Origin of the sequence: Paenarthrobacter sp. TYUT067 (genome assembly GCF_023656375.1) — a bacterium.
Classification (GTDB): Bacteria; Actinomycetota; Actinomycetes; order Actinomycetales; family Micrococcaceae; genus Arthrobacter.
In genome coordinates, this window is sequence record NZ_JAMOIT010000004.1 from 1 (window position 1) to 57,671 (window position 57,671).

Here is a 57,671-nt window from a genome sequence, read left to right on the forward strand (position 1 = left end):
AAACGACTACAAAGCCTCCGCATCCCTGACCGCACGAGCGTCCCTGGACTTCGACGCCACCATCAAGCTTTACGGCATCGCCGGGATCACCTTCGGCATCGGCCCCTACGCGACCACCACCATCACCGTCACCACCGCCAGCGGACAAGACCTCACCTGGACCTGCCCCCTGGAACTCGGCGTCGAAGGCCGACTCGGCGTCCTGGCAGGCATCAAAATACTCGGCTTCGACCTCGGCGAATGGAAAGCCACCGCAACCAACACCTGGCCCCTCTTCACCGCAAACCCCTGCCAAAACACCCCCGTCATCAAACCGTCCGACCCGGTACCAACCGGGGTCATAGGGATGGCCGCTGGGATTGAGAGCGCCTTCGCTCTGAAAGCCGACGGGACACTGTGGGCATGGGGTTTCAATGCATCCGGAAATTTGGGGACAGGCTCCGATGCGTATGCCACCTACGTGCCCGCTCAGGTTGTGGGACTTCGGAAGGTCACAGGTGTCGCAGCATACGGATACAACGCCTACGCCCTCAAGAGCGACGGATCTGTGTGGGCCTGGGGGAGCAACTACTACGGCCAACTTGGCAACTCAAATGGTGGGCAATATTCATCGGTTCCACTCGAGGTCCAGGGGTTGAACAGCGTCAGGAGTATCGCCACTAACGGTGAGTATGACAGTCTGATCGGAGCCCACTAGGACGGCCCGAACGGTACCCACCAGCCGGACATGCCGAACCTAATGACGGCTTGAATGGTACCCACCTGTGAACGTTGATCCATCCAGTGTTGGATCGACGACGGGAGGGCCGGGATGGGGTCAAGAGTGGAGTTGTTCGCGCAGATTCGGAGGGATGCCCGGGTGGAGGGCGCGTCAATCCGGGAGCTTGCCCGCAGGCACCAGGTGGCGCGGAAAACCGTGCGTAAGGCGTTAAGTTCCCCGGTCCCGCCAGAGCGTAAAACTCCTGTACGGTCCTCGCCGCGGCTTGATCCTTATAAACCGACGATCGACGCCATGCTCGTCGAGGACACGACGGCGCCGAGGAAGCAGCGTCACACTGCCCGGAGGATTCTTGCCCGGCTCATCGAGGAGCATGGAGCGGACGAGTTGTCGTATTCGACGGTGCGTGACTACGTTCGGGTCCGCCGGGCGCAGATCGATGTGGAGGCCGGCCGCCGGGTTGAGGTATTTGTTCCTCAGGAGCACGCCCCGGGCGCGGAAGCGGAAGTGGACTTTGGTGAAGTCTGGATCGTGCTGGACGGGGTAAAGACGAAATGCCACATGTTCATCTTCCGGCTTTCTCACTCCGGCAAAGCCATCCACCGGATTTACCCCACCCAGGCCCAGGAAGCGTTTCTGGAAGGCCACGTCGAGGCGTTCAACGAGATCGGCGGCGTGCCGGTCAAACATATCCGCTATGACAACCTCACCAGTGCCGTCAGGGCCGTGGTGTTCGGTCAGGGGCGGAACCGCCTGGAGAATGACCGGTGGGTGTTGTTTCGCTCGTTCTATGGATTTGATGCCTTTTATTGCCAGCCAGGTCTTGCCGGCGCTCACGAGAAAGGCGGGGTCGAGGGCGAGGTGGGCTGGTTCCGCCGCAACCGGCTGACCCCGATGCCCGTGGCGAGGTCCCTTGATGAGCTCAACGACTGGATCCGGAGCCGGGAGGTTCAAGACGATCAGCGGCGGATTGATGGCAGGATCCGCACTATCGGCCAGGACTTCGCCGCCGAGCGCCCGTTCCTGGCACCGTTGCCGGCCGACGAGTTCGATCCCGGTCTGGTGTTGAACCCGAGAGTGGACCGGTCCTCAATGATTACCGTGCGGATGGTGAAGTACTCGGTGCCAGCACGGTTCATCGGTCGGCGGGTCCGGGTTTCATTGCGGGCATCCGAAGTTGTGGTGTTCGACGGCCGCGCGGTGGCGGCCCGGCACCAGCGGATTATTGCCAAGGGCGGGCAGTCGGTCCAGTTGGACCATTATCTGGAGGTCCTCAAGACCAAGCCCGGCGCTTTGCCTGGTTCCACTGCTTTGGCCAGGGCGCGGGAGTCGGGTGCTTTCACCAGCGCCCATGACGCCTTCTGGTCTGCCTCGCGCAGGGTCAACGGTGATGCCGCGGGGACCCGTGAACTGATTGACGTCCTGCTGCTGCACCGATCGATGGAAGCCGAAGACATCGAGGCAGGGATCACCGCAGCCCTTGGAGTAGGTGCCGTCAGTGCCGACGTCGTGGCGGTTGAAGGCCGCCGACATGCCTCCAGCATCCCTGCTGGTGGGTCCCGTCCTGACCGTCATCGCGGTGCTCATGCTGAAGCGAAAGTGCAACGAGTTGTCAGCCTGACCCAGCGCCGGCTGATGGACCCGGCGGCGGTCATCGCCGGGCTCCCTCCAGACAAGCGGCCGCTCCCGGCGATCAGCGCCTATGACGAGCTGCTGGCCAAACGCACCGAACACTCCGCAGGAACCGCGTCGAAGGAAAACATCTCATGAGCCCCACCGCACCGGCCACCACCATCACCCCAACCCTGCGACGGCGCCGCGGTCTGACTGAGCAGGCCGCGGTCGCGGCCGTGGACCAAGCATGCCGCCGATTGCGCCTGCCCACCATCCGGGCGGTTCTGGACGAAGCTCTGACCGTCGCGGGGAAGGAACAACTCTCTTACCAAGGCTTCCTGGCCGAGCTGCTGCTGGCCGAATGCGATGACCGGGACCGTCGCTCCTCAATCCGACGCGTCAAAGCCGCGAACTTTCCCCGGGATAAATGGCTCGGTGATTTCGATTTCGACGCGAACACGAACATCAACCCCGCTACCATCCATACCCTCGCTACCGGCGAATGGATTCGAAAAGGTGCACCGCTATGCCTGATCGGGGACTCCGGAACCGGCAAATCCCACCTGCTTATCGGGCTGGGCACCGCCGCGGCGGAGAAGGGATACCGGGTCAAATACACTTTGGCCACCCGGCTCGTGAACGAACTCGTCGAAGCCGCCGACGACAAAGTCCTCGCCAAGACCATCGCCAGATACGGCCGAGTGGACCTGCTCTGCATTGACGAGCTCGGCTATATGGAACTGGACCGGCGCGGCGCCGAACTCCTCTTCCAGGTCCTCACCGAACGCGAAGAGAAGAACTCCATCGCCATCGCTTCCAACGAGTCGTTCTCCGGCTGGACCAAGACATTCACCGACCCGCGCCTCTGCGCCGCGATCGTTGACCGGCTGACGTTCAACGGCACCATCATCGAAACCGGCACCGATTCCTACCGCCTCGCCCACAGCCTGACAAGGAACGCGCACTAAAAGGTAGCCGCGGCCGCCCGCCCCACGAACACATAGGTTGTCGTTGACCACTTCATGCCGCGCAACAGGACAGTTTGGAGACGTCAGTAGTGAAGGACTGGGCTGCTATCTTGATGCCTTCGGCCATGGTCAGATAGGGGCTCCAGAGATTCGCGACCTGATCAACGGTCATCCCGGCCTCCAGAATGTAAATCCCTGCGGCGGCGATGTCCCCGGCGTCCTTACCCACGACAGTGATCCCTACAATCCGACCCGTGTCCGCGTCGGCAACGATCTTGATGAAGCCGCGGGTATCACGGTTCACCAGCGCGCGAGGGATAAATTTGAGCGGCAGAACCCGGCACATGCACCGGATCCCTGCCTGGTTCGCTTCCTTGTCCGTCATCCCGACAGCGGCCAGGGCAGGGCTGGTAAACGTGACCCGGGGCAGGTGCCGGTAATCGACCTCACGCCCGGCACCCTCAAAGGCGTTCTCCACCATCAGGGCCCCGTGCGCGGCGGCGACATAAACGAACTCCGGGTGACCCGTCACATCACCCGCGGCCCAGATCCTCGGATTAGTACTGCGAAGGCTCCCGTCGACCAGGACTTCCCCGCGGTCCCCGGTTTCAACGCCGACCATGCAAAGGTTCAAATCCTCCGTGACCGGGCGCCGGCCTGTTGCCATGAGCAGGCGCGCGGCCCTGAATTCCTCGTTTCCTCCTGAGACGGAAGCATCCACGACCACGTCCCCCGACACCTCATCGGTCCGGACCGAGGACGCTGTCGCTCGACGGACGACCCGGATACCCTCATCGGCGAAGACACCGGCGAGGGCATGCCCGGCTTCAGGCTCTTCGGCCGAGGCGAGCTTGGACCGGACCAGGATGGTCACCTCCGTGCCGAGCCGGGCGAAAAGCTGCGCCTGCTCCAGCGCCACATACCCGCCGCCCACCACCAGCATCGAAGCGGGAACGTCCTGCAGCTCCATCGCACTCGTGGACGTCAGATAATCCACCTCGTCCATTCCCGGCACTTCAGGGATCCAGGGGGTGGAGCCGGTCGCGACCAGGTAGTGTTCCGCGCTGACTGTCTCGGTGGTTCCGCCCGGGGCGGTGATGTTCAAAACCGGTGCGGCTGCGGTTCCGGCGAACACCGCCGTCCCCCGCTGCAGGTTCCATCCATAGCCCGCGGCGAGATCCACATACTTCTCTGACCGCATGGATTCGACCAGTGAGCGCTTCCCGGCGACCAGTTCGGGTATATCCACCGGCTCTGCGGAGGTGCTGATACCGGGGAACCGTCCGGAAGCATCGAGGGCGACATGGCGGGCTTCCGCGGCGGCCAGCAGGGCCTTGGACGGGATGCAGCCCGTGTTCACGCACGTGCCTCCCACAGTGCTGCGCTCCACCATCAACACCCGCTTGCCACGGCTGGTTGCCCGGATGGCCGCAGCGAAAGCAGCCCCGCCGGAACCGATAATGGCCAGGTCATAATCGAAAGATGCTGCCGACACGAGGGACTCCTGAAGATGGAAGGGAAGCAGCCGCCAGCACACCTGTTGCTCAACCGACCGCCATGTGCAGCCTTCAACCGAAGACCAGCTCTGCATCCCATTCTCAACCTTCCCCTACACTGGAATGTCAAGGAATCGCCGTCCTGGCCGCCTGCTAAGAAATGAGTTCATGATGCGTATCGGTGAGGCCGCGGCAGCGGCAGGGATGACAACCAAGACGCTGCGTTTCTACGAGGACAGCGGGCTTCTCCCGGCAGCGAAAAGATCCTCTAACGGCTACCGGGACTACCATGACGACTCCGTGGCCAGGCTCGAATTCATCCGCCGCGGACGGGCCGCAGGCCTCGCCCTGACCCAAATACGCGAAATTCTTAGCCTCCGTGACGCCGGAGAAGCCCCCTGCGCCCACGTCCAAGACCTTCTCTCCAACCAGCTGGCCGAACTGGACCACCAGATTTCTGAACTAATGGCGCTGCGATCCATCGTCGCCGGCCTTCACGCCACTGCCGCGTCCGGGACCGACGCAAGCTGCGATCCCGAACAAATCTGCAGCTACCTCTGACGCACTACTCCGCCAGACGCCAGCTTCCAACAACCGGGACCCCGGGTATCGTCCCAACCCGCGGCAGTGTTTTCACAGACCCAGAAACCACGCCAAGAACCCCTAGACACCCTCACAACATCATCCCCGGACGTCCGACGGGTGGGTACCGTTCGGGCCGTCCTAGTGGGCTCCGATCACGTTGACACAATCAAACGGGAACACAGCCTACGCATTGCGCTCGGACGGCACTGTTTGGGCATGGGGAAACAACACCAAAGGCCAGCAAGGGCAAGGCCACACTCTGGGGACAGGCCTCACTCCCCTTCAGGTGCAGGGTCTTACGGATGTCACCAAGATCTCGGGCGGCGGAAATTCAGGCTACGCGCTCAAGAGCGACGGGTCAGTGTGGGCTTGGGGTTACAACGGGGAGGGCCAGCTAGGCAACGGAACAACCGCCAACTCCTTGGTACCGGTCAGGGTTTCGGGCTTGGACGGAGTGCGGGACATTGTGGGCACCAGCTATGGCGCCCTTGCCCTTCGCAACGATGGAACCGTCTGGGCTTGGGGTCACAACGGGCTTGGCCTGTTGGCAAACGGAACATACCAGGGATATAGCGATGTCCCCGTTCAGATCCCCGGGCTAAGTGGCATGGAAAGCATAGGGGCTAACACTAATAGCGCCTTCGCTTCCAACGGCGCAGATGAGTTTTGGGCCTGGGGGTACAACTATTCAGGGGAGCTGGGAGATGGCACCCGAAACAACGCAACCGCACCGGTTCGCGTGCAGCAGCTAAACGGTGTCCAGTTCGTCACTGGAGGCCTCTACACGTCCTATGCCCTAACCGGCGACGGAAGACTCTGGTCTTGGGGAGAGAACGGTCTGGGACAACTAGGAAACGGCACAACTGCAGACTCTTACGTTCCGCAGGAAGTTCCGGCCTTCTGATCCGGCGTGCGTGGAGCCCTAGCCGACGCGCTCAAACACCATGGTCGCCTGTATGCGATCGCCGCCGCCGATCACGCCCTTGCTTCCGCTGCTGGCGGTGGTGATGGTGTGGAGCCTGTAACCCTTAGCGGCTTGATCGTTGATGGCCCTTTCCAGGGAAGGCAGGTTACCCGAACCGGCGCCCCACATTTTTTCTTTCAGGATCACCTGGAGAACCACGTATTGCTGCATTTGCGCCACTTCCTTCTGTTGCTGGACGGTTGCGTGCAAGGCTACTCGACGCCGGTGGGGAACCTATGGGTTTCAGGCGCGGTCGTGAAGCGTCACGTGGTAGCCGTCGGGATCGGCGAACGTGAACGTGCGTCCGAAGGGACCGTCCATGGGTGCGGCGACGATGGTGTGGCCGTCGGCCAGGAGCGAGTCATGGATAGCCTGCACATCCGTGGCGTGCAGCCAGATTGCGGCGCCGACGCCCGGCTGATCAACGGACGTCAGGTCCGTCCCCGGAGCGATGGTGCGGAGTGCGAAGGTGACCGGCTTCGTGTCGAACACGACGGCGTGGGGCGGCCCTGCTTGCGAGCGGACAAGGCCGAGGTACTGCTCGTAGAACGCTTGAGACGCGTCGAGGTCGCGCGCTTGGAGTGAGATGAAGTCGGGGCCGGTGACGGGCATGTGATGCTCCTATGATTCTTTGTCAGTTATCTGACACGACGAATCTATGTCAGAATACTGACATGAGTCAACCCGGGATCGACCTCACCACGTCACTGGGATATCTGCTGAAGGAAGCGTCGAGTGCCCTTCGCGCCTCCATGGAAGCAGCGCTGCGGCCACTTGGCATGACCATTACCCATTACTCTTGCCTGGAACTCCTGGCGCAGCGCCCGGGCTTATCTAACTCCGAGCTGGCCCGCGGCGCGTTCGTCACCCGACAATCCATGAACGTACTGCTCCAAGCCTTGGAACGCGACGGCTATGTGACCCGCCCTGCGGAGGCCCGAGTAGGGAAAGTCCTTCCTGCGCAGCTGACTCCGCTGGGTCGGAGCAGCCTTTCGACGGCGAGCGCTGCGGTCCGCGAGGTGGAAAACAGGATGCTAGCTGGCATGACGCACGACGAACAAAAGGCCGCATTCAAGGCGTTGCGAAGCATGATCCATTCATTGGGCGACGACGCACTGGATGGCACCCATGAGAATCAGTAGGACCATCCAGCCGGGGCCGGTGCCTGCGGTTGGTAGTAGCCTCACCACTGATTTCAGTGGGCTCCTGTCATTTTTATGGGGTTGCATTCGTCGTAACCGATCCACTAACACCCCTTATTGTCTTGGGTTGTGTGCCGGAGGAGACTTGAGGCGACGGCATCCCACCTGGTACCGCCCGCGAGGCCACTGAGCTGCGGGGCCTCGCAGTACCCCAAAGCGGCTTGGTGGATCGGTGAGCCCCATGACACCCCTGGATCTGGCTACTCAAAGACGGCGCTATCTCTTACCTTTGCTGGTTGTCGCACTCATTGGATGTCTCGGTGGGTGTGACTCCAAGCCCGACGACGCCTCCCTCCCGTCCCCAAGTTCTTCGACGACGGAGGCTCGCACGGCCCCGGCACAGACTGAAGGTGGCGCCCCCCAAACAGTCCCACTGCTGCCGGAGAGTGGCAACCTCGACGCCGGCACCTACCGGGTCCTCGTCAAGGGCTACTCGGCGCCTTTCGAGATCACAGTCCCAGCCGGTTGGTCGACTTACGACGGCGATGGTGTGGCCAAAGATGACCCGAATCACCCGGATGAATGGGGCGTCTTCGTGGGTTGGTGGCCCGCCGACTATGTGCCGACGGACGCATGCGCTTGGGAGGGGGCGCTCGTCAAGGTCGATCCGTCGGTTAAGAGCTTCGTCGACGCATTGACGGCGCAGACGTCCACGGCGAGCACCCCTCCCGTCAAGGTCAAGGTGGGTGATTACTCCGGCTTGGAGTTCGACCACTTCGTCAAGGGCGGCGTGGACATCACAGGCTGCGACCGCGATAAGTTCTGCATCCACTCTGAATTTTCAAACGAATGCTCACGCTGGTACTCGAGCGCCGCTGAGCGCGAAACTTACCGGGTTGTGGATTTGAACGGCAAGCGCGCTGTGAGCTGGGTGGTGCAATTCCACGAATCGATCAATCCGGAGCTGACGAGGGAGGCACGCGCCGTTTTCGACTCGATCGTGTTCGGTCCCGGTAATTGAACGGGCGGCTGGGGAATTAGGCGGATCTCGCGGCCGAGATGTCCAGGCGTGAGCGAAGAGTAGGAAGACCGGGACCCCTGAGGTCCTCAAGGTAGGGATGACGTCCGGCCATCGCCATCACCAGGGCGAGGGTCGTACCAGTAACCAGTGGTCCTGTTCCTGCGGAGAAGGGACCGTCATTCGCCTCCAGCCGCAGGTCGGCGGCGTGCGTGCGGCTGGCGACCGCAAAGTCCCGGCGGGCGTAGAACTCCGCGACGGGCGTCAAAGCGTCAATGCTCGGAGTGCGTGGAAGTCCCAGGGGCCGGCGGATGTCCTGGGCATGCACCACTACCTCCCCCAGATACGCTGGTATATCGGAGGACGGTGCGATGCTGCTGTGAATGACGGCTCGAAACCGGTCCAAGGTCTTGGCCGGGGTGCTACCACGGTGCTCCTCGAGCCTGCGCTGGTTGTGCACGTCGGGGCGGAAACGCGCACCGAGCATGCTGCGCAGCCACTGCCACTGGTTAAGGCTCGCCGCTGCCGTGAGATGTGCGACTACTTGCTCCACATCCCACTGCCCGCACAGGGTCTTGTGACGCCACTGTTCCGCGCTAAGGCCCATCAAGTCCTCCATCAGCGCTGCGCGCTCAGCGTGAACCAGGGTCCAAAGATGGCCGTCCGAAAGTTTCCCCATAACTTCCTGCTTCCTCCATATGAGTGTCGTGGGTTCAATCCCACGCTCGCTTCTTATAGACGCATTCAAGCACAGCGTCCGCCCCAGCGTTCCAGCGCGACGATCGCCTCGCGCAAGGCGAGCCCTTTATCGGTCAGCGCGTAGGCCCGGGTGTTATGCCGGAGCGGCAGGCGGGACAGTACACCGGCGGCTTCGAGCTCGCGCAGTCGGGTCGCGAGGATGTTGGTCGGTACCCCGAGGTCGCGCTGCAGATCGCCGTAACGCTGTGGCCCGTCGAGCAGCCGCTCCACGATAAGCAATGCCCACCGTGGTCCGACGATGTCGAGGGCCGCGGCAAGGTTGCTCACGCGGTCGGCTGGGCGTCCGGCTTCATCCAAAACGGTGAGTAGTGGTAGCCGTCAGGGTCATCGAATTGGCGTTGGTACATGAAGGGGTAGTCATCGGTGTCACCGATCCGCCCACCGGCGGCGCTGGCGCGTTCGATAAGCTCGTCCACCGCCTCTCGGCTGTCGAGATCGAATGAAACTGTGACCTTCGAGGGGGTTTCGGGTCCGCCCACCAACTCCTCGGCGCCACCGACGCTCGCGTACATCTCGCGGCTACCGAGCATGACGTACTGCTCGGGGGCGATCGCGAAGCATGACACGTTGTGATCGGACATCTCAGTGTTGAGGGTCCAGCCGAGGGCGTTATAGAAAGCTGTCGCGCGCTCGACGTCTTCAACCGGGCATGTGATAAAGAGGCTCATGCGGCCCATACTTGCAAAATGCAAGTATGGCGTCAAGGCCTTAACGCTTTACATTGCCACTCCCGTATTCCCGGGCGGCTATCCGAAGAGTAAGGTGGGCCACCCCACCATCAGACGTTCGCGTGCAAGGTCCGTTTGTAGCCGGTGGAGCTCGAGCGAGGTGGCATCATGGCATCATTCAGCTCTCCAGTGCCGGCGCATCTGGGCATTTTCGTCACAGATCCGGACACGGGACGTCCCGTCCAGCGGCTGCCGCTCTATGCAGAAGTTGCGGTTCCGCGGATAATTCCGCCACCGCCTATCAACGAACGGTTCAGGGAGCCCCTGCGCGCAGCAATTATAAGCGTGGACCCCTCAGCTACCGGCGCCAGTCGGGACAGGGTGGAGAATGCGGCCCTACGTGCTCTAGCTTCCACCGTGAGCAAGGAAAGCCGCGAGCGACTGATAACTCAAGGTCAGATGGTGAACGACCTATTCCAGGAAGCACTCAAGAGTGTGTTGGAGGCGGCGGGCCGTGAGCGCCTTTCAGAGATTCCCGTGGCGGACCTGGAACGCCTCATGGCGGACGCGGTACGGGCAGCGGCTTCTCGACTTGGCCTTGAAACTGAGCCCGAGGTTCCGGACCAAAGCGCTTTATGGGCGGAGCCGCTAGGTATACTGACCACCGACCATATGGGGTACGTCTCGTTCGATCTTCGAAGACTGGGAGCGGACGTCCAGTTGATGCTCTCGGAGGCCATCCAAGCCCGCCAGCTGGGCACTGGACCATCATCCAGCTTGGCCGTGTGGATCTATCCCAGTGGCCATTCGGGCAGGTTCGATGCGCTGGATCAGGCCCGCTTTTCCTCCGACGCCATACTCGCCCGACTTAAAGTATCGTGGCATACCCTGCCGTCCTCGCTGATCAACATGGGCCCCCGCGCACTGCAAAATCCCAGTCTTACAGACTGGAGGCTCTCCCCCGCCTCGTTTGCAGCAACTCCCACCACGCTCCTCGGAGCGGACGGTTGCGAGGAGATGGTCCCCTCGAACCTGGCGCTGCAGGAATTCGTCCTCCGCCAAGTGGTGCGGCTGGTGGACGTTCCCCCTAATTTCGGGGTTCCGCAGGAGTTTAAGGCCGCCTACGTAGACGACTACAAAGTCACATGGTTCTCCCTCGGTCATTCCCTCGGCGAGATTCTCTACAGCTTGCCGCTGGCACCTGGGGAGAGCGTAAAGCTGGCCGTGATCGACTGGTCCTGGGACAGCGTCGCAAAGCGTGACGAGAAAACTAAAATGACCGAAGAGTTGCTGCATCAGACCCACCGCGACCGCACCATTTCCGAGACGGTCAAGGCCGGGGTCAAAGAACTTCAACACGGGAGCTCGTTTATGGCGGGCGCCGCTGGATCATCGGGTGCCACGGGAGGTGCCAATCTGGGGGTCGTGGGGCTGGGTGCCGCCGTGGGAAACACCTGGAGCTTGGGAGGATCCACGGCTACCAGCGACGGAAGCAGGGATCTAGCGGCGGAGAACGTCCAACGACTGAACGACAGTTTTTCGCAGGCCAGCTCATCTCAGCGTGAAATCAACTCAACAGTTGTCATCCAGGCCCGCCAGGAGGAGAAGGAAAGTATCCAGACCCGCACCTTCTCGAACTATAACCACAGCCACACTTTGACGATCCTCTACTACGAGGTGCTGCGGCACTACCGGGTGACTGTTGAGTGGGTCCGCCGTCGCCCCTCCGTGCTGGTCCAGATGTCGCTAAACCTCCCCCAGGTCCTGACGGCGAAAGCACTTCTCCTCAGAAGATTCCAACTCGAACCCTTCCTTCTCGATCCAAAGCTGGCGGCAGGTTTTGACGCTGTCGCTCGAGTGGTACTGGGTGAGGAAAAACTGAAGCGCGAGGTGGAGAAGTGGGGTGCGAACACCCAGACGATCGACCCGGGCGCAAAGCTCTTCGTCAAGCTCATCGCCCAGTTCACCACCACCTCCGACGATACGTCGGAACCGGTCTTCGTGGTGCTCCATCTACTGGACGGACGGATTTTCGAGTTCCAATGCGATGGTGCTGGCGACGAGGGAACCTCCCCCGAATTCGAGAAAACCCTACCTGTCGCTATCCCCTGGAAAGACATCAGAGGCATCGAAGTAAAACTGAAGGACATCAACTCGGGCGGTGATTGGCAAGAGTCAAACATCCTGGTGACGATGGTGACGGTGGAGAACGAGCGAATCAATATACTCGCTGATTCCGGCACCCGGACTTTGGATGATGCCGGTGGGAGCACCGGGTTGCTCCCTTCGAAACAACCTCCTTCAGCAACCACAACCACCGTGGGACTCAAACCAAACCGTAATGACTTCGTTTCGGCCGAAGACGACGTGGCTTTGCAGAGTCTAGTCGCCCATCTGGATACGAACCGAGGCTATTACAACAGCGTCCTAATGCTCGGAACCGATGCCAACACAATCGCCAAGGATTTCGAGAAGAAGCAATGGTCGCCGGGGCAGGTCATGTCCGACCACGTCGACCCCACACCCTTGGAAGTGTTTGGAAGCTACGTGGCATATGGGCTGGCGAAGCAACCCTCCGCAGTGGACGACACCACGGTGGTGGACATCGCCGCGGCACTGAACGGCACCGACCCTACGCGCCGCCAATGGGCCACCTCCGTTCTTGCAGCCATGAGTGAGCAGGACCGGCAGACTGTACTTGAGAGGTTGCCGCTGGCCTCGGCCAAGTCCGAGCGGCTGATTTCCATGCCAACCCGGGGCGTTTTCGCTGAAGGCAAGCTCGGCCACTGCAACGTCTCAGAGGAGATCGATAACACACGCTTCTGGAAGTGGGACGAGCACCCCATACCTATCGATGCGCCGGGCATCAACCCGGTTACGCCCATCCAACCTCAACCGCAGCAGCCCGGTGTGGCTCCCACACCATTCCCACCTGCAGTAGTGAACATCGTCAGTCCCAGCCCGGCTCCTGATCCCGGCGGACTCGCGGCAGCGTTATCTCTCCTGGGGACGCCCAACATTTTCCGTGACATGTCAGGCCGCCAAGAAGTAGCGGACCTGTTGAAGAAGCTTTCCGACAACACCATTGCGATCGCAGAGGCTGCCAATAAGGCCCGGGACATCCAGGCCAAATACGGGATGGGCCTGGATAAGCAGGAGAAAGACGCCGAATTGGGTACAACGCAAGCCGGGGCTGAGGTTGCCAAAGAAATGATCAGGCAACGGCGGGAAGAAGCACAACAAGTCTCACCCAGCCAGGCGCAGGACGCCATCAAACTGTCTGAGTCTGAGACGCGCAAGGGCAATAAGTCCCAAGAAGAGCACAAGGACTACAGCAAACAGGTCCAGCAAAACGTCCAAGGTGCCAAACCAGTCCGCAAGTCCAAGAGCACCATCAAACTCAACGTCGATCTCAAGGGCTATGGCAACAATCTCCTGATCGGCCGGTTCGGCATTGATGTCAAACAACGTGGGGCCTCGGTTGGTTTTCTGACAGCCACGGATTACTCGCGGCAGGGCCAGCTGGAAGTTGGAGTCACCAATGAATACGACGACCCGCGCTACTCACTTGAGATCAACGGCGAAGTTCTAGGCGGCGTAGGCATCAACGCCGAGCTCCGAGGCCGGGGCGTGGTCCAGATCCCCCGCGAAGACTTCGACCTGTACGACTACTTCTATCTTGTGGCCACGGCAGAGTATGGCGAGTTCGACTTTGAGACGACCAAGAGCGACGAGGTGTCCGAGGAAGTGGCCAAGAAATTGGGCGGCGGAGTGGATCTCGCCTACAAACAGATCATCACAATGAAGACCGAGGGTGGCATCGAATGGAAGGACGGCAAAAAGCACACGTCTGCCTCTGCCGTGAAAGTGAAGGTGGTCTATTACACGGGTGGAATCACCATGAGCTATAGCAAAAAGCCTTAGGTCGCATGCGGACGTGATGTGGGTGTTGCGCTGAAATATGTCCCCCGCCCAACCGGCGGGCAACCTGAACTGGGAAGCCCGCCGGTGGGCGGATGATAGAGCGTTCCGCTCAAGCCCTTGGGAACTGATAGAGCGTCAGGCTCAAACCCCCCGGAACTGATAGAGCGTTCCGCTCAGGCCCTCGGGATGTGAGAGAGGGATCCCGAATTGGGGATCGGATGTGAGAGAGGGTTACATGTCTGCTAGCGCGCCGCCGGGGTTTTCGATTGCGTCGGCAACGTACCGGAGGAAGCCGGCCGCGGTTTCGCCGTCGCACACGCGGTGGTCGAAGGCGAGGGTCAGCTCGGTGACCTTGCGGACGGCAAGCTCACCGTTGACCACCCAGGGCTTGTCGATGATGCGGCCAACACCCAGCATCGCAACCTCGGGATAGTTGATGATCGCGGCGGAGCCGTCCACGCCGAACACACCGTAGTTGTTCAGCGTGAAGGTGCCGGAGCCAAGTTCGGTGGGGGTCGCCTTTCCGTCACGCGCGACGGCGGTGAGTCGGCGGATCTCTGCGTCCAGTTCGCGGGCACTCAGCTGGTGCGCGTTCCGTACGGACGGGACTACGAGTCCGCGGTCGGTTTGCGCAGCGAAGCCGAGGTTGATTCCGTCGAACCCAACGATCTCCTGCGAGCCATCCGAAGCGGTTTCAAAGCGCGTGTTCAAGGCCGGGTACTTTTTTAACCCAGCCGTGACAAAACGGGCGATGAAAGCCAACAAGCCAGGGGTGTCGTGCGGCGCGCGCTTCTTAAGTTCGGCACGCATCTCCAACAGGGCGGTCGCGTCCACATCCACCCACACGGTGGCTTCGGGGATCTCCGAGCGGCTGCGAGTCATGTTGGCGGCCACGGCCTTGCGGACACCACGAACAGGTGTCCGCGCAGACACAGACAGACCAGTCCGGCTATCAACGGCATCAGCAGAAGCGGCAACGGGAGCGGGAGCGGAGACACGAGAAGCAGCAGGAGCAGGTTCACGTGTAGCAGGCACAGTAATAGCCGCTTCCACATCCCTGCGCATGATCAGCCCACTGGTACCCGAGCCCTCAATGGCGTCGAGGGAAACCCCATGGTCACGCGCCATCTTCCGCACGAGCGGCGAGATGACGGCACTGAGCTTGCCGGGGATACGCGTCCCCGCCACAGCCGGCTCCATCTCCGTTACAGCAGCAGGCTCAACAACTGAAGAAGCGACAGAGACACTCGCCTTCCGCGGTCGGGTCCGCCCACCGGTCACTCCCCCGGGAGTTCCGTACCCAATGAGCACGTTGCCAGATCCGGCCTTCTCCTCGGTCCGGTACGTCTCGGCGGCAGCTTCCGCGGCCGGCGAAGCGTCAAGACCTGAGGACACCGGCGAAGGATCAACAGAACCAGCCGGAACAGGAGCTGCGGCAGCGGGCGAAGCCGCAGAAGCACCAGCGCGAGCGATCGAGATCAGCGGCTTGCCGACGTCGAGCGTTTGACCGGCTTCACCGTGCAGCTCGGCGACGGTGCCGGCGTAAGGCGAGGGCACCTCAACCATGGACTTGGCGGTCTCAACCTCGGCGATGGGCTGGTCAACCACAATCTCGTCGCCCACGGCAACGAGCCAGTTCACCAGTTCGGCCTCGGTGAGGCCCTCCCCGAGATCGGGCAGTTTGAAGACCTGCATATCTGAGCTCATGGTCAGTCCTCCCATTGAAGGTCGTCGACGGCGTCGAGGATACGGTCGACGCTTGGCAGGTAGTAGTGCTCCAGCTTGGGAGACGGGAACGGGACATCGAAGCCGGTCACCCGGAGTATCGGCGCGGCGAGGTAGTGGAACGCGCGTTCCTGGACGCGGGCCACGATCTCGGAGGACACGGAGGCGAATCCGTGGGCTTCGGCGATCACGACGGCGCGTCCCGTCTTGCGTACTGACGCGCAGACGGTTTCGTCGTCGAAGGGGACGAGGGTGCGGACGTCGATGACTTCCAGGGACCGGCCTTCTTCGGCGGCGGCAGCTGCCGCGGCGAGCGCGGTGGGAACGGACGGGCCGTAGGCGATGAGCGTCGCGTCTGTGCCGGGACGGGCAACAGCTGCGCGGCCCTCGGTGGAGGTGCCGGCGTCGTGCTCTGCTCGCAAGGCACCCAGGTCAACCTGGTCCTTGGACCAGTAGAGCTTTTTGGGTTCCATGAACATGACGGGGTCGTCGGAGTCGATTGCTTCGCGGAGCATGCGGTAGCCGTCGGCCACGGTGGCTGGGGTGTAGACCTTCAGGCCGGCGGTGTGGGCGTAGTAGGACTCGGAGGAGTCGCAGTGGTGCTCCACTCCCCCGATGCCGCCGGCGTAGGGAACACGGATGACCATGGGCATTTTGAGTTTGCCCTTGGTGCGGTTGTGCATTTTGGCTACGTGGCTGACGATTTGTTCGAAGGCCGGGTAGGCGAAGGCGTCGAACTGCATTTCGATCACGGGGCGCATGCCGTTGATGGCCATGCCCACGGCCATACCCACGATGCCGGATTCTGCCAGCGGGGTGTCGAAGCAGCGTTGTTCGCCGAATTCGGCCATGAGGCCGTCGGTGATGCGGAAGACGCCGCCCAGCATTCCGACGTCTTCGCCGAATACCAGGACGGATGAGTCGGCGCGCATGGCGTCGGCCATGGCGGTGTTGAGCGCCTTGGCCATGGTGAGGCTCTGCGGGCCGGTGGCTTCGGCAGTGGCCGCGGCGGAAGCGGCTGCGCTGGCGGTGGCTGCGCTGACGTTGCCGTTAACCGTGGTGGTGACGGTCATTTTGCGCTCTCCGTTCCGTGGTTGTCGGCGCTTTCAGCGCGTGCGAGTTCGCTGGCCAGCAGCTCTGACTGTTCTTTCAGCTGCGGCGTTTGCTTGTCGAAGACGTACTTGAAGAGGTCCAGCGGCTGGACGGGGACGTCCTCGCCCAGGCCTTCACGGAGCTGGGTGGCCACGGCTTCAGCATGCGAGGCGATGCGCTCCGAAGCGGCGGCGTCCAGCAGCCCCTTGTCCGTGAGGTACGACTTCATGCGTGCCAGCGGATCCTTGGCCTGCCATTCGGCAACTTCGCTGTCCGGGCGGTAGCGGGTGGCGTCGTCGGCGTTGGTGTGGGCTTGCATGCGGTAGGTGTGGGCCTCGATCAGGAGCGGGCCGGAGCCTTCGCGGGCCAGCTTCACGGCCCGGTCCATCACGGCGAGCAGCGCCACGAGGTCGTTGCCGTCAACGCGCTCACCGGCCATGCCGTAGCCAACAGCCTTGTGGGCCAGCGACGGCGCCACGGACTGGTGGCTGAGCGGTACGGAGATGGCGTACTTGTTGTTCTGCACGAAGAAGATGACGGGCAGGTGGAAGACGGCGGCGAAGTTCAATGCCTCGTGGAAGTCGCCTTCGCTGGTGGCGCCGTCACCGCACATGGCCATTACCACCGTGTTTTCGCCGCGCAGTTTGGCTGCGTGGGCGACGCCGACGGCGTGGAGCAGCTGGGTGGTCAGCGGGGTGCACTGGATGCCGACGTTGTGCGCGCTGGGGTCGTACCCGCCGTGCCAGTCGCCGCGGAAAATGGTCATCACCTCAACGGGGTCCACCCCGCGGGTCATGACGGCGACGGCGTCACGGTAGGTGGGGAACAGCCAGTCGCCTTCGCTAAGGCACATGGCAGCTGCAACCTGGCAGGCTTCCTGGCCGTGGCTTGAGGGGTAAACGGCCATGCGGCCCTGCCGTACCAGCGCAGAGTTCTGATCGTTGACGCGACGTCCGACGACGAGCTGCTCGTAAGCGGCCATCAGTTCAGCATCGCTGGGTGTGGGGTATTCGTGGCCGGGTTCGGTGCCTTGCTCGTCATGGGAGCGGAGGGTGCCATCCGGGTTCACCATTTGGATCTGGTGCCGGGCGGGGAGCATGTAGTCCTCAACGCTGATGCCGAATTTTGTCCGAACGTCAGCAGCTTGGTCCTCTACAGCCGTTTCCGGCGCAGAGTGATCTGCGTGGATCGTCATTGGTCCGTCCTTCTTTAGCCACTATGTGCTTCCAGTATGTTCCCCGGGCTTGTTTCGTATCTAGCTTTCCGCCGAATCATGGAAGCCCTTGCCTAAACTGGGTATTCTGAAAGACAAATTGCAATTGTGAGCTGGGTAACGTGCCCGTGCTGTAGACGAATTGGAGAGCCAGTGAGCGAGGCTGAGGCGGAGCAGACCGCCGTACCGCTGGACAGCGTGGACCGGGACATCATCCGAGAGCTGACCACCGATGGGCGCATGTCCATCACGCAGGTGGCGGAGAACGTCCACATCAGCCGCGCCCATGCGTACACCCGGATCGCCCGGCTTACCGGCGAAGGTGTGCTGACTAAGTTCACTGCGCTGGTGGATCCCATCAAGGCGGGGCTGCGGTCCTCCGCGTACGTGACGTTGAAGGTTCAGCAGCACTCGTGGCGCGAGTTGAAGGAACAGCTGCGGGCCATCCCGGAGATCCATCACATCGCTTTGGTGGGCGGCGACTTCGACGTCATCCTCCTCGTCCGCGCCACAGACAACATCCACCTCCGCCGCGTCATCTTCGATCAGCTCCAATCCATGGACGGAATCCTGGACACCCAAACCTTCCTGGTGTTCGAGGATGTAGACACCCGGTGACGTTCCAGCACAAGCTCGCCTGGACGCTGGCGGCCAGCGTTCTGGCGGGTGTCCTGTGGCTGGTTGCTGCCTTCCAGCTCTTTCACAACCCACCCCACGCCACTCCCCAACGGACCGACGCAATTGTGGTTCTGGGCGGCATGAGCAGTGAACGACTCCCAGTGGGCCTCGCCTTGCGGGAGCAGTTGGGCATCAAGGACTTGGTGGTGATCACCACCGGGCTGCCGGCCAACGCCGGTTCGGACGAGTTTTGTGAAGCGCACGACGGCGACCCTCACCTTGACTGCTTCCGCCCGGATCCGCTGAACACCAGGGGCGAAGCCGCGCGGCTAAGCGATGTTTGATGTGTGGTTGAGGCCCGAATACTAAGCGTTCTGCGCACTTCCTTCGTGTTCTGAACGGCTAGGAATGCACTAGTTTCGAGCGCCTTCCGGGGCCGGTCATTTGGGGGTAAACGTGCACACCATCATGCCTACTTTTGGGACTCGCCCGGAAGCCATCAAGATGGCTCCTATTGTGCGGGCGTTGATGGAGTCGGACCTCTTTGAGTGCGTGGTTACCGTCACCGGGCAGCACCGCGAAATGCTGGACCAAGTCAACGAACTCTTCGGGATCACTCCGGACCACGACCTCAACATTCTCCAGCCCGGGCAGTCCCTCACGGACATCATGACCCGAACCATGAGCGGGCTCGATAAGTTGTTCGCTGTTTCCAAGCCGGACGCGGTGATCGTTCAGGGCGACACCACTACGTCCACTGCCGGCGCTATCGCCGCTTTCTATCACGGCATTCTCGTGATCCATGTTGAAGCCGGCCTCCGCAGCGGCAACCTGCTCTCGCCTTTCCCGGAAGAGGCGAACCGCAAGATCACCAGCCAGATCGCGGCCCTACATCTGGCGCCGACCAGCACCAGCCGGGCGAACCTCCTGGCCGAAGGTGTGGCTGCGGAGAACATCGTGGTGACAGGCAACTCGGTGATTGATGCATTGCTCAGTACCGTGGACAAGAAGGTCCCGTTCTCCGATCCTCAACTGGAATCCCTTGCTGCGAGTGGTCGCCGTGTGCTTTTGGTGACGACGCACCGCCGTGAGAACCAGGGCGATGCCATGCGCGGAGTCGGCCGGGCCCTCGCCCGCATCGCCGACGCCGAGCCGGACCTGGTTATCGTCCTTCCGGCTCACAAGAACCCGGTGGTCCGCGAAGCCGTGCTTCCTTCTTTGGAGGGCAAGCCGAATGTTATCGTCACTGAGCCCCTGGCTTATGGCGAATTCACCCGCATGCTTTCCTTGGCCCACATCGTCCTCATCGACTCCGGTGGAGTCCAGGAAGAAGCACCCAGCCTGGGCAAACCCGTTCTGGTGATGCGGGACAACACCGAACGCCCCGAAGCCGTGGAAGCCGGCACCGTTGCGTTGATCGGCACGGACGAGGAGCGGATTGTTACCGAGGTTGGCCGGCTGCTTCACGATGCTGAGCACTTCGAGGCCATTGCGAATGCCGTGAACCCTTATGGGGACGGGTTGGCGTCGGAGCGCACGATCCCCGCTATCGCCGAGCTGCTGGGCGCGGGGCGCCGGGTGGAGGAGTTCGGGATGGAGCGGGCCGTTTAGGACTGCTAGGGAACTGTTCACGGCCCGAGATCTTGCTCCTCGACTGGCAACGACCAGCCGAGGAGGGCCTCCGTCGAAACGTGTCTAGGAGGCGGGTACGGAACTCGGTTCGGACTGCCTTGTTTCGAGAAGTCCCAAGAGGTACGAACCGTAGCCACTTTTTACTAGCGGCTCGGCCCTCTCGCGCAGTTCATCATCTGTCAGGAAACCCGAGCGCCAAGCAATCTCTTCAGGAGCACCAACCTTCAAACCCTGACGGTTCTCAACAGTCCGAATGAAGTTGGACGCATCGCTGAGGTCCTCGAAGGTTCCTGTGTCCAGCCATGCTGTCCCTCTACGCAAAACTTCAACCTGAAGCTTGCCCCGTTCGAGGTACGTCTTGTTGACGTCCGTAATCTCGAGCTCTCCGCGGTCTGAGGGCTTGAGGTTCCGGGCAATTTCAACAACATCGTTGTCGTAGAAGTAGAGACCGGGAACGGCGTAGTTGCTGCGAGGGTTCTCGGGTTTCTCCTGGAGCGAGATCGCACGGCCGTCTTGGTCGAACTCGACCACACCATATGCCTTAGGGTCCTTTACCCAGTAGCCAAAGACCGCACCGCCGTCGACGTCAGCGTATCGGCGCAATTGAGTGCCCATCCCTTGGCCGTAAAAAATGTTGTCGCCGAGGACCAAGGCAACGGTGTCGCCGCCAATATGGTCAGCTCCCAGCGTGAAAGCCTGTGCCAAACCATCGGGCGAGGGCTGCTGGACGTAACTTAGATTCACACCAAAACGGGCGCCGTCTCCCAAGAGACGCTGGAATTGCTCTGCATCATGAGGTGTCGTGATGATGAGGATGTCCCGGATGCCGGCCAGAATCAGCGTCGACAAAGGGTAATAGATCATCGGTTTGTCATAGACCGGGACAAGTTGCTTGCTGATGCCAAGGGTGATCGGGTGCAAGCGCGATCCAGTTCCCCCAGCCAAGATGATTCCTCGCATGAACAGATCATTCCGTGTTCGTATGCGCATCCGCAAACCCGTAAGGTTATGCGTCATGGGGCAGATACTCGTAACCGGCGGCGCCGGCTTCATTGGTTCAAACTTTGTTCACTTTATTGTTGAAAACACAGATCACAGAGTCACTGTGCTCGACAAGCTGACCTACGCAGGCAACGTAGAATCCCTCGCAGGGCTCCCAGGCAACCGAGTGGAGCTGGTCCAAGGTGACATCGCGAATGCAAAGGCTGTAGACGGCCTCGTCGAAAGGCACGACGTAGTAGTCCACTACGCAGCTGAGTCGCACAACGATAACTCCTTGCACGATCCGCGCCCCTTTCTCGACACCAACATCATCGGGACTTACACGCTGATCGAAGCTGCCCGCAAGTACAACAAGCGCTTTCACCACATCTCAACTGACGAGGTGTATGGGGATCTAGAGCTCGATGACTCGGAGCGCTTCACGGAGAACACACCGTACAACCCATCCAGCCCATATTCGTCGACCAAAGCGGGCTCAGACCTTTTGGTTCGGGCGTGGGTTCGCTCATTCGGTCTGCAGGCCACAATCAGCAACTGCTCCAACAACTATGGTCCTTACCAGCACGTTGAGAAGTTCATCCCTCGCCAGATCACAAACATCATCGACGGTGTCCGCCCCAAGCTCTACGGCAAGGGCGAAAACGTCCGAGACTGGATCCACGCCAACGATCACTCCTCTGCAGTGTTGGCCATCATCGAGAAGGGCCGCATCGGTGAGACGTACCTCATCGGAGCCGACGGTGAAAAGAACAACAAAGACGTTGTCGAACTGATCCTTGAGCACATGGGTCAAAACCGTGAAGCGTATGACCACGTCGTGGACCGTCCAGGCCATGACCTCCGATACGCAATCGATTCCTCGAAGCTGCGCACGGAGTTGGGCTGGAGTCCTGAGTACTCCAACTTTGACGCTGGCATTAAGAACACCATTGAGTGGTACCGCGACAACGAAGCATGGTGGCGCCCGCAGAAGGCCCAGACCGAGGCCAAGTACACGAAGCAGGGTCAGTAGTATGTCGATCGAGTTCTCGAAGCCGTTGACCGCAACAGAAACACCTATTCCCGGAGTAGTGCTCTTTGACCTGCCCGTCCACGGTGACAACCGTGGATGGTTCAAAGAGAACTGGCAGCGCGAGAAGATGCTGACGGTTGCACTCCCGGACTTCAAGCCTGTCCAGAACAACGTTTCCTTCAACGAGAAAGCCGGAACAACCCGCGGCATCCATGCGGAGCCGTGGGATAAATTCATCTCGGTTGCTACCGGTAAGATCTTCGGCGCTTGGGTCGATCTCAGGGAGGGACCCACGTTTGGAAACGTCTTTACCGCCACTTTGGATGCAAGCCAAGCGATCTTCATCCCTCGAGGAGTCGGCAACGCTTTCCAGACTCTCGAAGACAACACCGCCTACACCTACTTGGTAAATGATCACTGGAGTGCAGATGCCCAAGGGCAATATACATTCCTGAACCTGGCAGACGAGACCGCCGCTATTCAGTGGCCTATCCCCCTTTCCCAAGCCGAGCTCTCCGACAAAGACAAAGCTCACCCACGCCTCTCACGAGTCGTTCCAATGCCACCACGCATGACCTTGGTCTTGGGCGCTAACGGACAACTCGGGAAGGCACTTCGCGAAGCGTATGAAGATGACCTATCGGTGGAGTTTGCTGGAAGGGCGGAATTCGACCTCACCGCGGACGAAGCATTCGGTTCCAGAAATTGGAAGAACTACGACACCATCATCAATGCAGCCGCATACACGGCAGTCGATACTGCGGAATCCCCTGAGGGCCGCAGAGCCGCTTGGCAGACCAACGTTACTGGCGTAGCACGGCTGGCTCGCCTCGCTGTCGAGCACGACCTAACATTAGTGCACGTCTCCTCCGACTACGTTTTCGATGGGACAAGAGAGGTGCACTCTGAGGAGGAAGAGTTCTCTCCGCTTGGCGTATACGGTCAAACGAAGGCCGCGGGTGACGCGGTTGTGAGCGTGGTTCCCAAGCACTACATCGTTCGTACAAGCTGGGTGATTGGTGAGGGCAAGAACTTCGTGCGCACTATGGCCAATCTGGCGGCACGCGGGGTCACACCTTCCGTTGTCAACGACCAGGTCGGCCGACTGTCCTTTGCCGATGATATAGCAGCAGGAATACGGCATCTTCTTGCTTCAGGGGCTAGATACGGCACATACAACGTGAGTAATGAAGGCGGCGCTCAGTCATGGGCTGATATCGCGGCCGATGTCTTCGAATTGAGGGGCGAGTCACGACAATCCGTTACTGGCGTGTCTACTGAAGACTACTTCCGTGATAAAACTGCGGCCCCGCGGCCCCCCAGTTCGGTGCTGAGCTTGAAAAAGCTGCAGGAAACGGGATTTATTCCAGAGACAGCAGAAAAGCGACTCAGGCAACTGCTGGAGTCATAAGCAGGGCCGCCAGACCCGTATGCATGGCAACTTGAAGCCACCGATACAGCTGGCATTTCATGGCTGTCCCATGCAGCGACTGCGTTGGCGCAACCAGTGATCCAAGTCGTCGGAAACCCGCGGACCACTGCGCGCAATCGGCAGATAAAGGGAGGAAAGCCCGCCGGGTTTGCCTAGGCAGTCCAAATAAAGTCATGGATGAGGCTGTAACGGCGTATCCCCACTCCAGATTTGCACGGTCCAGGTAGAAGGCAATAACGGTGTGGGCCTTAGGGCCCACACCGTTGCGATGATGGTAGTTCAAATTCGAACCGATTCGGCAAAAGTGCGCACCCTTAGCCTCAAATCAAAGTTGGCTACCCCGTGCTCACTATTTGCGCCCCTCACCACCTAGCTGAGAGTGACCGACTACAGTGTCGCTTGCGAAAGAACAGAGTCCACGGTTCGTGATGCATTGTCTGAAGAATGAAAAACTCCACGAGCCAGAGCCTGAGAGGAGTCCTCGTTAGTCGACACGAGACCGTTGTATGCGTTTGACGACTCGAGGGCGCGGGCGATTGTAGCAGTCCAGTCGTTGTCATTGCATGCGCTGATCGACTCATATTCTTCCGCCAATCGCCGGTTGATGCCGACGGGCGAAATTACGGATGGAAGGCCAGCACAAAGGTAGAGGATCGCCTTATAGCCTGACTTGCCGCGCTCCCACTCGGTATCCGGAAGAGGCATAAGTCCCAGCGAGGCACGACCGAGTAGTTCCATCTCGGCTTCGGCGGACCACAGTTGGGCTCGAATTCGTGGGTGCTTAGGCAGTTCTGATATGTTCGCTCCCCCCAACACGTGCAGGACCAAGTCATGACTCTCACATGCATCCAAGACCTGTGGAAGCACTTTTTGCAGACTTCCCAAGGTGCTTTGGCTACCGGTCCACATCAGAATCCGAGGGTCTGAAGGACGCCTAATGGTGTCGAACGTTGCAACGGGAGGGCAGGTGGGCGCATAGACGACCGTGGCCTTGCCATTATCGAAGTCGCCCAGTAGTACGTCGTTGCCGCACAGGATAACATCGAACATATCTTTGTATTCTAGAGCTCGAACCGGATTTCTCAAGATGCGCCGCCAGTCCCGCCGATGTGTCGGATCCGCATAAACTGCATCATCTATATCCAAAATGGCCATGCCAGAGCGTTTGGCCGCAATCCTCTCGAAAACAGGAGTAAAAAAGGGAAAAGCCTCCCGGTGCACGATTAGTATGTCACTGGGTCTGGAAATAACGATAATGCGCAGGAATAGGCGCCCCAACAGGACAGATCCAGCGAAAAGACGATCCAGGATGTTTCCGTTTTTTCGCTTAAAGGCTGATGCTGGCAACAGTTCATCAACATGAACTGACATACCGCGCTTCTTCATCTCGGAGATCAAAGGATCTATTCGCAGTCTTCGGCTCGCGTCTGCTGAAGGATATGTAGTGAGAACGTGGACTCGCATCATTTTCCCAGGAACCTCGACTTCCAATAACTTTCAGATCCGGCGACCGCTGCGATCAGCGCAAAAGCATATCCTTGAGACTTAGACAAGAGGGCCTGCCGGCTACCATCCCGACGAAGCAACCCCGCGGCCGCAGTCCCCAACATGTGGGTGACGCAACTCGCGTAGGCCGCCGCAAGGGTGATCTTTCCCTGCACACCCACCGAAAACTTTCGATGGTACCGCTGACGACTGTTCTCAATCCAAAAGGTTGTGGCTGTACGATACTTCTTGGCTGTACCTTCTCCGTCATGCTTCGCCAACAGGCTCCTGACTGCGACCACTCTTCCTAAGCGGCAAAGCCGAGTGCAGAGATCCACATCTTCGAAGTACATAGGGAAGTCCGTATCAAATCCCTTCAGCTCCGTCAGAGTCGCTGTGTCAACTGCTAGGACTGCACCTGCCGGCTGCTCAACATCCACCAGACCTCTGCCTGGTTTCATAGGCACAAGCGTCGACCATGAGCCGCCGGGCTGACGGTCTGCGCCCACGACCCTCGCGATCTCGGTTCGGACGTTGGGGAACTTACGGAATGAAAGCTGTTCCGAGCCATCCGGGTATATAAGGATCGGCGCGGCTGCGACGATAGCAGCATCTTCTTGGATTACTTCTCTCAGGGAGGCGAGAGTAGTGAGTTCAACTGTGACATCAGGATTTAGCACGACGAACGTGTCGAACGCGGCAACCTCAAGGTTCTTATTGTGACCGGCTCCAAAACCTACATTTGTTTCGCCTTTGGTGATTCGTACGTTAGAGGGGAGGTCAGGGCCTGAGTAACTTCCTCGACCATTGTCATAAATGAGAATTTCAAACTCTTGTTGTCCACGCTGGGCCAACAGCGAATGGATACATTCAGCTGTCCTATCCCAAGTGTTATAGGTAACAATACTTACCGTGAGGCCGTGCCTAAGCTCCATAAAATCTCCATAATACATATCTAGTTCTGGAGCTCGTCCGTCAAGACCTCGTTGAGCCTCGCACGTCGTTCACCAGGGGTTGACTTGTCTCGTGCCTGGCAAAGGTAGCTATTAGCTAACCTTTGACAGATTGACCACATGAGTAGTCGACTCATCCAAGAGTTGGCCAGGCGAGGCCTGCCGCGGTTCATGCATGTGCTTGCTCGAATAATGAAGGGAGAAAGTTAGCAAACACCAAACCAGTGGTAGTTGGACAAGATCCAACGTAATCGCCGCGATGCCTAGTCCAGCTATTGTCCCAGTGAGCACCGGATTTTTCTTGTGGTTACGCGCGATCGCGTAACCAAGTAGCCCAACGATGACAATCAGTGCCGTGATTCCTCCTTCAGCACCAATCAACAGGTAGGTATTCAGGGGATCACTTTGGGGAAGGAATGCACGAACTCCAGACGCGTTGAGTGGAACTAGAGCTTGCGCCAGAGGGGCCAAATGAGTCGACAGTTCGCCAAATCCCAACCCTGCAAGCCAGTTCTCCTGAAATAGTTCAAGAGCCGCAGCCTGTATTACGGCACGCTGGCGGCTGCTGGCGTCCAGGCTGGTGAATCGATCGATGAAGGATTGGCCCAATGGTGAGAGGACGAAGACAGCGACAACTACCGCCCCGATAAGGGCAAATGCGACTGTTCTTCCGACGTTTTTTTGCCCAGTTCTTGTGAGGAAGAGATAAATAACGACGGCAGCGAGTGCAGCCAAGAAAACACCGCGCGAGAACGTGAGCACGAAAGCTGCGACATAGCCGCCGAGTGCGATGTACCGCAGCAGGGGTTTCCAACGTCCCACCATTGAGAAAACACCCGGGGCAGAACACAGGAGCGTCAGAGCGAGATAGTTCGGGTCACCGACAGTTGAAGCTGCCCTTCGTATTCCTGAAATGTCTGCCGCTGAGGCATCTTTCCAATCGGTATAGACCAGAGACGAGTGAGTAGCGGACTCAAAAAGACCGATTCCTGCATGGACTAGCCCGGCGATACCCAAAACAGTCAGGAGCACTTTCGGTGCCTGTTTAGCCAGAAATAGGGAAAGAAAGCCTACCAGTAACGGCGTTGAAAGCGAGGAGAATACCGCACTTACGTTGGAGCCACCCAGCAGCATCAGTACAAATATAAGTGACCAAATAGGAAGGCGGAGGGGAACGTCCGTACTCCTAGAAATCCATAAATGGCGCGCCGCCAGCACTACTATGCAGACTGCCAACGACATATTCGTGATCGTAATCCCAAGCAATCTGGGAGCCTCGATTGAGCCCAACATCAGCACGCCGAAAAGTACGGTTCCTGATGCCAAAACCGGCACCCTCAGTAAAAGGACTCCGAAAACGACACTGCCACAGATAGCTGCAGCTACTTGTAAACCCATGCTGGCACCCAAGCCAGCCCCAAAGGCGAGAAGGCCAAGTCCTAGGTAGCCTGCTGCCTGCCGCCCGGATTCTCGGGTGATTTGCGAGATCTTCGACACAAGAACCACTGTTTTGATACTTCCATTGGAGTAGGGCAACACTGGACTCATCTCAGTCTACCGTCAGCCGAGTTAGCCGATTCGGCGACAAGACTCCTCAGACGGAAAATAGACGCCTCGGGTGCTTCCCTCCACTTCGGAAGCTCACTCACTGAATTTAGTCCTGGAAGTACTGAATTTCGGCACCAATTGCATTGAGGCGTTCCGCTAGGTCCTCGTATCCACGTTCAATCACGTAGATGTTTCTCAGTTCGGATGTCCCAGTTGCTGCGAGCATGGAAATCAAGATGCAGGCCGCTGGGCGCAGAGCTGGAGGACACCCCACCTCGGTCCCCCTCCACCGCGTCGGGCCCGTGACCTCTATTCTGTGAGGGTCCAGCAGTCGAACGCGTGCTCCGAGACGGTTGAGCTCGGTTAAGTAAATCGCTCTGTTCTCATAGACCCAGTCATGGATAAGAGTGGAGCCGTCCGAGCACGCCGCGATGACGGCGAAGAATGGGAGATTGTCTATATTCAGCCCCGGGAATGGCATCGCATGAATCTTGTCAGGGGCTGCCCGCAGCCTGGATGGGATTGTCGTGACGTCAACCAAACGCGTATGGCCGTTCCTCGCGGCGAACTCAGAAGACACTTCCACCTGAAAGTTCATCTGGCGCAACACGCTGAGCTCAATCTCCATGAACTCGATGGGAACTCGGCGGATTGTTACACGAGAACCTGTGACAATAGCCGCTGTAATGAGGCTCATGGCTTCGATAGGATCCTCGGACGGAGAATACTCGATCTCGGCATCCACCCTGCTCCGACCTCGGACTTCGATAGTGGTGCTACCCACACCATCGATTACCACACCAAGCTTCCTCAGATAGAAGCACAGATCCTGAACCATGTAATTTGAGCTGGCATTCCGGATGATCGTCCTGCCTTCGCGGTGTGCGGCGGCCATAATTGCATTCTCTGTAACCGTATCGCCGCGCTCCGTGAGTACAAACGTCCGGTCACTGCGGTCCGCTTGAGGGGCCTCCACCGAGTAGAAACCTGTGTGCGCGGTTACGGAAAGCCCGAATTCGCGGAGGGCTTGCATGTGAGGCTCCACAGTCCGTGTGCCAAGATCGCAACCGCCAGCATATGGCAATCTGTAGGACCTGCTTTCGTCCAATAGCGGCCCGAGCAGCATGATGATGCTCCGCGTGCGCCTTGCCGCAGATACGTCCATCGATGCCAAGTCGAGCGTTTCAGGCCGACGGATCCTCAAGTCATTGTCGTCTAGCCAAGTGCATTCAACACCGATACTGCGTAGGACTTCGACAATCCGGTTCACTTCCTCGATCCGGGCCAATCGCCGCAGGGTAGTCGTCCCACGATTGATGAGACTGGCGCAGAGCAATGCCACGCCCGCATTCTTGCTGGAGTTGACGGTTACTTCACCAGAGAGCTTACGTCCGCCGACTACTCGCAAATGGGTCATTTGCGGCTTTAGCAGCCCCTCAGCTGGTTTCACCAACTGGTCAGAAGCGTTCGCAGGCTCCGCCCGGTGCCACTGTTCAGTATCGAACTCACCTGCATCTGGAATAACGTGAATCCCCGCACCAGGCGATTCATCCAGGCTGGCATCTCCTTCGGACCGCTCTGACTGGGTCCAGCCGCGGTGGTTTTGAGTTAGAGCAGATGACGGTTCTCTCTGGGTCATGTACCAGTCATATCATGAAACGCATATTGGCCCGCCTTGCTAAGGACGCCTCAGGATATGAGCGTAAGGAGATCGGAACCCGGGTCAGCGGCACTATACGCTGAGTGACCTCACCGTGTTTTCGAATCTGCCTGCCATATATATGCGGGTAAACTGCTCAAGGGGCTGTCCAGTACAGTAACCGACACGTTGCTGCTAACCAGAAAGGCCGGCCACCTGTGGAACCTAGAGACCTGTTCGGACTCCTTCGTCGGAATTGGATTCTGATTGTGGCGCTTGCCCTCACCGGCTTGCTGGGTGGGGGCGCGGCTTCGTTACTCGTCAAGCCCTCCTACGAGTCGGAAACACAACTTTTCGTTGCTATCCAAAATTCCGGTTCTGTTCAGGAACTCCAACAGGGCAACACATTCAGTCAGGCGCGCGTTCAGTCCTATGTGAAGACGGTTTCGACGCCGTCCGTACTTCAACCCGTAGTCGACACCCTTGGCTTGGCCGAAGAACCGGAAGAACTGGCCACTAGAGTTAAAGCCACATCAGACTTGAACACAGTGCTCATCACCATTACGGTTCGTGACGACTCCCCTGTTCGCGCCGCTGCGATCGCGGAGGCCGTCGGTTCCAGCCTCATCAAGACCGTTGATCAACTCGAGCGGTCGGACAAGACGGCTATGTCTCCCGTCAAGCTTTCCATAATTACGCCCGCCAAGGCGCCGCTCGCACCCGCAAGCCCTAACCCCAGAGTAAGTCTTATTGCGGGCCTTGTTGTCGGAGTTATCCTGGGCTTAGCAGCGGCTGTGCTTCGCCAGTGGTTGGACAAGCGAGTCCGAACTGAAGAGGACGTCCGGACAATCACCGAAACGCCGATTCTGGGCGCAATAGCTTTCGAATCAGCTAGCAAAGATCGCCCCCTGATCACTCAAGTGCCAGCCCAGAGTCCCCGAGCAGAGGCATTCCGGCAGTTGAGGACGAATATGATGTTCGCAAATGTCAGCAATGACTCCGGGGCGGTGCTGGTCACGTCCTCGCTGCCGGGTGAGGGTAAAACATCCACGGCTACCAACTTGGCGCTTGCTTGGGCCCAGGCGGGACAGTCGGTCGTGCTGGTAGACGCTGACCTTCGGCGCCCAAAGGTTGCCCAGTATTTGGGTCTGGACGGCACGGCCGGACTTACTACAGCTCTAGTCGGCGCGGCACAGCTTGAGACGGTGCTCCAACCGTGGGGTGAGGATCAACTCTATGTCTTGACTTCAGGGATGATCCCGCCCAACCCAAGCGAGCTTCTCGGGTCAGAAGCGATGATCCAATTGATACGTTCGCTCGAGGCAACGTTTGATGTCGTTATCATCGACTCTCCGCCGTTGCTTCCAGTGACGGACGCATCGGTCTTGGCTCAACATGTGGGTGGAGTCGTTCTCGTAGTCGACACGAAGGCAACGAAAGAGTCCAGCGTGAAAACGGCCTTGAATTCCCTCAAAATGGTCAGGTCAAACTTGTTGGGTGTAATCCTAAACAGGCTGCCCGCCAAGGGACCGGATGCATACCACTACACATACGAAAGTGTTGCGCCCTCGGCTTCAACCAGCAACTCTGCTAAGAGTCGCAATTTTCGGGACGACCTTGGACAAGGTGCTACTGACACCGCACTCGCCCAATCGGTGACCCATACGGGGCCCGCAACTAGTTCGCACGAGAGTCTCGAAGAAGAAGTTGGACGGTACGAGGCTCGTCGGGCGGTTAGGTTCCCGCTGTCGTAACACACGGCTATATGCCCGCTGTAAACTTCCTGTCATACTCTCTTATGTCGGAGTGAAAGCTGTAATTCGAATTACTGGGGGAAGAATAATGCCCAATTTGACTGAAGTTGCCGACCCGGAAGACATCGATTGGTCGGGTGACACTGTAGAAATTGCAGGTGTAGCGGTCGCCGACTCAAGCCGAAGTGACATCGTGGATTGGCTGTGCACACGGCGAAGCCCTGGAAAGCCGCTACTGGCGTACGCGCTCCATATCGGCGGCATGGTGCACCTACAGGACGACCCTGATTACGGCAGCCTTCTAGACCGATCAGCCATTGTGTATGCAGACGGTGCCGGTCCTGTTCTAATCGGCAGAGCACGAGGGGGGCGGCTGGAGCGTTCTGCGACAACAGACCTCGCCCCAGAGCTCCTTGAGCAGTGGAAGAAATCTCATGGTCAGCCAGCAAGAGTGGCCCTTATTGGGGGCCCAAAGGATCTGTCCAAAGCCGCGGGTGATGCTCTGCTGAAGGATGAGAATGCATCTGTCGTGTTCACCGAACACGGCTACCATGACTCATGGGGCAGCGTGCTGGATGCTCTTCGAAAGAGTCAGCCAGATATTGTCTTTGTCGGAATGGGAGCGCCCCTCGAGATGCAGTGGTGCGAGGCCCATTATGACCTCCTTCCCAACAGCATAGTTATGACCTGTGGCGGGTGGTTCGGATTTCTAACCGGAAACGAGACGCGCGCTCCCGCTTGGCTGCAACGTGTTGGTGGCGAATGGGTCTGGAGACTCCTTCAAAACCCAAAGAGGCTGGCAAATCGGTATTTCAGGGGATCTGCCATTTTCCTTCGGGAATTACTGAACAGGGACGGGCGAGCCTGATCGGGAACCAAACTTAAGAGTCCCAGCCCTTCATCAACTGGAAGAGGACGCCGACGTGTCGGCCGGCATTGTGTGACTCAGGGACCCTGGGCTGATCTGGGAAACTCTGGCGTACGTTCTTCGGTGACACTTGTTGAGTTCCCCGGCAGTTGCGTCGGGGATGTCAACGGCAACCTCGAGGTTCCATCAAAAGCCTTCGACTAATACATTTGCGCAGTCCCCAAAGACGGAGGATTATATGGGGCTTGGCTGCCGAATTAGGCGACAGGTGGTCAAGTCCCCAGCGAAGTGGGTGACGCTTCCTGAAGGTATTCTTGCCGAACGCAACTGACCAACTCTAATGAGTCGAGAAGAGGAACCGCTGACCTTTGGGTCCGTTTAGACATCAACAGTTTCGCTCAGTGCGGTCACAATACTTTTGTCTCGACGCGCTCGGACCAGACGAAACATGATTAGGAACAGGCATCCGGCGACGTACGATGCCGATGCCGCCCAGGCCGCACCCAAGGCACCATGCTCCTGCCCGATCCTCCACAACAGTCCCACGTCAACGACTAACGCAATAATGCAGGACAGTAGAACGCCAAACTTGTGGCCTCTGACAATCTCCGCGTTCGAAATGAATCGATACGCAGATAGAACGCAGATGCCGGGCAAAAGTGCCCAAACAACTTCGACAGAACCTAGGTATTCTTCTCCGAAGATCAACGGCACTACGATGGAGCTTGCCACTGCCAGGGCTCCTGCGACGGCGCATGAAAGGCCCGTAACGAGCCAGGCGTCGCGCCCAAGCGGAGCCATGTGGTCCCGTGAATACACTGGAGCTCTAACGACTGCTGCCGACATTGATGCCACGAGAACTAACTCGGCAAGCGCTACGGCTGCTGAGTAAACACCTACTTCGTGAGGGGAACTTACCGCATTGAGAACAAAGACATCGGCCCGGTAAGAAAGAAAAAGTAGGACCAAGGTCAGGTTGGTCACGAGCGCGTATCCCCACGGAATCCTGACGGTTTCGACGTTTGCATCGCGGACACCAGGCTGTCTCCACCAAATCTCGTGGCAAATAACGCCAATCACCGCTGCGCCAAGGGTGAATCCAGAGAGTGCGCCCGGCAGTCCCCCTAGAGGAATTCCCGCTAACATCAAACCGCCTGGCAGCACGACCTGCGCCACACGCAACACTGCCAGACGCGCGAACAACCCCCGCCCTTGAATTGACGACGCTAGGAATTCAGGCACGATCAAAGCGGGGGCCGCGAGGATCACACCAAATGACGAAACTGCCACAAGAGAAAGGTCGTCACCACTCGCCTGAATGCCAATGACGACCAGCGAGAGAGTGGCTGCTACACATGTTGACCATGACAGAAGCACTTTCACCCTGCGGCTTAGACTTCCAAACCTGCTGACATCCATCAGAACGAGTTGTGGCCCTGCCAACATCGTCACTGTGCTGATTGCAGCTGGAAGTAGCGTAAAAACCGTATAAAGGCCTTTGTCCGATGGTCCAAGGAGGCGCGCTGATAGGACGCCGAAGACGGCAGAAAGCGCTATGACACATATACGACTTCCGAAAGTCCATAAATACTTCCACCCACGGGAATCTCTAGCCATTGAGGGCACGGAGGATTGGCTTGACGGAACCTACACGACTCAATCTCTCGGCTATTGCGGCTCTCTCAACTCGGTCGAGTTCCCAAGCGTGGCGGACTTCCTGTGCCATGAAATTTCCGCTGTGCTCCCGGCTCGCGGGAGTCCTACCGGTGAAGTTATACGACTCAAGTTCTTCCAAAGCGTTTATCCGCGCGAGCCCATGCGTGCCTTCACTTGTTGCCACAATTGTTGGACGACCCGCGGACATACTCTCGATTGCTCCTCGACCCGCTGTTACGACGACGCTGGCTGACGCTATTTCTTGTCGGGGATCGTCAATACGACCTACAAAATCTACCCGATTAGCTATGTTTCCCTCGCTGGCGAGACGGCGCAGTCTTTCAATGTCTGGACCATCTCCGACGACTACTAGGCGCCTGTCGGTCTCCTTGACAGCTTCTAGGAGAGAGATCAAGGGGGCCGTCTTGTTAGGGGTGAGAGTACCAAGGAAGACAATCGGCCCGCTTGGGTCGTAGGCATCGCGAACTTCCGTCAGCGACTCATCCCAGAAGAGGTCTGCCGAGAAAAGGTTACCTATGAGATCAATCGGGGGTGACACGACGACGCTTTTCATAGCCTTGAATGCCTCGTTGGTAGCTGCTAGAAGACCATCAAGGCTTGCCACGGTTTGGGCGTGATTTCTAAAGGGCCATTCAACAGCGGTAGTACCGTGCACAAGGGCGTACCTTCGAACAGCCGGCCAATTCAACGCGCTCCGTTCGGAGAAGAAGGCGGTCGGCCCGGGCTGGGAAGATATCACTAGGGACGCTTTTCTAACGGTGCGCCGAATCTTCAACACACTCAGCATCTCCAAACACTTGAGCACAGCCGTCTTGGCGCTGCTGATTTCGTCCGCAGCGGTGCCTTCCCTCCACGTGACCTGAATCACATCTGCCGCATTCCGCGCAGCGCCTATCCAAGGCCCTTTCTTGCCAACCAGGACCGGTCGATAGCCGTGTTCAGACAACATTCGCGCCAGAGTGAATGCGTAGGTTTGAGAGCCGCCAGCCCGAAAGGCGTTCACGGCGATCACCACGGTGGGCCGAGAGTGTCTATGCATAAAGCCATCGTAGTGGGCTTCGAAAGGCTGGGAATGCCAGAGCAATACCGGCTCGGGTTTAGTTACGACACAGAGATACTTGTGACCGCAGACCCTCCTGTATGATCGTGGAGGTCCTCCGTCGAGGAATTTCTTACTTAATGGGGATAACAGTTGGGGACGGATTCTGATTGGCGCCCACGCACCTCGCGCCTGTTAAGCATTGTCGACGCGTTTGTCATAGCGTGGGCGGTTTCCGGCGCCTACGTGATCAGGTTTGGTTTTGAGCCCGACTTTGCAGTTGGTGGCAACGAGCCGAACTATGCGTGGCTATCGGTCGGTCTCGCGATTACGTGGTGGTACATGCTCGGAGCGTGGAACAGCCGCAAGAGTCGTGTTCTAGGAGCCGGGCCAGATGAGTATAAGCGCGTCGCAGCAGCATCACTTTGGCTCTTTGGGCTCGTGGCAATTTTCTCGTATGTCCTCCGAGTAGAGACTGCCAGAGGGTTCGTTGGAATAGCACTACCCGTTGGACTCGCTGGACTGCTTCTCGCCCGGTGGGTGCTTCGCCAACATTTGAGTGTCGCTCGTCAACGAGGCGAAAGCCTCTCCCGGCTCCTGCTAATCGGCGGCCAAAGCGCTGTAGCCCACCTTGCCGCGACACTTCAGGGGGCCAAGCACGCCGGGTACCTTCCTATCGCGGCGTACACGCCCGGGGCAGTGAGTAGCCCTGACATCGACCCGGAGTCGGGCCTGCCGATCCTCGGGCAAGGCACAGACACGGCGGCTGTTCTCGCCGCCATCGATATGTGCAGAGCCGATGCCGTGGCTGTATCTGCCGGAGTGCAATTACACCCTCAGACCCTTCGCCATCTTGGTTGGGAGTTGGCTTCACGTAACATCGGCCTCATCATGGCCCCTGCACTGACTGACATTGCTGGCCCCCGAATTCATACCCAGCAGGTGGCTGGCTTGCCACTCATTCACGTAACGACCCCTAGTCTGGAAGGTGGTCAGCGTGTAGCCAAGCGCCTATTCGATGTCGTAGTTTCGGGAATTCTCATTGTTCTGTCTTTGCCACTCATGATTTTCATCGCCTCGCTGGTCAGATTGGACAGTAAAGGACCAATACTCTTTCGCCAAGAACGGGTCGGCATGGAAGGCAGCCCTTTCCAGATGTTAAAGTTCCGGTCTATGGTCGTTGACGCCGAGGCACGACTCGCTGAGTTGCAGGAACGCAACGAGGGTCATGGTCTGTTGTTCAAGATCAAACAGGACCCCCGGATCACTCGGATCGGAAACGTCTTACGCAGATACAGCCTGGACGAGCTTCCTCAGCTGTTTAACATATTCGGCGGTTCCATGAGCTTGGTTGGACCACGTCCCCCGCTACCCCGTGAAGTGGAGGAGTACGAGCATGATGTACGTCGGCGGCTATTGGTTAAGCCTGGCCTGACAGGTCTTTGGCAAGTCAGTGGACGGTCGAACCTTTCATGGCAAGACTCCGTTCGATTGGACCTTTACTATGTGGAAAACTGGTCCCTGGCTGGGGATCTGGTTATCATCTTGCGCACGGTAAGGGCCGTGTTTCACAGCACGGGTGCCTACTAACCGGCAGACTCGACTCAAACACTGAAAGAGGTTGTGCCGTCATGCCTTCGAGGAATCGCAGCAGCTCAGATCGACCTAGGCCCGAGCGCAGAAGGCGGCTAGTTCGTTGGGGAATTTGGACTTTAGTCGTATTGCTTGTGCTGGTCGGTGCTGCAGCGTGGTTGGCAAACAGGGCTGCAACAATCAAAAGTGAGCTGCAGTCATCTACATCGCTGTTACCGACACTGAAGGCTCAGATAGCAGCGAACGACACCGACGGAGCCACATCAACCGTCAATGCTCTCGTTCAGCACACCGGCTCCGCTCGAAACGCCGCAAGTGACCCCCTATGGTCCGCGGCCGGAGCACTGCCGTGGCTGGGACCCAACTTTCGCGCCGCGTCCGAGGTGGCGACATCTGCAGATGATGTAGCTCGTTTGGGTGCACTGCCACTGGTCGGGGCTTACAAGTCCCTCGATTGGGCTGCCCTAACACCGAGTTCAGCTGGAACCGACTTGTCCCCGCTCAAGGCAGCTGCCCCAAAAGTGGAATCAGCCGCTTATGCGGTTCGCGAATCATCACAGCGGCTAAACGGCATCAATGCGGATGATCTGCTGTCTGAAATCGCCTCGCCGCTCAAGGAAGCGCGAGAAGAATTAAGCGCTCTTAGCCACGATCTAGACTCAGCCGCGGACGCGGCCAAGCTCGCCCCGGAGATGTTGGGGGCGGAATCCCCTCGTCGCTACCTGCTTTTGATGCAGAATAATGCCGAGTCGCGTGCCACCGGCGGAATTCCGGGGGCCCTGGCAGTTCTCACCATGGACAATGGCAGCCTAGCCTTGGACTCGCAGACAAGCGCCACTGCTCTGGGAACATTTGCGCCCCCAGTATCGATCGATGCTGAACAGCAAGCAATTTATTCGGCGCGAGTGGGCAAGTTCATGCAGGACGTTAACCTCACACCAGACTTTGCGACGACAGCGACTACCGCTTTGACCATGTGGGAAAAGCGTTCGGGTGAGCGACTTGACGGAGTCCTTTCAATCGACCCAATTGCACTCAGCTACATGCTGGATGCAACTGGCCCCGTACTGATTGAAGACCCGCTGGTTCGACAAATTGGGAGTAGTTTGCCGGCGCAATTGACCGGTACGAACGTCGTTCAGACGTTGCTGTCCGACGCCTACGCAAAAATCGACGACCCCAAACTCCAAGATCTCTACTTTGCCGGAGCGGCCAAGGAGATCTTCGGCGCCCTTTCCTCGGGCAAAACCGAGCCAAAGAAGCTCATGGATTCTCTGGCTAGAGGTGTCGAAGAACGTCGTATTCTTTTATGGTCTGCTTCGCCGGAGGAACAGGTGACCATCGGTCAGTACCCCCTCGGCGGTCTGACTTCCGGAGCCGCCATCTCACCGGCCCAGTTTGGCGTGTATTTCAATGACGGCACAGGGGCCAAAATGGACTTCTGGGTTAAGCGAACGGTTCAGGTGACTAGGGACTGCACAAGAGACGGGTACCGCGAAATAACTCTCAAAGTCACCTCCACCAATACGGCACCGGTCGATGCCGCAGCGACTCTGCCCGCGTATGTGACGGGGGGCGGGGTGTTCGGCGTCCCAGCGGGTTCCGTGCAAACCAACGTAGTTACATACGGCCCCGCGCAGTCCAATATTGACACGGTTGTCAAGGACGGAAACAAGATTCCATTCGCTGCACAGCGTCACGGTCAACGGGCCGTGGGGAGCTCGACCCTAAGACTGGCCCCAGGCGAGAGCTCAACCCTGGAGTTCAACTTTGGTCATATCGTTCAGGAAGCCCCATCGGATATTGTTGTAACACCCACGACACAGGCTGTAAAGGATGTCATCCAAAGCGCAGCTCTTGGTTCTTGTGAATAGGCAACGACACCCACGTTAATCCTTTGTAACGGGGATGGATTTTCTTTGCTGCCAGCAACGAATGAATGGTAAGTTCTACGTGGGCAGCAAACTGGGATTTCACTTACGGACACGTAGGGTCTCGGAAATCTCCAAACACCACGTCGTACCACTAAGGTCTCAGGGGGGACACACATGAGGAAATCTCTCGCAGCACTTACGCTTGCAGGTTCTATCGCACTTCTCGGCGCAGTACCGGCCGTAGCCAACAACGCCAACTACCCGGCACCGAACACCACCGTCGCCGTTTCGGATGCCTCCGTGGCACCAGGTGAAGCACTTGTCTTCAGCGGAACAGGTTTCACACCGGGTGAAGGCATCACCATCACGGTAACGCCGACAGGTACGCCTGCTGCCAGCGGCAGCGTTTCCGCAGGTAGCCTGTCCGTGTCCGCACGCATCCCGCTGGCACCGTCGACTTTGTCGACTGTTGCTGATGGAAATGGCGCTTTCTCGGCACCCATTGTCATCAACGAGCCTGGCGCATACGCAATCACGGCTACCGGAAATTCCTCTGGCGTCACCGTCGGGCCCGTCACGGTTGTCGTCGGTGGAGCCGCTCTCTCCAACACGGGTGGCAACGCTGGCACGGGCACCGGATTGGCAAACACCGGCGGCGTTCCGCTGGCAAACACCGGCGCTGACTCAAGCCTCATTCTGTGGTCTCTTGTAGGTGCTGGCGCGCTGGCTGCCGGCACGGCATCTGTCGTCGTGGCTCGCCGCCGCGCAAAGAGCACTGAGGTTTCTGCCTAGTTCGGGCCGGAAACAACTTGAGGGTGGTTTGCCAACAAGAACATCTTGTTGGCAAACCACCCTCTTCTCTTGCTATGGGATCTCCCGGTACCAAGCTGTGTTACTCCTATGGGCGACACTATAGAAGACGTCGGCAAACGGTTCTGCATGTGTCGACGGTGTGGCCCCGTTGGTTGCCCTGACAATTCCTCAGTTTGGCCGGCCAAGGCCACTGCCCGTAGCAGCGGTGAGCGTCAGTGCTTAGTACTTAGCGGAACTTCGTGAAGGTTCCCTCGAAAGATCCACGCTCTTGGCGAACGATTTTGACTGCATACCTTGCGAGTCTGGCAACAGTTGGTTTTTGGCCGATACCGGTGGATTGACCAATATAAGGTTCACTCCCTGCCCTGTTCAATTACCTCCACAGCCATGGCGTGCCCAGCTGGGTTTTGTCACCACATTATTGAAGTTTCGACCAACTTGGCGTTGTTCATTCCGTTCGGTTTTGACCCCACTTCCCTGTCTGCGAAGGCATGGTGGCAGCTGGTCGGATTCGGATTGCTCGCCTCCGCTTGCTTAGACCTGAGACAATTGCTGGTGCTCACGACTCGCTTCCCCAGTCAGGATGAGGTTGTCACAAACTCCGTTGGAGCTGTCATTGATATCGTTTTATCCCGAGTGTTTGCTCGAAGTGTTCGTCCGCAAGTCGCACGAGGGATCCAAAGGTCGTCTCAAACTCGAAGGAGCTAACCTAGCCTAGTCCAGGGCGGCCCATGATCCAGCCTGGCAGTCATCAACTAGTGCAGGTCTCTCAAAAAGTAAGAGCGATGACTTGAATTGACTGAGTTCGCTTTCTAAAGATGATAGAAGAGGGCGGCATTCCGCAGGGTCCGAGGAGAAACGCTTCGGGGCACCATCCTCTATACAGGGCTCTGCCCCAAAGCACTTGTCCAGCACTAAGCCGTTGCTGCGGTTGGCGAAAATTATCAGGCGTGCAAATCCCTTGGTTTGCTCGGAAAAGTCTAGCGAACGGGCTGGCATTACCCCTTGAGCACGAGTATGCGCACAGACGCGAAGATACAGTTAGATTGCGAAATTTTGACATGACCATTGCCCCCCTCTCATAAGTTGCCTTAGCATTGGGCACAGGCTGCCCGCATCAAGCCCTTGCCCAACTCGATGTGGGCAGCTCGCCGCCGAGCACGTCGAGTTGCCCTTGGAGCTTCATAGGGCGATAGCGTCCAGACCCGGGATATGGTCGCAAAGCCCCAAGGAAACAAGCATTGCCACATTGTCTCCTAGTTCGTCTGCTCTGGTGCTGTCGCCAATATGAAGCTTCGCTTCGCCCACGGGACAATACCCGGTCTTATGTTGCCATTTCGAGTGGCGGATATGATTACCTCGACACTCGTCTCTACTGGGGGAAGCATGACTCAATCCACGCTCGACGTTCGGCCTGCCACAAAGGTTCCTGAGAAGACGTCGCTGCGTCCAGACGTGCAAGGACTACGATCCTTGGCGGTGTTAGCAGTGATAGCCGACCACCTTCTTGGCTACCCCATCGGCGGCTTCGTAGGGGTGGACATCTTCTTCGTCATTTCGGGCTTCCTAATCACGGGCCTTCTCCTTCGCGAGCAGGAGAGGAAGGGCCGCATATCCTTCGCGGATTTCTATCGTCGGCGCGTGCGCCGAATCATGCCAGTGGCCGTTGTTGTCCTACTGGCAACCGTGGCAGCAGCCTGGACCGTCTACCCAGCGGGCAGGGCTCAGGGAATCACCTCTGACGGGTTCTGGGCTCTGATCTTCGGCGCGAACTGGCACTACGCCGCCGTCGGCACCGACTACATGCAGGCCGCAGGACCAGTCTCCCCGCTCCAACATTTCTGGTCACTCGCCGTCGAAGAACAGTTCTATGTCGTATGGCCCTGGCTAATCGTCCTGATTCTTGGCTTCTTGGCCAGCCGATTTGGCATCAAAACGACTCGGGCTCGTCGGATACTCGGCTCGGTGTTTTTCATTGTCATCGTCGCCACATTCGTGTTCGCGGTGTGGGAGAGTTCGGCGAATCCTGCTGTTGCGTACTTCTCCACGGTGTCCCGCACGTGGGAGCTGGGCGTGGGTGCGTTGCTGGCTGTGGCTGGCGGCGTATTCTCGAAGCTCACGGATGCGTGGCGGACCATCTTGGGATATGCGGGTCTTGCGGGAATCGCTTGGAGCCTGTTCTTCGTCACACCAAGCATGCCATTTCCTGGCCCCTGGGCCGCCGTTCCGGTGCTTGCTACCGCACTTGTCATTGCGGCTGGCACGGGAGGCGAGCAGCGATACATGTACCCGCTGACGAATCGTGTTAGCGGATACATCGGCGATATTTCCTACTCGCTGTACCTGTGGCATTTCCCGGTCATCACGATCTTAACCGCGTTGAACCCGAATCCGGACGTGATCAGTTGGACCATCATGGTCCTCCTAATGTTCGCGCTGTCGGTAGCTTCATACCACTTTATTGAAGATCCAATTCGCAAGTCCTCCTGGCTAGAGCCGCGTAACCGGGGCAGGAGGTCTGAATCTTTCTTTGATGAGAAGGCCGTCTTCGCCGGCCTTGGAGTGTTGACTCTGGTCACCGCCATGGTCGTCACGCTGGCCGTAACGAGGGACACCTCCGTTGACGTCTCCTCCTTCCAGGCTGCAAAGGTGGACCTGTCGAAAACAGGGGTGCAGCAGACGCCGAAGCCAGAGCCAACCACGGCAGCAGAAAAGCTCACCGCGGAACTGATGGCAGCGAACACGGCAGCCGAGTGGCCGGTCCTAGTTCCCAGCGTCGATGAGCTAGAGGGAAAGTTTGTGCCGGAGTGGATTGAGGACAACTGCCTTAACACCACCGAAGCGAACCTTCAGAAATGCCTCTATGGCGATCCTGCTGCAACAAAAACGGTTGCGCTATTGGGCGACTCTGTGTCGATTAGCTGGATGCCTGGGCTGCGGGAATCGCTTGGCAAGCAGGGCTGGAACATCCAAGTTCTGACCATGGGGCAGTGCCCCGCGATCGAAATCCCGGTGACTAGGCCGAACAACGCCGAGGGATTCACCGAAGCTTGCGCTGCGCACCAAAGCTGGGCACTGGACAAGGTCAACCAGATTAACCCCGAGATGGTGATTGTTACCAGCGCACTAAGCACCACTGCTCGAGTCGTTGACAAAGACAAGAATCCTAACGTTCTGGCCGACTGGACCCAGTACTCAATCAGGAAGCTTGAAGAACTCAAGACAGCCACGACTGGCCAGGTCGTGCTGCTGTCCGCCGCAATGCAGGGCGCGAATCTGCAAGAGTGCGTCACAAAGGTAAGCCGGCCAAGCGCCTGCAACGGCACCAACGCTGACTATTTCCCGATGCTCGCGGCAGAAGAAAAAGCTGCTACTGCAGTACCGGGCGTCAGGTATGTATCCACCAAGGACTGGTTCTGCGTTGCCGACAGGCAATGCCCCTCATTCGCGGGAAGCACGCCCATCTTCGTGGATGGTGCTCACATCACGCCCGCCTACTCCGCCAAGCTTGGCGCAGTCATGGGGCCGGCGCTGCTAGGCGAAAAGGGTTGATTCAGCGGGCGCCTTCTGTGATGACCGTTACACTTGCCCACAGAGTTAGCGTCTTGCTTGCCACGCCATCGATTAGGCCGCCAGCTAGGGATGTCACGGTGCCGTTGGACGCAGCCGACTCGGGTTTCGTTCGGTCTGCTGAAAGGGGGCTGACCTAGTTCCTCCGACTTACCAGGCGAAGTTGTCAGTTTCGGCAGGATGTCATGGTCATAGAGAACCACACTGGTTGCTTTGCGGCTGCACGGATGAACTTTCTGCAAAGTTACGGGCCCTTGGGCAGCTCTCCGAGGAAACTCGTCACATCCTCTGCCACTCGCTCCGGACACTCCCACAGCACCAGGTGACCGGTGTCCTCGTAGATCTTCAATCGTGCGCCTTTAATGCGGCCAGCCAAGGTTTCTTGGTGCTGTCGCGGCACGAGGTGATCGTGGGCGCCCCAGAGCATGAGAGTGGGGACGGAGATATCGCCGGTTTCTGTCGGAGGAACGGCCTCGTAGAATCCCCGCAAGGAAGCCTTCCAAATTGAGGCCGGCATGGCGAGACCGTCCTTGACCCGATCCTCGATGTATGAGGTTGGCACGGCGTGCAGCAGCCGATACCACGCCAAAGACCCGCGCATCCAGCTTTCCGAGATCGGGTCGGTGAGCCCTTCGACCTCGTTCGCAAACGGTGGCTTCCCATGCAGGCTCAGGGGTGCGCCAACCAACGTCAGGGATGCAACAAGATCCGGATGAGTGACAGCCAGTTGCTGAGCAACGTAACCACCGCTGGATGACCCCAGGACATGTGTGCGTTCGACACCCAAAGCATCCATGAGAGCAACGACGTCCTCAGCGGCTTCGTACAGCGAGTAGCCGTCTACCGGTTTGTCCGCACCACCATGACCTCGTAGATCAGGCGCCACAATCACAAACGTCGGAAGCGAGGCAATCAGACGACCGAAACTCCGCCAGGATTCGCCCCACGCATGTAATAGCAGCAGTGGCGCGCCGCCGTCGTCGGCTGTTTGCTCAAGGTTCCCTTGCACGAAACAGGGCACACTGATCCCGGTGCTTAGAGAGACGGTCCTGACCTCGGCCTCCATGGCCCCAGCGTACGCTCGCCCCGCCGCTGACAGGAAGGTGAGACATACCCCCGCCCCGCCTCCCATTCCCTAACCCCATCGGCGATCTCCCCCGCATGCGTGTGGTGGAGGTAGTGCTCGCCCGGGAGGGGAATAACGGTGCCGTTGGTGACGCTCGCGGCCTGGCGGTGGTGCAGCTCGAGCCATTCCGGGGTCTGCTTGTTCTCCGCCACAACGAACAGCAGCAGCGGCAAATCCTGAGGGAACCCCGCGCCCAGGGCTCGTTCGAAGTTGCTCTGGATGTGACCCAAATTCCCCGAGCCAGTTAGGCAGAGGCTTCCAGAAAGTTTCGAGCTCTGCACAGTTATACGAAGCCATCTGCACGACCCGCCCGCTAGAGAATTCGTCCGTAACCCAAGGTGCCGGTCACGTTGGGTGGTGCAGAACTGGATGGCGGAGCCACCGTGGTCGCGGCACAAGCAAGTGCCTGCGATGACTACGGTGTTTCATCTCGAGGTTCCGCGGTTCGTGGTAGGCAGGCACCTAAACTCCCTTCCATGCGCGACTTCGACATCACTTTCAATTACAAAGCCGATGTTCCTCCAGGAAAGGACCCGGACGCCCACAGCCAGCGGCTTAAGGCTGACCATCAGCTGCTCTGGACCAAGGAGCTACGCGATGGGGAACAGTTCAAAGTGCAGGTCCCCGCGGAGCCCAAGGAGCGTCGTAATAATTACCTATTGTTCGAGCAAAGCCCCGAAAAGAGGTTCACGTTCGGCAGCGACGCCATCACGAACTCCTACACCAAGTGGGGGAAGCCGAGGTACTTGGTGGAGGCCAAGGCCAAGTTGAGCGAGGAGCAGAAGCGCCGCTATTTCAACCCGCCGTACACGATCGGCAGTGCCATGATCTGGCCTGTCAGGAAAATACACCGGCCCACCCTAAACACCGCCAGGGGAATGCGACTAAGGATTGGGGACCGGATGGACCTGACTCTGGAATGCATCCGGCGCCATTACGCTGGGGAGCCAGGCAGTCCCCTCGCCGATGTCACCTCTAACTACGCGGACTTCTTCAAACTCTTCGGTACGTTCACGCTGTTCGTGGAGTTCTTCCACCTGCAGGACCTTGTGACAGCCGATGGAAAGATTGACTTCTTCCTAGATGAAGACGTGAACTTCAAGCGACCCGGCGTCCCGACCACGAAGGACGAATACATCAGGGTTCGGGAAGCCTCGCTGAAGTTCATCATGCTGCGGGGCAGCCGGATGGCCGATTGGGTCGAGGAAAACCACCCCAATGTTGAAGTCCGGCGGGGCTAAACAGGTGTCCCACTTTTTTTCTTGACGCAAGCGCACGGATGAGTGAAACCCTGTGGTCCCAGCGGTAAATGGCCGCTCTTTAGTGGTCGCTACTTCTCGCATGGCATAGCCGGGCGTCCGCAAAGTTACGGGCGTTTGAACAAGGCACCGAGGAAGCTCGTCACGTCCTCGGCCACTCGCTCCGGACACTCCCACAGCACCAGGTGACCGGTTTCCTCGTAGATCTTCAATCGTGCGCCGTTGATGCGTCTGGCCAGGGTTTCTTGATGCTGCCGCGGCACCAAGTGGTCGTGGGCACCCCAAAGCATGAGAGTGGGGACGGAAATGTGGCCGGTCTCCGCGGGAGGATCCGCCTCGTAGAATCCGCGCAACGAAGCTTTCCAGATTGATGCCGGCATAGCGAGGCCGTCTTTTACCCGGCCTTCGATGTAGGAGGCCGGAACGGCGTGCAGCAATCTGTACCAAGATAAAGACTCCCGAACCCAGTCCTCTGAGATCGGATCCTTCAGCCCCTCTACGGCGTCAGCAAATGGCGGCTTCCCCTGCAGGCTCAGTGGCGCACCTACCGAGATCAGGGATGCTGCAAGATCCGGATGAGTGACAGCGAGTTGCTGTGCCACATATCCCCCGCTGGATGAGCCCAGGACATGCGCGCGTTGGACGTCCACGGCATCCAGCAAGGCAACTACGTCCCCAACTACTTCGGACAACGCATAACCGCTCTCGGGCTTGTCCGCATCACCATGACCTCGTAGATCTGGTGCCAGAACCGCAAACGTCGGAAGCGAGGCAATGAGGCGACCAAAACTCCGCCGGGATTCACCCCACGCATGCAATAGCAGCAGCGGTGCGCCGCCGTCGTCGGCTATTTGCTCAAGGTTCCCCTGAACGAAACAGGGCACACTGATCCCGGTGCTCAAAGCTACGGTCCTGACCCCGGACTCCATGACACCAGCGTACGCTCGCGGCTTGTCAGGCTGGCCCGGTTGCCTCCATAGGTGAAGCATGGTTCACTATTTTCACGGAGGGGAGTATCCCCCAATGTTCCGTCGTCAATCCGGCCGTCCGTGTACGGCCCGGCGGGACAGGCCACTTCTTGAAAGTGGCTGGGAAAGACCTCCAGTTGGTTCACCGACTGGAAGAGGTTTCCTCATGAATGTTCCCCTATGGGCGTGGCTAGCCGTTCTGGGCGTTATTGTTCTGATGCTCGCCGTGGACTTATTCGCCCACCGCAAAGCCCACGTAATCGGCGTCCGGGAAGCAGCCCTATGGTCAGCGGTGTGGGTTGCCTTTGGAGTTGGTTTCGGCGCGCTCGTGTGGCAACTCTACGGAGCCGAATTCGGTCAGCAGTACTTCGCCGGATACCTGATCGAGAAGTCCCTCGCCGTGGACAACGTATTCATCTGGGCCATCATCTTCACCTACTTCGCCGTCCCCCGCGAGTACCAGCACCGTGTGCTGTTCTTCGGCGTGCTGGGGGCTCTCATTTTCCGCGGCATCTTCATCGCGGCAGGATCAGCCATCATCGCCAGCGCCGGATGGGTGCTCTACCTGTTCGCAGCCTTCCTCCTCATCACCGGCTACCGAATGATCCGGCACCGCAACGAACACCTCGACCCGGAAAAGTCCAAAACCCTGGCGCTGTTCAGGAAAAAGGTCCCCATGACCAATGACTTCCACGGCCAAAGATTCCTCGTTCGGAAGAACGGCGTCCTTCTTGCCACACCGCTGCTAGCGGTCCTGGCCCTGGTGGAATTCACCGACATCATCTTCGCCGTGGACTCCATCCCGGCGATCTTCGCCGTCACTGACGAAGTCTTCCTCGTCTTCACCGCCAACGCCTTCGCGATCCTCGGGCTCAGAGCCATGTACTTCCTCCTCGCGGACCTGATCCACCGCTTCATCTACCTCAAAATCGGCCTCGCACTCGTTCTCATCTGGGTGGGCATCAAGATGCTCCTCAAAATCGACATCTACTACATCCCCACCCCCATTTCCCTCGCCGTCATCGCCACCATCTTGGGCGTATCCATTGGCATGAGCCTCTGGGCTACCCGAGGACAAGGCCGCAAAGAACTCCCCGCCCCAGCAAAACCGCCCTTCGGGACAGCCACACCGCAAGAACTCGAAGCACTGGAACCACTCTGGCGAAACAGCAGGGCGAAGAAACAGCACACACCACAAGAACAGCCTCAGGACAGCGGGGAGCACCGCCCCTCAGTGAGCGAAGGAGACAAGAAATGAGCGTTGACCCGCACCGGGCCATGCGTCCTTATCAGTCACGGAAACGCCGGCGGGGCATCTGCGAACGCACACTACACATGCGTCGCTCCCAATGAGCTCGAAGGAAGCGTTGCCAGCTATGCCGCCCCTGCCTCCGCGGAAGCGGCATAGCTGGACCTTCCTGACGAACCACGGACACGTCCTGCTTTCCGTGGCCACAGACCCCGGGATCAGGGTCACGGAATTAGCTGAACGTGTTGGGATCACGCCACGTGCGGCCCTTCAAATACTCAAGGACCTCGAAAACGAGGGGTATCTTCACCGCAGCCGAGTGGGACGCCGGACCCACTACACCCTGGAGCCCCACCAACACTTCCGGCATCCCACCACATCAGCACATGAAATTGACGAGCTGATCCTCCTGCTAGCCCCTCCCGCCCCTTCAGCGTCTACCGAGGACGACTGACCGCACTCAGCGCGGGCGTTTGCAGTTGGGCGCGGGCGACGGCTAACCACGGCTGTTCGATTGCCTGGCATGCGGGGTTTGGCTAGGGGCCGGCGTGTCCGCATCTGCTTCGACCCATCGCCCGGGTCAGGCGAGGGAGAGGAAGAGCTTCTCCAGCTCCTTCTTGTCCATGGTTGCGTCCTTCTGGACAATGCACTGTTCCAGCCCCGTGGCGATGATGGCGAACCCTGCCCGGTCCAGCGCCTTGGACACTGCCGCCAGCTGCGTCACTACGTCCTTGCAGTCACGGCCTTCTTCCAGCATGCGGGTAACAGCGGCCAACTGGCCTTGCGCGCGCTTGAGGCGATTGATGACGGGGGTCAGTTCTGAGGGATTGAGTTCCACGTACTTCTCCAATGATCAGGATCCTAACCTCAATCCTATACACCCTAGGGTGTTTTGATTACCCCCGGGGGTATATGCAATACTCGGTGGGGTATCCACCTATCCCCTTCCGAGAGGCCAAAAATGACTCCCCCTCCCACGTCGCAAGCCATTACCGCCCTCGCCCCGGAGACCCTGCGGACCTGGATCCATCAGCACAAGGACCTCATGGTGATAGATGTTCGCTCCGCGGCTGAGTTTGAGGCGATGCACATCCGCGGCTCCTACAACGTGCCCCTCCCGCTGCTCTCAGAACACACAGACGAGCTGGCCACGCGCCTGGGATCCCGGGTGGTCCTGGTCTGCCAATCAGGAGCGCGCGCCGAGCAAGCCCGGCAGCGCCTGGGCAAGGCCGGCATGGAAGGTGCGTACGTCCTGACCGGCGGTGCTCCCGGTTTCGCCGCAGTTGGCGGGGACGTGGTCAGGGGCAAGAACCGCTGGGACCTCGAGCGCCAGGTCCGCCTCACCGCAGGATCCCTGGTGGTCCTCGGCCTTGCCGGAGGCAAACTCATCTCTCCCAAGGTCCGCCTACTCGCTGGCGCAATTGGAGCCGGGCTGACCTTCTCCGCCGCCACCAATACCTGCGCCATGGGTAAGGCTCTTTCAGCCATGCCGTGGAACAAAGCCGCCAAGGAACCCACCCGCGAAAGCGCCATCCTTCAGCTACCCCTGGTATCCCCTGGGGGTGCCGCAGCATGATTCCAGCCCTGGGCCTGGGGCTGGTGGTCGGCGTTGTCCTGGGTGTAGTAGGCGGTGGCGGGTCCATCATCGCAGTGCCGGCCCTGGTGTACGGGGTGGGCATGACCCCCGCACAGGCTATTCCGACGTCGCTGCTGGTAGTGGGCGTGTCCTCGCTCGCCGCTCTCTTGCCCCGGGTCCGTGCTGGCCTGAACTGGCCCGTGATCGCATTGGTTGGAACAGCCGGCATACCGGCAGCCTGGGCCGGTGCGGCCGTGGGCAGACTGCTTGATCCCAACATCCTGATGCTCGCCTTTGCCATGATCATGGTGGCTGCAGGCATTCGGATGCTGATGAAAACCCGCGAATCCGAGGGGTCCTGCAGCACGGGCCCACACCGCGCACTCCGATCCTGCGTTCCGAAAGCCGTAGGAGTGGGCCTGCTGGTGGGGTTCCTCACCGGATTGCTGGGTGTTGGAGGAGGTTTCCTGATCACCCCCGCACTGACCATCCTTCTTGGCCTGCGCATGAAACAGGCAGTGGGAACGTCCCTGGCAATTATCGTGATCAACTCTGCCGCCGGGTTCAGCGCCCACGCAGCCGGCTACACCATGGACTGGGTCACCACCCTGGCATTCGCGGTCCCGGCCATCCTGGGATCCCTCGCAGCAGCCCGCCTTGCACGTCACCTGCAAGACAAGCACATCCGCATCTCATTTGCGGTACTCATCTTCGCCGTCGCGGCATGGGTCACCGCCGGCACAGTCACTGCCTGACCCAAGCAACCCGATACAAGCAACCGGCCCCAAACAACTGGGCCTATTCAACCGGACCTATCCAACTGGGCTTATTCAACCGGACCTATTTAACAAGGGAGCGAACATCATGCTTATTGAGCGTATTTACGACGAAGACCTCGCCCAGGCCAGCTATCTGATCGGCTGCCAAGCCAAGGGAGAGGCCGTTGTTGTGGACGGCCGCCGAGACATCGCGGTCTACCAGCAACTGGCTGAAAAGAACGGCATGAAGATTGTTGCCGTCACAGAAACCCACATCCACGCTGACTATCTGTCCGGCACCCGTGAACTGGCCGCCGCCACCGGCGCCACGATCTACGTCTCCGGCGAAGGCGGCCCGGACTGGCAGTACAAGTTCGACGGCGAGCGCCTCTACGACGGCCATAGGATCACCATCGGCAACATCAGCATCCAGGCCGTGCACACCCCAGGCCACACACCTGAACATTTGTCCTTCCTGGTCACCGACGGCGCATTCAGCGACCAGCCCGGCTACCTGCTCTCGGGCGACTTTGTTTTCTCCGGTGACTTGGGCCGACCGGACCTGCTTGACGAGGCAGCCGGGGGTGTGGACACCCGCTTCAAAGGTGCAAAGCAGCTGTTCGCGAGCCTTCGGGATAAGTTCCTCACCCTGCCGGACTATGTCCAGGTCCACCCGGCCCATGGTGCCGGGAGTGCCTGCGGCAAGGCCCTCGGCGCCATCCCGTCTTCCACCGTTGGCTACGAGCGGCTGTACGCCTGGTGGGGCCCTTACCTTGCCGCCAACGACGAACAGGGTTTCATCAACGAGCTTCTGGACGGGCAGCCCGACGCGCACGCCTACTTTGGGCGGATGAAGCGGGAAAACCGTGAGGGCCCAGTGGTGATGGGTGAGCGGACACCTCTGGCCGAACTGACAGTAGGCATGGTTGCCGCTGCTCTGACCGAGGACACTCTCACGTTCATTGACACCCGTTCCCACCGTGAGGTCCACGAACGCACGGTGGACCGTTCCTTGAACGTTCCGGCCGGCAAATCCGTGGCCAGCTACGGCGCTTGGGTGGTGAACCCGGAGACGGACAAGAACCCCTTGGTACTTCTAGCGCGGGACCAGGAGCAGGCCATGGACATGTGGGACCATTTGGTACGGGTTGGCATCGACAACGTGGCAGGTTACATCACCAGCATTGAAGGGCTTCCCCTGGTGACGCCAAAGCTGATCCAGCCCGAAGAGTTGCAGGGTTTTGACGCCGCTTTGGTGCTGGACGTTCGCAACCGCAGCGAACACGTGGCCGGGAATATTCCTGGTTCCTACCAGCTAAGCGGTGGGCGGGTCATGTGGCATCTGGACGAGCTTCCCACCGAGGGAACCCTTGTGACGTACTGCCAGTCAGGTGTCCGGAATTCCGTGGCGGCCAGCGCCCTGCGCCGTGCCGGATACGACGTAGTTGAGCTGGATGGCAGCTATGCAGCGTGGAGCGCTCAGCAGAACTCTGCCACGACGGCCTAACCAGCCACGTCCCTTCAGACCGCCCGGGCAGGTCCCCCCTCTTGCCCGGGCACCTTCACGGCGGCGGGGCCGGACACCTGTACCTGCGTACTGTGTCCGGCCCCGGCCTGCGGTTCGTACAACCGCCAACTATTGGGGGTTTATTGGAGGTAGTTCATGAGCCGCTGAGATCAGTTAAGTCCATGGGGTACTCACCGGGCACGAGTAGTGGGTACTCGACTTTCTGCCGTATCCGAGAGCTGGCTACTTGCTGTGGGAGCCCGTTTTCCTTGAAATCCCGCGGCTGAAAACGCACTACGGATTGATACAACCCGGGAACAGACCGGCTGAAATTATCAGCCGATGATGGGCCGCTCTTCGGGTAGCTGGAAAAGCCTTGGCCGGGATGCCAAGGCGATGGCTGAGGCAACCGTGACGGTTCCTATACGGCCGGCAAACATCAACGCCATCAGCACCCATTCGGCGGTGGGAGGCAGGTTGTAGGTAATGCCCGTGCTCAGCCCTACGGTTCCGAACGCCGAGATGGTCTCGAAAAGCACTTTCTCCAGGCTGTAGTCGGTGGACATGAGGAGCAACAGCGTCCCAAGGATCACCACTCCCACGCCCAGCAGGGCCACAGTGAGAGCCTGGCGTTGGGTGGAAGAACTGATGGACCGGTGTGCGATGGTGACGTGCTCGCGTCCCCGAACTTCGTTCCACATGGCAAACCCCAAAACCAGGAAGGTGGTGATCTTGATTCCGCCGGCCGTTCCTGCGCTGCCACCGCCAATGAACATCAGGATGTTGGTGACCATGAGGGTTTCGGGAGTGGCTGCCCCGTAGTCAATGCTGTTGAATCCTGCCGTCCGGGGAAACACCCCTCCCCCAAGCGCCCCCAGAATCTTGCCGCCAAAGCTCAAAGGACCCAGCGTCTCCGGACGGTTCCACTCAAACGCACCGAAGAGCACGATGCCTGCAATAAACAGCAGCACATAGCCGAAGATGGTCAGGCGAAGGTGAATGGTCCAGCTCTTGACGTTGAAGGGATTTCTGAATAACTGGATGATCACCGGGAAACCGAGTCCCCCGGCAATGATGGCCGCGCAGGCCGATGGTCTTTCGCACGAACAAGGCCAGCAGGCTAGCTAGCGACATGATCCCGAAACCACCTACCTGGATGAGCATCAGAATCACCCCGTGCCCGAACGGGGTCCAGAAAGTGGCTGTGTCTACTGTGATCAGGCCAGTGACGCAGACAGAGGACACGGCGGTAAAGAAAGCCGTGGTGACGAGGTCATCCACCTCGCCGGTCCGCGAAATGGGCAGCATCAATATCCCCGCGCCGATGATGATCACCGCAAGGAACGCCAACGGCACCGAACGGACCGGATGCAGCAAGGACACCTTCAGGCGCTCGCCTTCCCGCCCGAGTGTCTGCAAAAGAGGGTTGCCGCGCAGAATGGAACGTTGGGCTGTGGGCAGTCTTTCCGGGGCGCGCGTCATCAAACACGCTCCCTAGGATGTTTCAACACTGGATCCCTTTCCGGGCAGACCGTCAGCATCACAACCCGTGCCGAAATTAGCACCGATGAGGGACCCGCTGGCCGGAAACTGGCATTTCTTGACGAATCCTTAACGCCCGCCCGTTAAGACCACGTCAAGATTTCCAGCGTCCGCATTAAGGATTCGTAAGGAACGCCTTTTCGCCACTTTTGCAGGAGTTGACTGACATCAGCCCCGCAAAAGGGGCGCTGATGAAAGGACGTTCCAGTGGCCGACGTGGCTGTTGTGGTGATTCTTGTGGTGAGCATGGGAATCGTGATGTGGGTGGCCCACCTTTTGGGCAAGATGGTTGACGGCGATGGCCCGGTGAGCGGGCAATGAGCGTGGATGCCATCATGTGGGTTGGCTTGTTCGTCCTTGGCTTGGCCGTTGCCGGGTACCTGCTGGCAGTGCTGCTCAACCCGGAAAAGTGGTGACGGCGGGTGGTCTTCAGTACTGCATCCTTCATCCCCCAGATAGCCGTGTTGGTACTCGTCCTGGCACTGCTGCACAAGCCGTTGGGTTTGTATATGGCGCGGGTCTTCTCAAGTACCAAACACGCCAAAGTTGAAAGGGCCCTCTACCGCCTGGCGGGGGTGGATTCCGGGACTGAACAGAGCTGGTCTGTGTATCTGCGCAGCGTTCTGCTCTTCTCCCTGATATCCATCCTGGTGATCTTCGCTCTTCAGCGCCTCCAAGCCGTACTACCCGGCAGCAACTCCCTTCCCGGCGTGGACCCGTGGGTTGCCATGAACACCGCTATCTCCTTTGTCACCAACACCAACTGGCAAACGTATGTGCCAGAGGCCACCGTGGGCACCTTTGTCCAGATGTGCCTGCTGGCCGTGCAGAACTTCCTGTCCGCCGCCGTCGGAATCGTGGTGGTGGTAGCCCTGATCCGCGGCATAGCGCGGACCACGACTGACCGCTTGGGCAACTTCTGGGTGGACCTTACCCGGGCCTCGTTCCGCATCCTGTTGCCCATCGCTACGGTGGCGGCAATCGCCCTGGTGATGGGCGGCGTCGTGCAGAACTTCTGGTCCACGGAGGTCACCAACACGGCCAACGGCGTGAGTCAGCTGATTCCCGGCGGTCCAGTGGCCTCCCAGGAAGCAATCAAAGTCCTGGGCACCAATGGTGGCGGATACTTCAACGCCAACTCTGCCCACCCCTTTGAAAACCCCAGCGTGTTCACCAGCCTGTTCCAGGTGTTCCTCATCCTCCTGATCTCCTCAGCCCTGCCCTACATGTACGGGCGGATGGTGGGTGACCAACGCCAGGGCTACACCGTGGCTGCCGTGATGGGGACACTGTGGCTGACGTCCACCGCGTTGATGGGCTGGGCGGTGTCTTCCGGACAGGGAACAGCGACGGCGGCAGCCGGCGGATTGGGCGAAGGGTTCGAACAACGGCTGGGACCGGCAGCGAGCTCCATCTTCGCCGCGTCCACCACCCTCACCTCCACCGGCGCCGTTAACGTTGCCCACGATTCCCTGCCTCCCTTGGCCGGCGGAATCGCAATGCTGAACATGATGCTGGGTGAAGTAGCTCCGGGCGGGACCGGATCCGGACTCTACGGAATGTTGGTCCTGGCCATCATTGCGGTGTTCATTGCCGGGCTGATGGTGGGGCGTACCCCGGAATTCCTTGGGAAGAAGATCGGCCCGCGCGAAATGAAAATCGCGGCCCTCTACATCCTGGTCACCCCCACTTTGGTGCTGGTGCTCGCCGGGATCTCAGCCCTCCTCCCGGAAGTAATGGCAAACGCTCCGGCGTCAGGGCCGCATCAATTCAGCGAACTGCTCTACGCTTTCACCTCCGGCGCCAACAACAACGGCTCAGCTTTCGGTGGCATCACCAGCTCCGGCCCCTACCTGTCCACGCTTCTGGGGTTGGCCATGCTCCTGGGCAGGTTCCTGCCCATTGCGTTGGTTCTGGCCTTGGCCGGCTCGCTGGCCCGGCAAAGAAAAATCCCTGCCTCCGCCGGGACAGTCCCCACCCATGGCCCCCTGTTCGGCTCGTTGCTGCTGGGCGTGACCGTGATCCTGACCGCTCTGAGCTACTTCCCCGCCCTGGCACTGGGCCCCCTCGCAGAAGGACTTATCAAATGACCAGCTCCAGTACGGCTCCGGCCGCGGAGACCCCATCACCCCTCAAGACCGGCGGCACTCCTGCCCCGGGTGAGCCCGGCCATCACAGCAAGGCACCGGCCAAACTCAACGCGTCCACGCTTCTGGCAGCACTTCCCATGGCGTTCAGGAAACTGGACCCGCGGGAAATGATCCACTCCCCCGTCATGTTCGTGGTGCTGGTGGGTGCGGCGGCCTGCACGGCCATCTGCTTCCTGAAGCCAGACGTTTTTGGCATCGCTGTGACTGTATGGCTGTGGCTCACGGTGCTGTTCGGCACCCTTTCAGAGGCCATCGCCGAAGGACGCGGGAAGGCTCAGGCGGACAGCCTCCGCGCGAGCCGCCAAGGCGTCATGGCCCGGCTCCGGCTGGACGACGGGACTATCAAGGACATACCTGGCACAGATCTGAAGCTGAACGACGTTGTCATCTGCGAGGCCGGGGACGTGATCCCCTCCGACGGAGAAATCATTGAGGGCCTGGCCAGTGTGGACGAGTCCACCATCACCGGCGAATCTGCACCCGTGATCAGGGAATCCGGCGGAGACCGATCGTCCGTCACCGGCGGCACCAAGGTCCTCTCTGACAGGATCGTAGTGCGCATTACTGCTGAGCCCGGAGCCACGTTTATCGACAGGATGATCAAGCTGGTGGAGGGCGCCGTCCGGCAAAAGACCCCCAATGAGATCGCCCTGCACGTCCTCCTCGTTTCGCTGAGCATCGTGTTCCTGGTGGTCACCATGGCCTTGGCACCCTTCGCCTCCCTGGCGGACGCCACCCCGTCTCCGATCGTCCTGGTGGCGCTGCTGGTCTGCCTGATTCCCACCACCATCGGGGCCCTGGTCCCGGCCATCGGCATAGCCGGCATGGATCGGCTGGTGCAGCACAACGTTCTGGCCACCTCCGGACGAGCGGTGGAAACAGCCGGCGACATCACCACACTGTTGTTGGACAAGACCGGAACCATCACTTACGGCAACCGCCGGGCCGTCAATTTCTTCCCGGCCAACGACGTCCAGCTGAACCAACTCATCACCGCCGCCCGGCTGTCCAGCCTCGCCGACGAAACCCCGGAAGGCCGTTCCATTGTGGAACTCGCTGACGCCAAGGGAGTAGAGGGCCCCGATCTCGCCGGTCTCCGCAACAGTTACTCCGAGATCACCATTGTGGAGTTCACGGCCAGCACCCGTATGAGCGGACTGGACGTGGACGGGCGCCTTATCCGCAAAGGTGCAGCGTCCGCCGTCGGGAATTTTGTCACCGACGCCGGCGGCCACCTTCCAGCCGAAGTCCAGTTCCGCGTGGCAACCCCCGGCATCTGATCACCGAGCCGGGCATGGGCTACAGGTTTGTTCCGTAGCTGGTTCGTTCCGTTGCCGGTTTGTCCCGTAGCCGGCGGCAGCAGCGCCGTCGTTACTCCTTTTCCTTTTCGGCCGCCGCCTTCAGGTCTGCCGCAAACCGGGTGAAGCTCGCGTCAAAGGACGGGATCTTTGACGCAAAGAGCGGAAAGACGGGACCGCCGATCTTCTCGGCCATTTCAAAGAGGGAGCGCCCGTCGTTGGTCTCCGTGATGGTGTAAGTCCTGGTTCCCAGAGCGTCACCCCAGGCGAGCTTTTGTGGGGCTTGGAACTCTTTGACCTTGAGGGTGAAGGTACGGCTGGGATCCAGCGTGGAAACCAGCTTGATTTTTGATCCCGGGGCGATTTCACCGTCCACCGAAACCACCGTGGAGTTCCATGCGGGGTAGCCTTTGGCATCAGTGAGAAGCCGCCACACAGTGGACGGAGGCGCGTCGATGGTGGTGGAGACCCGGGTTTCACGGCTGAAAGTTTTACTGATTGTGGTGGCAGTACCATCAGGTGTTTCAGGCATTTTCGGGCTCCTTAACGCGCTAAATGCGGTGGTGCTTCTGATGGTACAGCGGCGCTGCTACATTGAAAGCCATGACTTGGGGGCTCGGGAAGTTTGGCGCTGTGATCACTACCGGCGCGTTGTTGGGCGGCGTCGTTGTAGGTTGCGCCGGGCCTCAGCCGGGCAGCTCACCCACTCCCCTGCCGGTGTGTGAGCCTACGCGTCCGTTGGCGCCAAAGGACGGGATTCTTGCCGGCGTGAACCTCGATTGGGAGCACGAGACCCTGGAGCAGTATGCGGCCAATCTTGGCAGCCGCCCGGCCGTTACAGTGACCTTCACCGACTTTCCCATGTCAGAGAAAGACAAAGAGAACGTCGACGCAGCCTTCGAACAGATCCGTGCCAATGGTGGAACCATGCTCCTCACTCTGGAGCCCAAACAGGGTTTGGCATCAGTGACGTCGGAGAAAGCAGACGAACTCGCATCAACGCTGGCCCGATTCAACAACGCAGGCGTCCCTGTCATAGTGAGGTTCGCCCACGAGATGAACGGCTCCTGGTACCCCTGGGGTCAGCAACCGGCCGCATACGTCGCCGCGTACCAGCTGGTGGCCGCAGCGGTCCACACCAAGGCTGCCGGCACCGCCATGATGTGGGCACCCAACTACGGCGGCGGTTACCCGTTCAGCGGCGGCAAATATGAAGCCGTGACCGGATCCCCTGACTTCGCAGCCCTGGACACTGACAAAGACGGAGCCATCACAGGCACTGACGATCCCTACGCGCCCTACTACCCCGGCAACGATGCCGTGGATTGGGTTGGCATGTCCCTCTACCACTGGGGCAACACTTATCCGTGGGGCGCAAACGTCATCCCGGAACCTGGGAAATTCCTTCAGCAGCTCACCGGCACGTACAACGGAGCCGGCGGAAACGATCTGGCCGTCCCCGACTTCTATGCCGACTATGGAACCGCCCGGAACAAGCCAGTGGCTATCCCCGAAACTGCAGCTCTCACAGTGGCATCCGGCGAAGGTGCCGACGTTTTGACGATCAAGGAAGCCTGGTGGGGCCAACTCTTCGACCCCGCCATCCCCAAGGACTACCCCGCCCTGAAGATGATCAACTGGTTCGAGTGGGACAAGAACGAAGTAGAGGTCAAAGCCACCGTGGACTGGACAGCAACCAAGGACCCGCTGGTTCGGGAGGCCCACACCGCAGCGCTCCCCGACTGGTTCACCTTTGCCGAGACCCCTGAGAAGTGCACACCCGCCGAAAGCGCAGCTTCCTGAGCTAGGGCCACAGGACAGAACCAGCCGCCGTCGACGTTTG

At 59.4% G+C, this 57,671-nt stretch carries 49 protein-coding genes and 2 pseudogenes; 30 read left to right on the forward strand and 21 right to left on the reverse strand.

What is annotated here, in order from left to right:
* From MOD31_RS04320 to istB, 3 genes are all read left to right on the forward strand, one after another.
* On the forward strand, positions 1-697 hold a 697-nt coding region (locus MOD31_RS04320; protein ID WP_374206971.1), incomplete at its 5' end, for an RCC1 domain-containing protein.
* 114 nt (positions 698-811) lie between these two features.
* Positions 812-2,488, forward strand: a complete 1,677-nt coding sequence (gene istA / locus MOD31_RS04325; RefSeq protein WP_011691636.1) for an IS21 family transposase — start codon at positions 812-814, stop codon at positions 2,486-2,488.
* Positions 2,485-3,300: an IS21-like element helper ATPase IstB gene (gene istB, locus MOD31_RS04330; protein WP_011691635.1), complete on the forward strand. Its 816-nt coding sequence runs from the start codon at positions 2,485-2,487 to the stop codon at positions 3,298-3,300. Before istA ends, istB begins: the two co-directional genes overlap by 4 nt.
* Before the next feature lie 52 nt (positions 3,301-3,352).
* Here istB and merA read toward each other — a convergent pair whose 3' ends face one another.
* Positions 3,353-4,795: a mercury(II) reductase gene (merA, locus tag MOD31_RS04335; protein WP_250819938.1), complete on the reverse strand. Its 1,443-nt coding sequence runs from the start codon at positions 4,793-4,795 to the stop codon at positions 3,353-3,355.
* A 172-nt stretch (positions 4,796-4,967) separates the two neighbouring features.
* On the opposite strand from merA, the gene MOD31_RS04340 reads away from it, so the two are divergent.
* Both MOD31_RS04340 and MOD31_RS04345 read left to right on the forward strand, forming a co-directional pair.
* Positions 4,968-5,357 carry a heavy metal-responsive transcriptional regulator gene (locus tag MOD31_RS04340; RefSeq protein WP_031216440.1) on the forward strand — a complete coding sequence of 130 codons (390 nt, stop codon included), beginning with the start codon at positions 4,968-4,970 and terminating at the stop codon, positions 5,355-5,357.
* A 181-nt stretch (positions 5,358-5,538) separates the two neighbouring features.
* A complete protein-coding gene (locus MOD31_RS04345; protein ID WP_250819939.1) occupies positions 5,539-6,285 on the forward strand; it encodes a hypothetical protein in 747 nt (248 codons plus the stop codon).
* Between the two features lie 18 nt (positions 6,286-6,303).
* On the opposite strand, the gene MOD31_RS04350 is transcribed toward MOD31_RS04345, so the two are convergent.
* Together MOD31_RS04350 and MOD31_RS04355 are read right to left on the reverse strand one after the other, a co-directional pair.
* Positions 6,304-6,516: a DUF4177 domain-containing protein gene (locus MOD31_RS04350; protein WP_223940732.1), complete on the reverse strand. Its 213-nt coding sequence runs from the start codon at positions 6,514-6,516 to the stop codon at positions 6,304-6,306.
* A 72-nt stretch (positions 6,517-6,588) separates the two neighbouring features.
* Positions 6,589-6,957, reverse strand: a complete 369-nt coding sequence (locus MOD31_RS04355) for a VOC family protein (RefSeq protein WP_223940733.1) — start codon at positions 6,955-6,957, stop codon at positions 6,589-6,591.
* A gap of 62 nt (positions 6,958-7,019) precedes the next feature.
* On the opposite strand from MOD31_RS04355, the gene MOD31_RS04360 reads away from it, so the two are divergent.
* Both MOD31_RS04360 and MOD31_RS04365 read left to right on the forward strand, forming a co-directional pair.
* A complete protein-coding gene (locus tag MOD31_RS04360; protein WP_223940734.1) occupies positions 7,020-7,487 on the forward strand; it encodes a MarR family winged helix-turn-helix transcriptional regulator in 468 nt (155 codons plus the stop codon).
* Positions 7,488-7,719: 232 nt separating this feature from the next.
* Positions 7,720-8,508 (forward strand): hypothetical protein, encoded by a 789-nt coding sequence (locus MOD31_RS04365; RefSeq protein ID WP_250819940.1) that lies wholly within the window; start codon positions 7,720-7,722, stop codon positions 8,506-8,508.
* A gap of 16 nt (positions 8,509-8,524) precedes the next feature.
* On the opposite strand, the gene MOD31_RS04370 is transcribed toward MOD31_RS04365, so the two are convergent.
* From MOD31_RS04370 to MOD31_RS04380, 3 genes are all read right to left on the reverse strand, one after another.
* On the reverse strand, positions 8,525-9,184 hold the full coding sequence (locus tag MOD31_RS04370) for a maleylpyruvate isomerase family mycothiol-dependent enzyme (protein WP_250819941.1): 660 nt from the start codon (positions 9,182-9,184) through the stop codon (positions 8,525-8,527).
* 65 nt (positions 9,185-9,249) lie between these two features.
* On the reverse strand, positions 9,250-9,531 hold the full coding sequence (locus MOD31_RS04375) for a helix-turn-helix domain-containing protein (RefSeq protein WP_250819942.1): 282 nt from the start codon (positions 9,529-9,531) through the stop codon (positions 9,250-9,252).
* On the reverse strand, positions 9,528-9,932 hold the full coding sequence (locus tag MOD31_RS04380; RefSeq protein ID WP_250819943.1) for a VOC family protein: 405 nt from the start codon (positions 9,930-9,932) through the stop codon (positions 9,528-9,530). Before MOD31_RS04380 ends, MOD31_RS04375 begins: the two co-directional genes overlap by 4 nt.
* Positions 9,933-10,349: 417 nt before the next feature.
* Here MOD31_RS04380 and MOD31_RS04385 point away from each other — a divergent pair, with 417 nt between their 5' ends.
* Entirely contained in the window at positions 10,350-13,856 is a 3,507-nt protein-coding gene (locus MOD31_RS04385) for a hypothetical protein (protein ID WP_250819944.1), read from the forward strand.
* A gap of 231 nt (positions 13,857-14,087) precedes the next feature.
* Here MOD31_RS04385 and MOD31_RS04390 read toward each other — a convergent pair whose 3' ends face one another.
* Genes MOD31_RS04390 through pdhA form a run of 3 tightly spaced genes read right to left on the reverse strand, consistent with a single transcriptional unit; the run spans position 14,088 to position 17,868 of the window.
* Complete coding sequence (locus MOD31_RS04390; protein ID WP_250819945.1) at positions 14,088-15,563, reverse strand: dihydrolipoamide acetyltransferase family protein; 1,476 nt, start codon at positions 15,561-15,563, stop codon at positions 14,088-14,090.
* 2 nt (positions 15,564-15,565) lie between these two features.
* On the reverse strand, positions 15,566-16,654 hold the full coding sequence (locus MOD31_RS04395) for an alpha-ketoacid dehydrogenase subunit beta (RefSeq protein WP_142938199.1): 1,089 nt from the start codon (positions 16,652-16,654) through the stop codon (positions 15,566-15,568).
* Positions 16,651-17,868: a pyruvate dehydrogenase (acetyl-transferring) E1 component subunit alpha gene (pdhA, locus tag MOD31_RS04400; RefSeq protein WP_250819946.1), complete on the reverse strand. Its 1,218-nt coding sequence runs from the start codon at positions 17,866-17,868 to the stop codon at positions 16,651-16,653. The genes MOD31_RS04395 and pdhA overlap by 4 nt, the downstream gene beginning before the upstream one ends.
* A 171-nt stretch (positions 17,869-18,039) precedes the next feature.
* Between pdhA and MOD31_RS04405 the strand changes: the two genes are divergently transcribed.
* From MOD31_RS04405 to wecB, 3 genes are all read left to right on the forward strand, one after another.
* Complete coding sequence (locus tag MOD31_RS04405) at positions 18,040-18,504, forward strand: Lrp/AsnC family transcriptional regulator (protein ID WP_014922530.1); 465 nt, start codon at positions 18,040-18,042, stop codon at positions 18,502-18,504.
* Positions 18,501-18,848 carry a hypothetical protein gene (locus tag MOD31_RS04410; RefSeq protein WP_250819947.1) on the forward strand — a complete coding sequence of 116 codons (348 nt, stop codon included), beginning with the start codon at positions 18,501-18,503 and terminating at the stop codon, positions 18,846-18,848. Before MOD31_RS04405 ends, MOD31_RS04410 begins: the two co-directional genes overlap by 4 nt.
* 124 nt (positions 18,849-18,972) lie before the next feature.
* On the forward strand, positions 18,973-20,115 hold the full coding sequence (gene wecB, locus MOD31_RS04415) for a non-hydrolyzing UDP-N-acetylglucosamine 2-epimerase (protein ID WP_284705251.1): 1,143 nt from the start codon (positions 18,973-18,975) through the stop codon (positions 20,113-20,115).
* A gap of 84 nt (positions 20,116-20,199) precedes the next feature.
* On the opposite strand, the gene rfbA is transcribed toward wecB, so the two are convergent.
* A complete protein-coding gene (rfbA, locus tag MOD31_RS04420) occupies positions 20,200-21,096 on the reverse strand; it encodes a glucose-1-phosphate thymidylyltransferase RfbA (protein ID WP_250819949.1) in 897 nt (298 codons plus the stop codon).
* A 55-nt stretch (positions 21,097-21,151) separates the two neighbouring features.
* On the opposite strand from rfbA, the gene rfbB reads away from it, so the two are divergent.
* Together rfbB and MOD31_RS04430 are read left to right on the forward strand one after the other, a co-directional pair.
* On the forward strand, positions 21,152-22,150 hold the full coding sequence (gene rfbB / locus MOD31_RS04425; protein WP_250819950.1) for a dTDP-glucose 4,6-dehydratase: 999 nt from the start codon (positions 21,152-21,154) through the stop codon (positions 22,148-22,150).
* A gap of 1 nt (position 22,151) precedes the next feature.
* Positions 22,152-23,561: a bifunctional dTDP-4-dehydrorhamnose 3,5-epimerase family protein/NAD(P)-dependent oxidoreductase gene (locus MOD31_RS04430; protein WP_250819951.1), complete on the forward strand. Its 1,410-nt coding sequence runs from the start codon at positions 22,152-22,154 to the stop codon at positions 23,559-23,561.
* 408 nt (positions 23,562-23,969) lie between these two features.
* On the opposite strand, the gene MOD31_RS04435 is transcribed toward MOD31_RS04430, so the two are convergent.
* From MOD31_RS04435 to MOD31_RS04450, 4 genes are all read right to left on the reverse strand, one after another.
* Entirely contained in the window at positions 23,970-24,968 is a 999-nt protein-coding gene (locus MOD31_RS04435; RefSeq protein ID WP_250819952.1) for a hypothetical protein, read from the reverse strand.
* 77 nt (positions 24,969-25,045) lie between these two features.
* Entirely contained in the window at positions 25,046-26,002 is a 957-nt protein-coding gene (locus MOD31_RS04440) for a glycosyltransferase (protein WP_250819953.1), read from the reverse strand.
* Positions 26,003-26,113: 111 nt separating this feature from the next.
* Positions 26,114-27,517 carry an O-antigen ligase family protein gene (locus MOD31_RS22045; RefSeq protein ID WP_250819954.1) on the reverse strand — a complete coding sequence of 468 codons (1,404 nt, stop codon included), beginning with the start codon at positions 27,515-27,517 and terminating at the stop codon, positions 26,114-26,116.
* Between the two features lie 157 nt (positions 27,518-27,674).
* The gene (locus tag MOD31_RS04450; protein WP_250819955.1) at positions 27,675-29,207 is read right to left on the reverse strand and encodes a UDP-N-acetylglucosamine 1-carboxyvinyltransferase; all 1,533 of its coding nucleotides are present in this window, start codon (positions 29,205-29,207) and stop codon (positions 27,675-27,677) included.
* A gap of 218 nt (positions 29,208-29,425) precedes the next feature.
* On the opposite strand from MOD31_RS04450, the gene MOD31_RS04455 reads away from it, so the two are divergent.
* Positions 29,426-30,961, forward strand: a complete 1,536-nt coding sequence (locus MOD31_RS04455) for a polysaccharide biosynthesis tyrosine autokinase (RefSeq protein WP_374206972.1) — start codon at positions 29,426-29,428, stop codon at positions 30,959-30,961.
* 97 nt (positions 30,962-31,058) lie between these two features.
* Positions 31,059-31,829 carry a WecB/TagA/CpsF family glycosyltransferase gene (locus MOD31_RS04460; protein ID WP_250819957.1) on the forward strand — a complete coding sequence of 257 codons (771 nt, stop codon included), beginning with the start codon at positions 31,059-31,061 and terminating at the stop codon, positions 31,827-31,829.
* A 378-nt stretch (positions 31,830-32,207) separates the two neighbouring features.
* Here the strand turns inward: MOD31_RS04460 and MOD31_RS04465 are convergent, their stop codons facing one another.
* The gene (locus tag MOD31_RS04465) at positions 32,208-33,281 is read right to left on the reverse strand and encodes a lipopolysaccharide biosynthesis protein (protein WP_250819958.1); all 1,074 of its coding nucleotides are present in this window, start codon (positions 33,279-33,281) and stop codon (positions 32,208-32,210) included.
* 157 nt (positions 33,282-33,438) lie between these two features.
* The gene (locus MOD31_RS04470; protein ID WP_250819959.1) at positions 33,439-34,455 is read right to left on the reverse strand and encodes a glycosyltransferase; all 1,017 of its coding nucleotides are present in this window, start codon (positions 34,453-34,455) and stop codon (positions 33,439-33,441) included.
* 282 nt (positions 34,456-34,737) lie between these two features.
* On the opposite strand from MOD31_RS04470, the gene MOD31_RS04475 reads away from it, so the two are divergent.
* The 5 genes from MOD31_RS04475 to MOD31_RS04490 all read left to right on the forward strand — a co-directional run bounded on the left by MOD31_RS04475 (position 34,738) and on the right by MOD31_RS04490 (position 42,377).
* The gene (locus MOD31_RS04475) at positions 34,738-36,135 is read left to right on the forward strand and encodes a sugar transferase (RefSeq protein WP_374206975.1); all 1,398 of its coding nucleotides are present in this window, start codon (positions 34,738-34,740) and stop codon (positions 36,133-36,135) included.
* Positions 36,136-36,659: 524 nt separating this feature from the next.
* A complete protein-coding gene (locus MOD31_RS04480) occupies positions 36,660-38,012 on the forward strand; it encodes a DUF4012 domain-containing protein (RefSeq protein ID WP_250819961.1) in 1,353 nt (450 codons plus the stop codon).
* Between the two features lie 174 nt (positions 38,013-38,186).
* Complete coding sequence (locus MOD31_RS04485; RefSeq protein WP_250819962.1) at positions 38,187-38,804, forward strand: LPXTG cell wall anchor domain-containing protein; 618 nt, start codon at positions 38,187-38,189, stop codon at positions 38,802-38,804.
* A gap of 408 nt (positions 38,805-39,212) precedes the next feature.
* Positions 39,213-39,533, forward strand: coding sequence for a VanZ family protein (locus MOD31_RS22130; protein WP_374206976.1), 321 nt, complete (start codon positions 39,213-39,215; stop codon positions 39,531-39,533).
* 678 nt (positions 39,534-40,211) lie between these two features.
* Positions 40,212-42,377, forward strand: a complete 2,166-nt coding sequence (locus MOD31_RS04490; protein ID WP_250819963.1) for an acyltransferase family protein — start codon at positions 40,212-40,214, stop codon at positions 42,375-42,377.
* Positions 42,378-42,639: 262 nt separating this feature from the next.
* Here the strand turns inward: MOD31_RS04490 and MOD31_RS04495 are convergent, their stop codons facing one another.
* A complete protein-coding gene (locus MOD31_RS04495) occupies positions 42,640-43,404 on the reverse strand; it encodes an alpha/beta fold hydrolase (protein ID WP_250819964.1) in 765 nt (254 codons plus the stop codon).
* A 593-nt stretch (positions 43,405-43,997) separates the two neighbouring features.
* On the opposite strand from MOD31_RS04495, the gene MOD31_RS04500 reads away from it, so the two are divergent.
* Positions 43,998-44,762, forward strand: a complete 765-nt coding sequence (locus MOD31_RS04500) for a hypothetical protein (RefSeq protein WP_250819965.1) — start codon at positions 43,998-44,000, stop codon at positions 44,760-44,762.
* 125 nt (positions 44,763-44,887) lie between these two features.
* Here MOD31_RS04500 and MOD31_RS04505 read toward each other — a convergent pair whose 3' ends face one another.
* Positions 44,888-45,709 (reverse strand): alpha/beta fold hydrolase, encoded by an 822-nt coding sequence (locus tag MOD31_RS04505; RefSeq protein WP_250819966.1) that lies wholly within the window; start codon positions 45,707-45,709, stop codon positions 44,888-44,890.
* A gap of 205 nt (positions 45,710-45,914) precedes the next feature.
* On the opposite strand from MOD31_RS04505, the gene MOD31_RS04510 reads away from it, so the two are divergent.
* Positions 45,915-47,006, forward strand: a complete 1,092-nt coding sequence (locus MOD31_RS04510; protein ID WP_250819967.1) for a TerC family protein — start codon at positions 45,915-45,917, stop codon at positions 47,004-47,006.
* A gap of 118 nt (positions 47,007-47,124) precedes the next feature.
* Complete coding sequence (locus MOD31_RS04515; protein ID WP_250819968.1) at positions 47,125-47,451, forward strand: winged helix-turn-helix domain-containing protein; 327 nt, start codon at positions 47,125-47,127, stop codon at positions 47,449-47,451.
* Positions 47,452-47,577: 126 nt separating this feature from the next.
* Here the strand turns inward: MOD31_RS04515 and MOD31_RS04520 are convergent, their stop codons facing one another.
* Positions 47,578-47,835 carry a metal-sensitive transcriptional regulator gene (locus MOD31_RS04520; protein ID WP_017200146.1) on the reverse strand — a complete coding sequence of 86 codons (258 nt, stop codon included), beginning with the start codon at positions 47,833-47,835 and terminating at the stop codon, positions 47,578-47,580.
* A 123-nt stretch (positions 47,836-47,958) separates the two neighbouring features.
* On the opposite strand from MOD31_RS04520, the gene MOD31_RS04525 reads away from it, so the two are divergent.
* From MOD31_RS04525 to MOD31_RS04535, 3 genes are all read left to right on the forward strand, one after another.
* Complete coding sequence (locus MOD31_RS04525; protein ID WP_250819969.1) at positions 47,959-48,573, forward strand: rhodanese-like domain-containing protein; 615 nt, start codon at positions 47,959-47,961, stop codon at positions 48,571-48,573.
* On the forward strand, positions 48,570-49,328 hold the full coding sequence (locus MOD31_RS04530) for a sulfite exporter TauE/SafE family protein (protein WP_250819970.1): 759 nt from the start codon (positions 48,570-48,572) through the stop codon (positions 49,326-49,328). Before MOD31_RS04525 ends, MOD31_RS04530 begins: the two co-directional genes overlap by 4 nt.
* A 109-nt stretch (positions 49,329-49,437) precedes the next feature.
* Positions 49,438-50,838 carry a rhodanese-like domain-containing protein gene (locus MOD31_RS04535; RefSeq protein WP_250819971.1) on the forward strand — a complete coding sequence of 467 codons (1,401 nt, stop codon included), beginning with the start codon at positions 49,438-49,440 and terminating at the stop codon, positions 50,836-50,838.
* Positions 50,839-51,173: 335 nt separating this feature from the next.
* On the opposite strand, the pseudogene MOD31_RS04540 reads toward MOD31_RS04535, so the two are convergent.
* Positions 51,174-52,320, reverse strand: a pseudogene (locus tag MOD31_RS04540) (TrkH family potassium uptake protein).
* A gap of 377 nt (positions 52,321-52,697) precedes the next feature.
* On the opposite strand from MOD31_RS04540, the gene MOD31_RS04545 reads away from it, so the two are divergent.
* The 3 genes and pseudogenes from MOD31_RS04545 to MOD31_RS04555 form a co-directional block, all read left to right on the forward strand.
* Entirely contained in the window at positions 52,698-52,796 is a 99-nt protein-coding gene (locus MOD31_RS04545; protein WP_250819972.1) for a potassium-transporting ATPase subunit F, read from the forward strand.
* Positions 52,797-52,802: 6 nt separating this feature from the next.
* Positions 52,803-54,470: a potassium-transporting ATPase subunit KdpA gene (gene kdpA, locus MOD31_RS04550; RefSeq protein ID WP_250819973.1), complete on the forward strand. Its 1,668-nt coding sequence runs from the start codon at positions 52,803-52,805 to the stop codon at positions 54,468-54,470.
* A pseudogene (locus MOD31_RS04555) lies at positions 54,467-55,792 on the forward strand (HAD-IC family P-type ATPase); the annotation flags it as partial. The gene kdpA and the pseudogene MOD31_RS04555, both read left to right, overlap by 4 nt.
* Positions 55,793-55,901: 109 nt before the next feature.
* Here MOD31_RS04555 and MOD31_RS04560 read toward each other — a convergent pair.
* Positions 55,902-56,360 carry an SRPBCC domain-containing protein gene (locus MOD31_RS04560; protein ID WP_250819974.1) on the reverse strand — a complete coding sequence of 153 codons (459 nt, stop codon included), beginning with the start codon at positions 56,358-56,360 and terminating at the stop codon, positions 55,902-55,904.
* Between the two features lie 71 nt (positions 56,361-56,431).
* On the opposite strand from MOD31_RS04560, the gene MOD31_RS04565 reads away from it, so the two are divergent.
* The gene (locus MOD31_RS04565; RefSeq protein ID WP_250819975.1) at positions 56,432-57,631 is read left to right on the forward strand and encodes a glycoside hydrolase family 26 protein; all 1,200 of its coding nucleotides are present in this window, start codon (positions 56,432-56,434) and stop codon (positions 57,629-57,631) included.
* The last annotated feature ends 40 nt before the right edge of the window (positions 57,632-57,671 follow it).

Coding starts and splice junctions, on each gene's coding strand:
- MOD31_RS04435 (WP_250819952.1), bottom strand. CDS start 24,968: ATGAAGAAGCGCGGTATGTCAGTTCATGTTGATGAACTGTTGCCAGCA.
- MOD31_RS04395 (WP_142938199.1), bottom strand. CDS start 16,654: ATGACCGTCACCACCACGGTTAACGGCAACGTCAGCGCAGCCACCGCC.
- wecB (WP_284705251.1), top strand. CDS start 18,973: ATGCCTACTTTTGGGACTCGCCCGGAAGCCATCAAGATGGCTCCTATT.
- MOD31_RS04490 (WP_250819963.1), top strand. CDS start 40,212: ATGACTCAATCCACGCTCGACGTTCGGCCTGCCACAAAGGTTCCTGAG.
- MOD31_RS04510 (WP_250819967.1), top strand. CDS start 45,915: ATGAATGTTCCCCTATGGGCGTGGCTAGCCGTTCTGGGCGTTATTGTT.
- MOD31_RS04535 (WP_250819971.1), top strand. CDS start 49,438: ATGCTTATTGAGCGTATTTACGACGAAGACCTCGCCCAGGCCAGCTAT.
- rfbB (WP_250819950.1), top strand. CDS start 21,152: ATGGGGCAGATACTCGTAACCGGCGGCGCCGGCTTCATTGGTTCAAAC.
- MOD31_RS04505 (WP_250819966.1), bottom strand. CDS start 45,709: ATGGAGTCCGGGGTCAGGACCGTAGCTTTGAGCACCGGGATCAGTGTG.
- MOD31_RS04390 (WP_250819945.1), bottom strand. CDS start 15,563: ATGAGCTCAGATATGCAGGTCTTCAAACTGCCCGATCTCGGGGAGGGC.
- MOD31_RS04340 (WP_031216440.1), top strand. CDS start 4,968: ATGCGTATCGGTGAGGCCGCGGCAGCGGCAGGGATGACAACCAAGACG.
- rfbA (WP_250819949.1), bottom strand. CDS start 21,096: ATGCGAGGAATCATCTTGGCTGGGGGAACTGGATCGCGCTTGCACCCG.
- MOD31_RS04515 (WP_250819968.1), top strand. CDS start 47,125: ATGCCGCCCCTGCCTCCGCGGAAGCGGCATAGCTGGACCTTCCTGACG.
- MOD31_RS04430 (WP_250819951.1), top strand. CDS start 22,152: ATGTCGATCGAGTTCTCGAAGCCGTTGACCGCAACAGAAACACCTATT.
- MOD31_RS04370 (WP_250819941.1), bottom strand. CDS start 9,184: ATGGGGAAACTTTCGGACGGCCATCTTTGGACCCTGGTTCACGCTGAG.
- MOD31_RS04485 (WP_250819962.1), top strand. CDS start 38,187: ATGAGGAAATCTCTCGCAGCACTTACGCTTGCAGGTTCTATCGCACTT.
- istB (WP_011691635.1), top strand. CDS start 2,485: ATGAGCCCCACCGCACCGGCCACCACCATCACCCCAACCCTGCGACGG.
- MOD31_RS04565 (WP_250819975.1), top strand. CDS start 56,432: ATGACTTGGGGGCTCGGGAAGTTTGGCGCTGTGATCACTACCGGCGCG.
- MOD31_RS04450 (WP_250819955.1), bottom strand. CDS start 29,207: ATGACCCAGAGAGAACCGTCATCTGCTCTAACTCAAAACCACCGCGGC.
- MOD31_RS04560 (WP_250819974.1), bottom strand. CDS start 56,360: ATGCCTGAAACACCTGATGGTACTGCCACCACAATCAGTAAAACTTTC.
- MOD31_RS04500 (WP_250819965.1), top strand. CDS start 43,998: ATGCGCGACTTCGACATCACTTTCAATTACAAAGCCGATGTTCCTCCA.
- MOD31_RS04355 (WP_223940733.1), bottom strand. CDS start 6,957: ATGCCCGTCACCGGCCCCGACTTCATCTCACTCCAAGCGCGCGACCTC.
- MOD31_RS04470 (WP_250819959.1), bottom strand. CDS start 34,455: ATGTTGTCTGAACACGGCTATCGACCGGTCCTGGTTGGCAAGAAAGGG.
- MOD31_RS04350 (WP_223940732.1), bottom strand. CDS start 6,516: ATGCAGCAATACGTGGTTCTCCAGGTGATCCTGAAAGAAAAAATGTGG.
- MOD31_RS04380 (WP_250819943.1), bottom strand. CDS start 9,932: ATGAGCCTCTTTATCACATGCCCGGTTGAAGACGTCGAGCGCGCGACA.
- MOD31_RS22130 (WP_374206976.1), top strand. CDS start 39,213: ATGGCGTGCCCAGCTGGGTTTTGTCACCACATTATTGAAGTTTCGACC.
- MOD31_RS04360 (WP_223940734.1), top strand. CDS start 7,020: ATGAGTCAACCCGGGATCGACCTCACCACGTCACTGGGATATCTGCTG.
- istA (WP_011691636.1), top strand. CDS start 812: ATGGGGTCAAGAGTGGAGTTGTTCGCGCAGATTCGGAGGGATGCCCGG.
- pdhA (WP_250819946.1), bottom strand. CDS start 17,868: ATGACGATCCACGCAGATCACTCTGCGCCGGAAACGGCTGTAGAGGAC.
- MOD31_RS04545 (WP_250819972.1), top strand. CDS start 52,698: ATGAGCGTGGATGCCATCATGTGGGTTGGCTTGTTCGTCCTTGGCTTG.
- MOD31_RS04440 (WP_250819953.1), bottom strand. CDS start 26,002: ATGGAGCTTAGGCACGGCCTCACGGTAAGTATTGTTACCTATAACACT.
- MOD31_RS04530 (WP_250819970.1), top strand. CDS start 48,570: ATGATTCCAGCCCTGGGCCTGGGGCTGGTGGTCGGCGTTGTCCTGGGT.
- MOD31_RS04525 (WP_250819969.1), top strand. CDS start 47,959: ATGACTCCCCCTCCCACGTCGCAAGCCATTACCGCCCTCGCCCCGGAG.